50 protein-coding genes and 1 tRNA gene (2 of these 51 running past the window's edge) are annotated in these 56858 nt (G+C 65.9%); 34 read left to right on the top strand and 17 right to left on the bottom strand.

Annotated features, from left to right (window positions below; all coding sequences use genetic code 11):
• Window positions 1–464: the 3' portion of a phosphate signaling complex protein PhoU gene (gene phoU, locus BLT73_RS01100; RefSeq protein WP_090520093.1), read on the top strand. It extends 262 nt beyond the left edge of the window; only the last 464 of its 726 coding nucleotides appear in the window; its start codon lies off the left edge, out of view; it ends in the stop codon at window positions 462–464.
• A gap of 4 nt (window positions 465–468) precedes the next feature.
• Complete coding sequence (phoB, locus tag BLT73_RS01095) at window positions 469–1161, top strand: phosphate regulon transcriptional regulator PhoB (protein ID WP_090520092.1); 693 nt, start codon at window positions 469–471, stop codon at window positions 1159–1161.
• A gap of 112 nt (window positions 1162–1273) precedes the next feature.
• Here phoB and fzlA read toward each other — a convergent pair whose 3' ends face one another.
• Entirely contained in the window at window positions 1274–1996 is a 723-nt protein-coding gene (gene fzlA, locus BLT73_RS01090) for an FtsZ-binding protein FzlA (protein WP_090520090.1), read from the bottom strand.
• 128 nt (window positions 1997–2124) lie between these two features.
• Between fzlA and argC the strand changes: the two genes are divergently transcribed.
• The 5 genes from argC to BLT73_RS01065 are packed head-to-tail and all read left to right on the top strand — an operon-like array spanning window position 2125 to window position 7745.
• Window positions 2125–3042: an N-acetyl-gamma-glutamyl-phosphate reductase gene (gene argC, locus BLT73_RS01085; protein WP_090520089.1), complete on the top strand. Its 918-nt coding sequence runs from the start codon at window positions 2125–2127 to the stop codon at window positions 3040–3042.
• Window positions 3039–4565: a 2,3-bisphosphoglycerate-independent phosphoglycerate mutase gene (gpmI, locus tag BLT73_RS01080; RefSeq protein WP_090520088.1), complete on the top strand. Its 1527-nt coding sequence runs from the start codon at window positions 3039–3041 to the stop codon at window positions 4563–4565. The genes argC and gpmI overlap by 4 nt, the downstream gene beginning before the upstream one ends.
• Window positions 4562–5755 (top strand): murein hydrolase activator EnvC family protein, encoded by a 1194-nt coding sequence (locus tag BLT73_RS01075; RefSeq protein ID WP_090520086.1) that lies wholly within the window; start codon window positions 4562–4564, stop codon window positions 5753–5755. The genes gpmI and BLT73_RS01075 overlap by 4 nt, the downstream gene beginning before the upstream one ends.
• Window positions 5752–7239, top strand: a complete 1488-nt coding sequence (locus tag BLT73_RS01070; RefSeq protein ID WP_090520084.1) for a S41 family peptidase — start codon at window positions 5752–5754, stop codon at window positions 7237–7239. The genes BLT73_RS01075 and BLT73_RS01070 overlap by 4 nt, the downstream gene beginning before the upstream one ends.
• Window positions 7236–7745 carry an RNA pyrophosphohydrolase gene (locus BLT73_RS01065; RefSeq protein ID WP_090520083.1) on the top strand — a complete coding sequence of 170 codons (510 nt, stop codon included), beginning with the start codon at window positions 7236–7238 and terminating at the stop codon, window positions 7743–7745. Before BLT73_RS01070 ends, BLT73_RS01065 begins: the two co-directional genes overlap by 4 nt.
• A 45-nt stretch (window positions 7746–7790) precedes the next feature.
• Here BLT73_RS01065 and BLT73_RS01060 read toward each other — a convergent pair whose 3' ends face one another.
• Entirely contained in the window at window positions 7791–8621 is an 831-nt protein-coding gene (locus BLT73_RS01060) for an LOG family protein (protein ID WP_090520895.1), read from the bottom strand.
• 93 nt (window positions 8622–8714) lie between these two features.
• On the opposite strand from BLT73_RS01060, the gene dapD reads away from it, so the two are divergent.
• Window positions 8715–9551: a 2,3,4,5-tetrahydropyridine-2,6-dicarboxylate N-succinyltransferase gene (gene dapD / locus BLT73_RS01055; RefSeq protein ID WP_090520082.1), complete on the top strand. Its 837-nt coding sequence runs from the start codon at window positions 8715–8717 to the stop codon at window positions 9549–9551.
• A gap of 23 nt (window positions 9552–9574) precedes the next feature.
• On the opposite strand, the gene rsmD is transcribed toward dapD, so the two are convergent.
• Both rsmD and BLT73_RS01045 read right to left on the bottom strand, forming a co-directional pair.
• Entirely contained in the window at window positions 9575–10132 is a 558-nt protein-coding gene (rsmD, locus tag BLT73_RS01050) for a 16S rRNA (guanine(966)-N(2))-methyltransferase RsmD (RefSeq protein ID WP_090520080.1), read from the bottom strand.
• A complete protein-coding gene (locus BLT73_RS01045; protein ID WP_090520078.1) occupies window positions 10129–11331 on the bottom strand; it encodes an NAD(P)/FAD-dependent oxidoreductase in 1203 nt (400 codons plus the stop codon). The genes rsmD and BLT73_RS01045 overlap by 4 nt, the downstream gene beginning before the upstream one ends.
• A 109-nt stretch (window positions 11332–11440) precedes the next feature.
• On the opposite strand from BLT73_RS01045, the gene BLT73_RS01040 reads away from it, so the two are divergent.
• The 3 genes from BLT73_RS01040 (at window position 11441) to BLT73_RS01030 (ending at window position 20880) form a co-directional block, all read left to right on the top strand.
• Window positions 11441–11516 (top strand) — tRNA-Ala (locus tag BLT73_RS01040).
• A 320-nt stretch (window positions 11517–11836) separates the two neighbouring features.
• Entirely contained in the window at window positions 11837–19348 is a 7512-nt protein-coding gene (locus BLT73_RS01035; protein WP_090520077.1) for an Ig-like domain-containing protein, read from the top strand.
• 293 nt (window positions 19349–19641) lie between these two features.
• On the top strand, window positions 19642–20880 hold the full coding sequence (locus BLT73_RS01030) for a hypothetical protein (protein ID WP_090520076.1): 1239 nt from the start codon (window positions 19642–19644) through the stop codon (window positions 20878–20880).
• 208 nt (window positions 20881–21088) lie between these two features.
• Here BLT73_RS01030 and BLT73_RS01025 read toward each other — a convergent pair whose 3' ends face one another.
• The 5 genes from BLT73_RS01025 to BLT73_RS01005 all read right to left on the bottom strand — a co-directional run bounded on the left by BLT73_RS01025 (window position 21089) and on the right by BLT73_RS01005 (window position 26457).
• The gene (locus BLT73_RS01025) at window positions 21089–21547 is read right to left on the bottom strand and encodes a tellurite resistance TerB family protein (RefSeq protein ID WP_090520074.1); all 459 of its coding nucleotides are present in this window, start codon (window positions 21545–21547) and stop codon (window positions 21089–21091) included.
• Between the two features lie 98 nt (window positions 21548–21645).
• Complete coding sequence (gene ppk2, locus BLT73_RS01020; protein ID WP_090520073.1) at window positions 21646–22551, bottom strand: polyphosphate kinase 2; 906 nt, start codon at window positions 22549–22551, stop codon at window positions 21646–21648.
• Window positions 22552–23003: 452 nt separating this feature from the next.
• Window positions 23004–24650, bottom strand: a complete 1647-nt coding sequence (locus BLT73_RS01015) for a CTP synthase (protein WP_090520070.1) — start codon at window positions 24648–24650, stop codon at window positions 23004–23006.
• Between the two features lie 151 nt (window positions 24651–24801).
• Complete coding sequence (gene secG / locus BLT73_RS01010) at window positions 24802–25308, bottom strand: preprotein translocase subunit SecG (protein WP_090520068.1); 507 nt, start codon at window positions 25306–25308, stop codon at window positions 24802–24804.
• Between the two features lie 192 nt (window positions 25309–25500).
• Window positions 25501–26457 carry an acetyl-CoA carboxylase carboxyltransferase subunit alpha gene (locus BLT73_RS01005; protein WP_090520065.1) on the bottom strand — a complete coding sequence of 319 codons (957 nt, stop codon included), beginning with the start codon at window positions 26455–26457 and terminating at the stop codon, window positions 25501–25503.
• A gap of 101 nt (window positions 26458–26558) precedes the next feature.
• On the opposite strand from BLT73_RS01005, the gene BLT73_RS01000 reads away from it, so the two are divergent.
• From BLT73_RS01000 to BLT73_RS00975, 6 genes are all read left to right on the top strand, one after another.
• Window positions 26559–27368, top strand: a complete 810-nt coding sequence (locus BLT73_RS01000; protein WP_090520893.1) for a S49 family peptidase — start codon at window positions 26559–26561, stop codon at window positions 27366–27368.
• Between the two features lie 131 nt (window positions 27369–27499).
• Window positions 27500–28441, top strand: coding sequence for a calcium/sodium antiporter (locus tag BLT73_RS00995; protein WP_090520063.1), 942 nt, complete (start codon window positions 27500–27502; stop codon window positions 28439–28441).
• Window positions 28441–29199, top strand: coding sequence for an SDR family oxidoreductase (locus BLT73_RS00990; RefSeq protein WP_090520062.1), 759 nt, complete (start codon window positions 28441–28443; stop codon window positions 29197–29199). Before BLT73_RS00995 ends, BLT73_RS00990 begins: the two co-directional genes overlap by 1 nt.
• Window positions 29200–29497: 298 nt before the next feature.
• Window positions 29498–31354, top strand: a complete 1857-nt coding sequence (uvrC, locus tag BLT73_RS00985) for an excinuclease ABC subunit UvrC (protein WP_090520060.1) — start codon at window positions 29498–29500, stop codon at window positions 31352–31354.
• A 78-nt stretch (window positions 31355–31432) separates the two neighbouring features.
• On the top strand, window positions 31433–32077 hold the full coding sequence (locus BLT73_RS00980; protein ID WP_218132490.1) for a class I SAM-dependent methyltransferase: 645 nt from the start codon (window positions 31433–31435) through the stop codon (window positions 32075–32077).
• Between the two features lie 101 nt (window positions 32078–32178).
• Entirely contained in the window at window positions 32179–32625 is a 447-nt protein-coding gene (locus tag BLT73_RS00975) for a YtoQ family protein (protein WP_090520058.1), read from the top strand.
• Window positions 32626–32631: 6 nt separating this feature from the next.
• Here the strand turns inward: BLT73_RS00975 and ruvX are convergent, their stop codons facing one another.
• Together ruvX and ccmI are read right to left on the bottom strand one after the other, a co-directional pair.
• Window positions 32632–33099: a Holliday junction resolvase RuvX gene (gene ruvX, locus BLT73_RS00970; RefSeq protein ID WP_090520056.1), complete on the bottom strand. Its 468-nt coding sequence runs from the start codon at window positions 33097–33099 to the stop codon at window positions 32632–32634.
• Window positions 33096–34376, bottom strand: coding sequence for a c-type cytochrome biogenesis protein CcmI (gene ccmI, locus BLT73_RS00965; protein WP_090520055.1), 1281 nt, complete (start codon window positions 34374–34376; stop codon window positions 33096–33098). Before ccmI ends, ruvX begins: the two co-directional genes overlap by 4 nt.
• A gap of 175 nt (window positions 34377–34551) precedes the next feature.
• Here ccmI and BLT73_RS00960 point away from each other — a divergent pair, with 175 nt between their 5' ends.
• Window positions 34552–34782 (top strand): hypothetical protein, encoded by a 231-nt coding sequence (locus tag BLT73_RS00960; protein ID WP_090520053.1) that lies wholly within the window; start codon window positions 34552–34554, stop codon window positions 34780–34782.
• A 225-nt stretch (window positions 34783–35007) separates the two neighbouring features.
• Window positions 35008–35607 carry a superoxide dismutase gene (locus tag BLT73_RS00955; RefSeq protein WP_090520052.1) on the top strand — a complete coding sequence of 200 codons (600 nt, stop codon included), beginning with the start codon at window positions 35008–35010 and terminating at the stop codon, window positions 35605–35607.
• A gap of 52 nt (window positions 35608–35659) precedes the next feature.
• Here the strand turns inward: BLT73_RS00955 and BLT73_RS00950 are convergent, their stop codons facing one another.
• Window positions 35660–35917 (bottom strand): DUF6522 family protein, encoded by a 258-nt coding sequence (locus BLT73_RS00950; RefSeq protein WP_090520050.1) that lies wholly within the window; start codon window positions 35915–35917, stop codon window positions 35660–35662.
• Between the two features lie 68 nt (window positions 35918–35985).
• Here BLT73_RS00950 and BLT73_RS00945 point away from each other — a divergent pair, with 68 nt between their 5' ends.
• The 3 genes from BLT73_RS00945 (at window position 35986) to BLT73_RS00935 (ending at window position 38241) form a co-directional block, all read left to right on the top strand.
• A complete protein-coding gene (locus BLT73_RS00945) occupies window positions 35986–36672 on the top strand; it encodes a 5-formyltetrahydrofolate cyclo-ligase (RefSeq protein ID WP_090520049.1) in 687 nt (228 codons plus the stop codon).
• A gap of 181 nt (window positions 36673–36853) precedes the next feature.
• Window positions 36854–37402, top strand: coding sequence for a VOC family protein (locus BLT73_RS00940; RefSeq protein ID WP_090520047.1), 549 nt, complete (start codon window positions 36854–36856; stop codon window positions 37400–37402).
• 56 nt (window positions 37403–37458) lie between these two features.
• The gene (locus BLT73_RS00935) at window positions 37459–38241 is read left to right on the top strand and encodes an aminoglycoside adenylyltransferase family protein (RefSeq protein WP_176804832.1); all 783 of its coding nucleotides are present in this window, start codon (window positions 37459–37461) and stop codon (window positions 38239–38241) included.
• 515 nt (window positions 38242–38756) lie between these two features.
• Here the strand turns inward: BLT73_RS00935 and BLT73_RS00930 are convergent.
• Together BLT73_RS00930 and BLT73_RS00925 are read right to left on the bottom strand one after the other, a co-directional pair.
• A complete protein-coding gene (locus BLT73_RS00930; protein ID WP_090520045.1) occupies window positions 38757–39395 on the bottom strand; it encodes a CoA transferase subunit B in 639 nt (212 codons plus the stop codon).
• A gap of 3 nt (window positions 39396–39398) precedes the next feature.
• Entirely contained in the window at window positions 39399–40103 is a 705-nt protein-coding gene (locus BLT73_RS00925) for a CoA transferase subunit A (protein ID WP_090520043.1), read from the bottom strand.
• Window positions 40104–40334: 231 nt separating this feature from the next.
• Between BLT73_RS00925 and BLT73_RS00920 the strand changes: the two genes are divergently transcribed.
• On the top strand, window positions 40335–41309 hold the full coding sequence (locus tag BLT73_RS00920; protein WP_090520042.1) for a thermonuclease family protein: 975 nt from the start codon (window positions 40335–40337) through the stop codon (window positions 41307–41309).
• Between the two features lie 11 nt (window positions 41310–41320).
• Here BLT73_RS00920 and topA read toward each other — a convergent pair whose 3' ends face one another.
• The 3 genes from topA to tldD form a co-directional block, all read right to left on the bottom strand.
• Complete coding sequence (topA, locus tag BLT73_RS00915) at window positions 41321–43978, bottom strand: type I DNA topoisomerase (RefSeq protein WP_090520041.1); 2658 nt, start codon at window positions 43976–43978, stop codon at window positions 41321–41323.
• Between the two features lie 134 nt (window positions 43979–44112).
• The gene (gene dprA, locus BLT73_RS00910) at window positions 44113–45336 is read right to left on the bottom strand and encodes a DNA-processing protein DprA (protein WP_090520039.1); all 1224 of its coding nucleotides are present in this window, start codon (window positions 45334–45336) and stop codon (window positions 44113–44115) included.
• 144 nt (window positions 45337–45480) lie between these two features.
• Entirely contained in the window at window positions 45481–46905 is a 1425-nt protein-coding gene (gene tldD / locus BLT73_RS00905) for a metalloprotease TldD (RefSeq protein ID WP_090520037.1), read from the bottom strand.
• A 173-nt stretch (window positions 46906–47078) separates the two neighbouring features.
• On the opposite strand from tldD, the gene coxB reads away from it, so the two are divergent.
• The 11 genes from coxB to BLT73_RS00850 all read left to right on the top strand — a co-directional run.
• Window positions 47079–47975, top strand: coding sequence for a cytochrome c oxidase subunit II (gene coxB, locus BLT73_RS00900; RefSeq protein WP_090520035.1), 897 nt, complete (start codon window positions 47079–47081; stop codon window positions 47973–47975).
• Between the two features lie 6 nt (window positions 47976–47981).
• Window positions 47982–48896: a heme o synthase gene (gene cyoE, locus BLT73_RS00895; RefSeq protein ID WP_090520033.1), complete on the top strand. Its 915-nt coding sequence runs from the start codon at window positions 47982–47984 to the stop codon at window positions 48894–48896.
• On the top strand, window positions 48896–49168 hold the full coding sequence (locus BLT73_RS00890; RefSeq protein ID WP_090520032.1) for a hypothetical protein: 273 nt from the start codon (window positions 48896–48898) through the stop codon (window positions 49166–49168). Before cyoE ends, BLT73_RS00890 begins: the two co-directional genes overlap by 1 nt.
• Complete coding sequence (locus BLT73_RS00885; RefSeq protein ID WP_090520030.1) at window positions 49165–49767, top strand: cytochrome c oxidase assembly protein; 603 nt, start codon at window positions 49165–49167, stop codon at window positions 49765–49767. Before BLT73_RS00890 ends, BLT73_RS00885 begins: the two co-directional genes overlap by 4 nt.
• Window positions 49768–49787: 20 nt before the next feature.
• Window positions 49788–50588: a cytochrome c oxidase subunit 3 gene (locus BLT73_RS00880; RefSeq protein ID WP_090520028.1), complete on the top strand. Its 801-nt coding sequence runs from the start codon at window positions 49788–49790 to the stop codon at window positions 50586–50588.
• A 117-nt stretch (window positions 50589–50705) separates the two neighbouring features.
• On the top strand, window positions 50706–51380 hold the full coding sequence (locus tag BLT73_RS00875) for an SURF1 family protein (RefSeq protein WP_090520026.1): 675 nt from the start codon (window positions 50706–50708) through the stop codon (window positions 51378–51380).
• Window positions 51381–51389: 9 nt separating this feature from the next.
• On the top strand, window positions 51390–52772 hold the full coding sequence (gene thrC, locus BLT73_RS00870) for a threonine synthase (RefSeq protein WP_090520023.1): 1383 nt from the start codon (window positions 51390–51392) through the stop codon (window positions 52770–52772).
• Window positions 52769–54031 carry a M16 family metallopeptidase gene (locus BLT73_RS00865; RefSeq protein WP_090520021.1) on the top strand — a complete coding sequence of 421 codons (1263 nt, stop codon included), beginning with the start codon at window positions 52769–52771 and terminating at the stop codon, window positions 54029–54031. The genes thrC and BLT73_RS00865 overlap by 4 nt, the downstream gene beginning before the upstream one ends.
• A complete protein-coding gene (locus BLT73_RS00860; RefSeq protein WP_090520019.1) occupies window positions 54031–54618 on the top strand; it encodes a GNAT family N-acetyltransferase in 588 nt (195 codons plus the stop codon). The genes BLT73_RS00865 and BLT73_RS00860 overlap by 1 nt, the downstream gene beginning before the upstream one ends.
• A gap of 25 nt (window positions 54619–54643) precedes the next feature.
• The gene (locus BLT73_RS00855) at window positions 54644–56041 is read left to right on the top strand and encodes an FAD-binding oxidoreductase (RefSeq protein ID WP_090520018.1); all 1398 of its coding nucleotides are present in this window, start codon (window positions 54644–54646) and stop codon (window positions 56039–56041) included.
• Window positions 56042–56082: 41 nt separating this feature from the next.
• Window positions 56083–56858: the 5' portion of an ABC transporter permease gene (locus tag BLT73_RS00850; RefSeq protein WP_090520015.1), read on the top strand. The gene runs 166 nt beyond the window's last position; 776 of the gene's 942 nt are visible here — the first part of the coding sequence; it begins with the start codon at window positions 56083–56085; its stop codon lies beyond the right edge, outside the window.

Raw genomic sequence — 56858 nt, 5'->3', positions numbered from 1 at the left:
TGACCGTCATCAAGATCTCGACCGCACTGGAACGGGTCGGGGATTACGCCAAGAACATGGCCAAGCGCAGCCATGTGCTGGCCAACCTGCCGGTGATCGACGGGGCCGGCATGGCGCTGCGCCGCATGTCCACCACGGTGGAGCGCCTGCTGAAGGACGCGCTTGACAGCTACATCCAGCGCGACGCCGATCTGGCCGCCGATGTGCGCGAACGCGATCTGGAAGTGGACCAGATGTATAATGCGCTGTTCCGCGAATTCCTGACCTACATGATGGAAGATCCGCGCCACATCACCGCCTGCATGCATCTGCATTTCATCGCCAAGAATATCGAGCGGATGGGCGATCACGCGACCGCCATCGCGGAGCAGGTGATCTATCTCGTCACCGGCGAATTGCCGGACGAGGCGCGCCCCAAGAAGGACGGGGTGGTGCGCTCGGTGGATACCGGGGTCGGAGAATAAGCCCATGTCGGTCCGGCAGACCCCCTGCGTTCTCGTCGTCGAAGACGAAAGCGCCCAACGCGAGGTGCTGAAATACAATCTCGAGGCCGAAGGCTTCGAGGTTGTGTTCGCAGAGAACGGCGACGAGGCGCTTCTTCTCGTCGCCGAAGAACAGCCCGATCTGATCGTGCTGGACTGGATGCTGCCCAACGTGTCCGGCATCGAGATCTGCCGCCGCGTCAAGGCCGATCCCGACACCCGGTCGATCCCGATCGTCATGCTGTCCGCCCGCGGCGACGAGGTGGACCGGGTGCGGGGTCTGGAAACCGGCGCCGATGACTATGTGGTCAAACCCTATTCGGTGGTCGAGTTGATGGCCCGGCTGCGCACCCAACTGCGCCGGACCCGGCCCGCGACGATGGGCGAGCGGCTGAGCTTCGGCGACATCATGCTGGATGCGGGCGAACATCGCGTGTTCCGCGCCGGTCAGGCGCTGCATCTCGGCCCGACCGAGTTCCGGCTGCTCTCGACCCTGATGGAAAAGCCCGGCCGGGTCTGGACGCGCGAACAGCTTCTAGACCGGGTCTGGGGGCGCGACATCTATGTCGACACACGCACCATCGATGTCCATGTCGGACGGCTGCGCAAGGCGCTGATGCAGAATGGCGGCGACAACCCGGTGCGCACCGTGCGCGGCACCGGTTACGCGCTCGGCTGAGGGAAGCGAGCGACCATCCCCGGCCGCCCGCCCGCCCGCCACGGCAGCGGCCAGGCCCCACGCCCGGTTTCTTCTTCATCCAAATACCCGGCCCGGCGGTGGCCGGAATCGCTCAGAAATCCAGTAGCGCGTAATGCGGCGCGGGGTGGATGCCCGGCATCTGATCGGCCAGCACGTTGCGGAAGGCCGGGCGCGACTTGATCGTCGCATACCACTGCCGGACAAGGTCGGACCGGTCCCAGTCCACATCCGAGATGTAATCGAGGCAGGAGAAATGCGCCGCCGCCGCGAAATCGGCGATGCTGATCGTCGGTCCGGCCAGCCAGCGGCGCTCTTCCAGCAAGCCGTGCATGTAATCCACATGCGCCTTGATCGCTGACAGTCCCGCCTTGACCACGCGGCTGTCGGGATAGCCGGTCTTCTGGACCTTCTTCCAGACCCGCTCGTTCAGCACCGGCCGCGTGACCTCGGCGTTGAACTTGTCGTCGAACCAGGCGCAGAGCCTTCGCACCTCGTAGCGACCGGCGGGGCTGTCGGGCATCAGCGGCGGGCTCGGCACGGTCTCGTCCAGATATTCGCAGATCGCCTGGCTCTCGGCGAGCAACATTCCGTCGAGCCGCAGCACCGGGATCTTGCCGGCCGGGTTGCGCCGGAACAGCTCCGGCCCCTGCTCCCAGTAACGCTCCTCGGCCAGTTCGACCTCGATCCGCTTTTCGGCCAGAACGAGCCGCACCTTGCGTGAAAACGGCGACAGCGGCGTGTGATAGAGCCGCGCCGGCTGGCCGGCAGGGGCGCGGGCGGGGCTGTGCGTCGAGGGGGCGTAACGATCCGTCATGCAGCGGTGATACGCGAAGCCTGCATGCCGTTTCAACACCGCGCGACCGGGCCTCGGCAGGGCTTTGCCTGCATTGCCCCCGGAAGGCCGCGGCGTTATGTCTGGCAGCCAAGACAGAAAGGGCAGCGATGACGCATAAGGTCTATATCGACGGCGAGGCCGGCACGACCGGGCTGCAGATCCGCGACCGCCTTGCCGGACGGTCGGATATCGAGCTGATTTCGATCGCGCATGAGCACCGCAAGGATCCGCAGGCGCGGCGCGACTGCTTCGCGGCGGCAGATCTGGCCATTCTGTGCCTGCCCGATGCGGCGGCGCGGGAATCGGTGGCGCTGTCGGCCGACCTGCCGGTGCGGCTGATCGACGCCTCGACGGCGCACCGGACCGACCCGGACTGGGTGTTCGGCTTCCCGGAACTGGTCCCGGATGCGCGCGCGCGCATTGCCGCCGCGCGGCGTGTGACCAATCCGGGATGCTATTCGACCGGCACCATCGCGATGATCCGCCCGCTCGTCGATGCCGGGCTGATCGATCCGGGCACGGCGCTGTCGGTGAACGCGGTTTCGGGGTACACGGGCGGCGGCAACGCGCTGATCGGGGAATACGAGGCCGGCACCGCGCCGCCCGGCTTTCTCTATGCGCTCGCTCAGGGCCACAAGCATATCCCCGAGATCATGACCATGACCGGGCTGATGGTGCAGCCGGTCTTTGCGCCCTCCGTCGGGAATTTCGCGCAAGGCATGGCGGTGTCGCTGCCCTTGCATCTGGATGAGCGGCTGAGCCTGTCGATCCTGCATGCGGCCCTGGCCGAACATTACGCCGGCGCCGAGTTCGTGCGCGTCCGCGAGGCCGAGGAGGTTGGCGCGCGGGTCGATCCGACGGCGCTGAACGGCACCAACATGCTGGAAATCTCGGTCCATGGCGACGACGCGGCGGGCTGCGCGGTGGTCGTCGCGGTGCTGGATAATCTGGGCAAGGGCGCGTCGGGCGCCGCGGTCCAGAATCTCAACCTCATGCTGGGCATCGACGAGGGGGCGGGGCTATGAGTGCCAGGAAACCCGTGGTGCTGTGCATTCTGGATGGCTGGGGCATCTCGGACCGGCCGGAACACAGCGCACCCGATCAGGCGAGGACTCCGACCTTTGACCGCCTAATGGCCGAATGCCCGCACCAGACGCTGATTACCTATGGGCCAGATGTCGGTCTGCCGCGCGGGCAGATGGGCAACTCCGAAGTCGGGCACACGAATATCGGCGCGGGTCGGGTTGTGGCGATGGATCTTGGCCAGATCGATCTCGCCATCGAGGATGGCAGTTTCTACGAGAATACCGGGCTCGGCGATTTCATCGAGACGCTCAAGGCAAGCGGCGGCACGGCGCATCTGATGGGTGTGGTGTCGGATGGCGGTGTGCATGGTCATATCCAGCATGTCATTGCCGCCGCCCGCGCCGTCGCGGAACGGGGCGTGCCGGTCGTCATCCATGCGGTGACGGATGGCCGCGACGTTCCGCCGAAATCGGCCCTGGGCTTCGTGACCGAGTTGCAGGGCAATTTGCCGCAGAATGCCCGGATCGGCACGGTGATCGGGCGTTATTTCGCCATGGATCGCGACAATCGCTGGGACCGGGTCGGCCGCGCCTATGCGGCGATGATCGGCGGCGACGGGCTGGCGCAGCCGGATGCCGCCCATGCGGTCGAGGCCGCCTATGCGCGGGACGAAACTGACGAGTTCATCCAGCCGAGCGTCATCGCAGGCTATGCCGGCGCGCAGGACGGGGACGGGTTCTTCTGCCTGAATTTCCGCGCCGACCGTGCGCGAGAGATCCTCTCGGCCATTGGTCAGCCAGAGTTTGACGGGTTCGCACGCGGGGAACGTCGCAATTGGGCCGCGCTCCTCGGCATGGTGGATTATTCCGAAAAGCACAATGATTTCATGGCTTCGGCCTATCCCAAGCGGCAGGTGGTCAATACGCTGGGCGCCTGGGTCGCGGCCAAGGGTCTGCGGCAGTTCCGGCTGGCCGAGACCGAGAAATACCCCCATGTCACCTTTTTCCTGAACGGCGGCAAGGAAGCGGCGGAAGAGGGCGAGGAACGGCAGATGCCCTCCAGCCCCGATGTCGCGACCTATGATCTGGCGCCCGAGATGGCGGCCGACGAGGTGGGCGATCATTTCGTTCGTGCCATCGAGGCGGGGTTCGATCTGATCGTGGTGAATTTCGCCAATCCCGACATGGTCGGCCATACCGGCAGCCTGGAGGCCGCGACGAAAGCTTGCGAGGCGGTGGACCGCAATCTCGGCCGGGCGCTTGCGGCTCTGGAACAGGCGGGCGGCGCGGCGGTCATCATTGCCGATCACGGCAATTGCGAGGTGATGGTCGATCCCGAAACCGGCGGGCCGCATACCGCGCATACAACCAACCCGGTGCCGGTGATCGTGTTCGGCGGCGATGGCGTGACCGCGCTGCGCGCGGGTGGCCGGCTGGCGGATGTCGCACCCACCGTGCTGGAGCTGATGGGGCTGGACACGCCCGAGGAAATGACCGGCCAAAGCCTGATCGCGCGGGCATGAGACATCGCGCCGCCCTATCCGCCGTGCTGCTTTGCGCCGCCCTCGCCACGCCCGTCGCGGCGCAGGAAAACGCCGGCGAGGATGCCGCCCGCGCGGCCTTCGCGCTGCGCGAGGCGACGGGACGGCTGGAAGAGGCGCTGACCAAGGACGATCAGGTCACCGCGCTGACCGAGATGATCGACGCCTATGAAACCGGGCTTGCCTCACTCAGGGCGGGGCTGCGCCAGGCCGGGATCCGGGAACAGGAGATCCGCGCGAAGTGGGAGGCGCGCCGCGACCAGCTTTCCTCGATTATCGGGGTGATGATGTCGATGGAGACCTCGCCAGAGACGCTGATGCTGCTGCACCCCGCGGGGCCGGAGGCCACCGCGCGGTCCGGGATGATCCTGTCCAGCGTCGTTCCGGGCCTGCGCGAACAGGCCGACGCGCTGAAGGCCAATCTGGACGACATCGCCGAGGTGCGCGTGTTGCAGGAGGACGCGGCCAACACGCTGGCCGAGGGGCTGGGCCGCGTGCAGGAGGCCCGGCGGCTGCTGGCAAGCGCGGTGACGGACCGTTCCACCATGCCGAAACGCTTCGCCGAGAACCCGGAGGAGCTGCAGGCGCTCGAGAAATCGGCGGCGACGCTGGATGCCTTTGCGGAAGGCATTGCCGACATGGAATCCGATGTCGGCCCGCCGCTTGCGGATTTCGACGGTGCGCAAGGGTCGCTGCCATTGCCGGTGCAGGGCAAGGTGCTGCGCCGCTATGGCGAGGCGGATGCAGCCGGGATCGAACGGCCCGGCCTGGTTATCGCCACGGCGCCCGCCTCGCTCGTCACCGCGCCCTGGCCGGCGACGATCCGCTATCGCGGCCCGCTGCTCGATTACGGAAACGTGACCATCCTGGAGCCCGCAAAGGACTATCTTCTGATACTTGCCGGGATGGCGCAGGTGTTCGGCGAGGTCGGGGACGTGCTGGCGGCGGGCGAGCCGGTCGGGCTGATGGGCGGCACCGAGCCGCCGGCGCAGGAATTCGGCATCGAGTTCGTGGTGAACGCGGCGACGGGCGGGGATGCGGATCGCACCGAAACCCTGTATCTGGAGCTGAGACGCGACAAGGAAACGCTGGACCCGGCAGAGTGGTTCGTGCTGAACCACATCGTGGAGGACGGGCCGGGCGAGGCAGAAGCACAGGCGGAAACGGAATGAAGCATTATCTCATCGCAGGCATTGGCGGCACGCTGGCCGGACTTCTGCTGACAACCCAGCTCGCCGGGCCGATCGCGGCGCAGGGCGTCGGCGGCAACGGGTCGGTCTATGAGCAGCTCGACATGTTCGGCAACGTGTTCGAGCAGGTCCGGGGCCAATATGTCGAGGAGACCGATCCGAAGGAGCTGATCGAGGCCGCGATCAACGGCATGCTGCAATCGCTGGACCCGCATTCCTCCTTCCTGCCGGCCGATGATTACGCCGATATGCAGACCCAGACCCGCGGCAGTTTCGGCGGGCTGGGGATCGAGGTGGGCCAGGAAGACGGGCTGGTCAAGGTCATCGCGCCGATGGACGACACCCCGGCCGACGAGGCGGGCGTCGAGGCGGGCGATTTCATCACCCATGTCGATGGCGAGCCGCTGATGGGGCTGACGCTGGATCAGTCGGTGGATCTGATGCGAGGCCCGGTTGGCTCGGAAGTGACCATTACCGTGCTGCGAGAGGGCGAGCAGGAGCCGTTCGACATCAAGATCGTGCGCGACACGATCAAGCTCACCGCCGTCAAGGGCCGGGTCGAGGGCCATGCCGTGGTGCTGCGCGTGGCGACCTTCAACGACGAGACGATCTCATCGCTCGAGGAGGATCTGGCCGCCGCGGTGGAGGAACTGGGCGGGATCGAGAACGTGACCGGCTTCGTGCTGGATCTGCGCAACAATCCCGGCGGGCTGCTGGATCAGGCGATCTTCGTGTCGGATGCGTTCCTGGACCGGGGCGAGATCGTGTCCACGCGTGGCAGGACGCCCGATGAAAGCGAACGCTGGAACGCGCGGCCCGGCGATCTGGCCGAGGGCAAGCCGATCGTGGTGCTCATCAATCGCGGCTCGGCCTCGGCCTCGGAAATCGTGACCGGCGCGTTGCAGGATCACCGCCGCGCCATCGTGGTGGGCGAAAAATCCTTCGGCAAGGGGTCGGTGCAGACCGTGTTGCCGGTGACGTCCGACAGCGCGATGCGGCTGACCACGGCGCGGTATTACACGCCCTCTGGCCGGTCCATCCAGGCGCTCGGGATCAATCCCGACATCATCGTCGCGCAGCCCTCTTCGCCGCCGCCGGAAGATGAGGATGAGGACGGCCCGCGCACCGAATCGAGCTTCATCAGCTCCGAGGCGGATCTGCGCGGGGCGCTGAACAATGACAGCTATTCCGACGAGGAACGCCGCCAGCTTGAGGAAGAGGCCGCAGAGGTCGAGGCGACGGCGAAGCTGCGCGAGGAAGATTACCAGCTCGCCTATGCCATCGACATCCTGAAGGGTCTGGCCGCGGTCGATTTCCGCGCCGAGGATGTGATGCCCGCCGAAACCCCCGCCGTCACCGGCGAGGACTCCGGCACCGAGGACGCGCCGAGCAGCGATGCGGGCGAGGATGCCGAAGATGCGGGCAGCGAGACCACCGATGCCCCCGCCGGGACCGATGCGCAATGAGCGAGCAGGAAGCGGCATCGGACAGCCGGCTCGGGCCGTCCGGGCTGCCCTATCGCCCCTGCGCCGGTGTGGTGCTGCTGAACCGGGACGGGCTGGTCTTCGCCGGTCAGCGCATCGACAATCCCGGTCATGCCTGGCAGATGCCGCAGGGCGGGATCGACAAGGGCGAGACCCCGCTGCAGGCCGCCATCCGCGAGTTGGGCGAGGAAACCGGCCTGCCCGCCGACAGTGTCGAGATCGTGGCCGAGGCCGATGACTGGGTCTATTACGATCTGCCCGATGAATTGCTGGGCAAGGTCTGGAAGGGCAAGTACGGCGGTCAGTGCCAGAAATGGGTGCTGATGCGGTTCACCGGCGAGGATGGACAGGTCAACATCGCCACCGACCATGCCGAGTTCGACAAATGGGCCTGGATGCGGGCCGATGATCTCGCCCGGAAGATCGTGCCCTTCAAGCGCCAGGTCTATGCGCAGGTCTTCGCCGCGTTCCGCGATCATCTGGCCTGACCGCGCCAGCTCTTACGGACCCCGGCCCTTCAGTGCCCTGTGGTCTCAGTCACAATCCCTGGGATCGAACGCGTCGATGATCGCCACCGCCTCGTCGGCGGTTTCAACATAGCTGAACAGCTCCAGATCGCTGGCGCTGATCGTGCCGGCATCGGCGAGCGCCTGCCAGTCGATGATCCGGTCCCAGAACTCGCGCCCGAACAGCAGCAGCGGCACCGGCTTCATCCGGCGGGTCTGGATCAGGGTCAGCGTCTCGAACAGCTCGTCCAGCGTGCCGAACCCGCCGGGGAACACCGTCACCGCCCGCGCGCGCATCAGGAAATGCATCTTGCGGATGGCGAAATAGTGGAAGTTGAAGCACAGATCCGGGGTGATGTATTCGTTCGGCGCCTGCTCATGCGGCAGCACGATGCCCAGGCCCACCGACTGCCCGCCGACATCATGCGCGCCCTTGTTCCCGGCCTCCATCACGCCCGGCCCGCCGCCGGTGCAGATGACGAATTCGCGGCCATAGGTCTCCAGGCTCCGCTCGGTCATGATCCGGGCGAAGCGATAGGCCTGTTCATAATATTTCGACAGCTCGGCCAGGGTCTCGGTGCGCGCCTCGTCCTTGTGTTCCGGGGCGGGGATACGCGCGCCGCCGAACATCACCACGGTCGATTCCACGCCGCGCTCGTCCAGGATCATTTGCGGTTTCAGCAGTTCAAGCTGCAGCCGGACCGGCCGCAATTCCTCGCGCAGCAGGAAATCCGTATCTGCAAAAGCCAGCTTGTAGGCGGGCGCGCGGGTCTGCGGCGTGTCCGGGATCTCCTGCGCTTTCTGCGCATCCTCGCGGCTATGGGGGAATGGATGGGCGCGGGCGTCTTCGTCGTTCATCTCGGCCTCTGCATGGGTCGGGCGCATTGCGCCGGGTCACTCCCCCGCTTATAGCCCTTGGGCAAGAGTTTCTACCCTGACCGAGGAGAGCCCATGACCGACGCATCGCCCAACGCCGCCCTGGAAGCCGCCATCGAGGCCGCATGGGAGGTGCGCGACACGATCACCCCGGCCACTGGCGGTGAAACCCGCGAGGCGATCGAGGACACGCTGAACGCGCTCGACAGCGGGCAGCTGCGCGTGGCCGAGAAGCGCGGCGATGACTGGCATGTCAACCAATGGGCCAAGAAGGCGGTTCTGCTGGGCTTCCGCATCAAGGATATGGAGATGCAGCCGGGCGGCCCGCAGGGCGGTGGCTGGTGGGACAAGGTGGACAGCAAGTTCGCCGGCTGGGGCGATAACCAGTGGCGCGCGGCCGGGTTCCGGGCGGTGCCGAACTGCGTGGTGCGCAAATCCGCGTTCATCGCCAAGGGTGTGGTGCTGATGCCGTCTTTCGTCAATCTCGGCGCCTATGTCGATGAGGGCACGATGGTCGATACCTGGGCAACGGTCGGCTCCTGCGCGCAGATCGGCAAGAACGTGCATCTCTCGGGCGGTGTCGGCATTGGCGGCGTGCTGGAGCCGATGCAGGCCGGCCCGACGATCATCGAGGATAACTGCTTCGTCGGCGCCCGCTCCGAGGTTGTCGAGGGCGTGATCGTCCGCGAGGGGTCGGTGATCGGCATGGGCGTGTTCCTGGGCCAGTCCACCAAGATCGTGGACCGCGAGACCGGCAAGGTCAGCTACGGCGAGGTGCCGTCGGGCTCGGTCGTCGTGTCGGGGTCGATTCCGTCGAAGAACGGCGTGAACCTGTATTGCGCGGTGATCGTCAAGCGCGTGGACGAGCGGACCCGCGCCAAGACTTCGGTCAACGAACTGCTGCGCGACTGATCCACTTGCCGGCGCGGCGGTCGTCAGCCGCGGCGGAGGATCGTCACCATCGTCTCGCCGTAGCGGCGCTGATCCAGCAGCGCGAAGCCGCCGGGCAGGGCGGGCGGCAGGCTCTCCTCCCACAGCACCAGGGCGTCGTCGGTCAGCCAGTTGCCGTCAATGGCGGAGCGCAGCGCCTGCTCTCCCAGACCCTGGCCATAGGGTGGGTCCATGAACACCATCCCGTATCCCGGCCCGCGATTGGGTCCGAGTTGCAGCGCATCGCGCCGCCAGACATCGCTCACACCCATCGCCCGCGCCTTCTCGATATTGGCCCGCAGAAGCGCCCGCGCCGCCGTCCCGTCGTCGACGAAGGCCACCCGGGCCGCACCGCGCGACAGCGCCTCCAGCCCGAGCGCGCCGGTGCCTGCGAACAAATCCAGCACCCGCATGTCGCTGAAATCGACACCGAGACTGTTGATGAGCAGGTTGAACATCGCCTCGCGCACCCGATCGGTGGTCGGGCGCAGATGCGCGGCCTGATCGCCCGCGCCGATCTCGGCCAGCTTCAGCCCGCGCAGCCTGCCGCCGATGATCCTCACAGCAGGTCCTTCAGCGGGGTGGTGGGGTCCGCGACGCGGACCGGCTCGGGGGATTTGCCGGCCTCGATCAGCCGCTTGCCGACCATATAGGCGCGCGGATCGTTCAGCGCATCGACCGCGATCAGCCGGTCGCCGCGATAATACCAGACCGAACCGGCATGCGTGCCATCCGCCGCGCGCGTGACCACCCGGTCATGGCCCGCATTCAGCCCGGCGATCTGCAGCTTGGCGTCATACTGGTCGGACCAGAACCAAGGTTTCGGATGATAATCCTTCTCCGCGCCCAGCATGTTGTCCGCCACCAGCTCCGCCATGTCGATCGCATTGCCGACGCTTTCCAGCCTGATCCGCACGCCGTCATGGGGAAACGAGGCGCAATCTCCGGCGGCCCAGATATGCGGGTCCGATGTCCGCCCCTGCGCATCGCAGGCAATGCCGTTCTCGATCCGCAGCCCGGCGGCCTGGGCGAGCGCTGTCTCGGGCGTGATCCCGATCCCCACGATCACCACCTCTGCCGTCAGCGTCTCGCCCCCCGCCAGCCGCACCCTGGTGACGCGCGATGTGCCCTCCAGCCCGTCAATTCCGACGCCTTCCAGGATGCGCACCCCATGCGCGCGATGCAGGTCGCGGATCATCCCGGCCGTCTCGGCGGAGGCGACACGGCCGAGGATGCGCGGCGCGGATTCGACCAGCGTGACCGCGAGACCCAGCTTGCGCGCCACCGCCGCCGCCTCCAGCCCGATATAACCGCCGCCGATCACCACCGCCGCGCGGCCGGGCACCAGATCCGGCCGCATCCGTTCGATGTCGGCCAGGGCGCGGATGCTGTGGAGGCCGGGCAGTGCCCCGCCCGTATCGGCCGGAAGCCTGCGCGGCGCGGCGCCGAGCGTCAGGGCAAGCCGGTCATATTTCACGGCTGCGCGATCAGTCTCGACCTTCTTCGCGTCGCGGTCGATCCGTGTCGCACGGGTTGCGGTCATCAGCGTGATGCCTTGCTCCTGCCACCAGTCCGCACCGCGCAGCTCCAGCCGGTCGCGCGACATCTCGCCCAGCAGATAGGCTTTCGAAAGCGGCGGACGCTGATAGGGGGGCAGGGGCTCCTCCCCGACGACGGTGATCCCGCCCTGATGCCCCAGGCCCCGCAGCCGCGCGGCCAGCGAGACGGCGGCCTGTCCCGCGCCAAGTATCAGAATATCCATCGCGACCCGTCCTTTCCTCCCCTGATGGACCGCGCGCCCGGCCGGTGCAAGAGCCAGCCACTTCGCCGCTTGACAAAGCACCGGCCCCGGTCCAGATACCGCGGCTGATGGGGCCATAGCTCAGTTGGTAGAGCGCATCGTTCGCAATGATGAGGTCAGGGGTTCGACTCCCCTTGGCTCCACCAGTCCTCCCTCGACGAAGCTTCGGCGTATCATATATGGCCGCTGCCCTGCTGAACGGCGCCTCGCGCTCGGGGCGGCGGCGCGGGTCGGTGATGAGCAGGCTTCGGGCTAGGTCGGATGACGACACCCCCGGCGGATTTGACGTGTCAGACAACTGCGCGGCGCACTCTCCCGCTACAAACACGTTGGAAAATTTCAGAAAATCAACCATTCGTCGGCACAGCAACTTGACAAGTGATTGATTGTTCATAACTAGCAGGCGCGCAACCTCAGGTAGAGTTGCATTCTCTTTTCTGATCTCAGCGACGCAGGTGGTGAAAAAATGGCGGCTTCTACCGGAACGGTTGTCACCTATTCCAGCAATAAATGGGCTTATGCGGATCTGGAAACCGGGCCCGATGGCTCGTTCTACGCCCTGCTAAAGGGCTCTGACGGCGGCCAACTCGTCCGCAAATACAACGATGCGACCAAGACCTGGGACGATTACGCCTCATTCTCCGCTACGGATGCGGGCGTCACCAACTTCTCGGACGATCTCGATCTGGCAATCGATTCGAATGGCAACCTGCATGTCGTCTTCAGGCACGCCATCGGTTCGGGCGCGGGATCCAAGCGGGGTGTCATGTATGGCGAACATGACGGCCAGGGCTGGAGCTTTACGGCGCTGCAGGAGGATAGCCACCCGAGGGGCGGGATCAACAGCGACAATCCCAGGCTGATCGTCGATTCCAACGATGTCGTGCATGCGACATGGGAGCTTCGGAAATCTGACGATGGCAGTGCGTCGCAATCGATCCGATATGCGACAAACGAATCGGGCTCGTTCGCTGCCGACACCGTGTTTGAGTGGAGCGGCAGCTCGCAAAGCTCGGGGATCAACGAAGTGGATAAACCCGTGCTGTCCGAAGGGGCGGATGGCAGCGTCAATGTAACTTTCAAGTATGAAGACAACTTCAACGGCTCTGGCAATCTCTATACCGCCCATCGCCCCGCGAATGGCGACTGGGGTAAGGCGACCCTGGTGGACGGAACGCCGGGTCAGGCAAATCCGAATATCTACCTTCTTGTCGATGATACTGCCGTCGGTGACGTGAGTGGTCTTTACCTCAAGGATTACTCCTATCCGGATAAGACCGATCTCTATAAATTCACTGTATCGGACGGGACCTTACAGTCGTCGGAGATGGGCCTGTCGGGCGTCAGTGCCGTGACGGATTATGCTGTCCACGGTGGGATCGAATATGTCGCGGGCAGGTTTGCGGCCCCCACCGACGACAACCTGTATGCGGAGGTAAATGCCGTCTACGCCAGACCGGTCTCGGGCGGAAAATGGACGCAACTGCAAACCTTTCCGGACCTGACCGATATCGACATCGCCTTCAATTCGGACGGGGAGTATATGTATCTCCTGTCGACGCCGCTCGGCTCAGGTCCGAACAACAGCGGCAATGAGGTGGGCTTCGCCACTGGCAAGCTTCCCCCGCCCCCGCTCGCCCCGCCGGATCTTGTGGCTGCAAGCGATAGCGGGGTGTCGGACAGCGACAACATCACCAACGCCGGTGATCTGGTATTCTCGGGAACCGGCCCTGCCAACTCGGATTTTCTAATTGAAAAGAAAACCAGTTTCGGGTCCCAAGGTTACGACGCGAAGTCGGATGCGGACGGGAACTGGACTCGGAGCATCCCAGCGTCTTCCCTCGGTGAGGGGACATCCAGTTTAACCGTCAGTGTGCTGGAATTCTTTTATTCGAGAAGAACATCGACCCCGTTGAAAGTCACGATCGACACGGTTGCGCCTGAGGTGACCGGCGTCAGCATCCCGGACAAGGCCGTGAAGATCGGTGATGAGGTGCCGGTATCCATCACCGCCAGCGAGGCCGGGCTGCACCTTGCCTCGGGCACGGTGAACGGTGGCACGCTCAGCGATTTCACCGATATGAAGAATGGAAACTACACCGCCACCTATACCGTGGCCGAGGGGCAGGAAGACCGCCCCGCGCCCGCAAAGATCCCGGTCGATATTGTGCTGATGGACGCGGCGGGCAACAAATCGACCGCATTCAAAACTCCGATCGACCAGTACAACGATCCGATTTACGCGAACAAGCCGGTTATCAAAAGCGTCAGCATTCCCAACAAGACGGTGAAGATCGGCGACGCGGTGAAGGTGACGATCAATGCCGACAAAGCGGGGCTGAGCCTTGTCTCCGGCACCGTGAATGGGGTCGCCCTCGACGGTTTCGCCGATAAGGGCGGCGGAAACTACATCGCGACCTACACCGTGGCCGAGGGGCAGGACGACCGCGCGGCAGGCGATAACATCCCGGTCAGCCTTGTGCTGAAGGATGCGGCGGGGAACGAATCCGCAGCCTACGAGACCGAGATCAGCCAGAACGCCGATGCCATCGACGCCAACACGCCGACCGTCGTCGTCCGGTTGACGAACGATCCGGTGAAGGTCGGCGACAATATGACCGTGACCATCATCGCGAACGAGACCGGGCTGAGCCTGGACACGGGCACGGTGAACGGCGTTGCGGTGACCGGGTTCACCGAAAAAACCGGCGGGGTTTATACCGCGACCTACACCGTGGCCGAGGGCGATGAGGACCGCGCGGCAGGCGACGATATCCCGGTGAATTTCGTTCTGAAGGATGCGGCGGGGAACAAATCCGCAGCCTACACCACCGCGATCAGCCAGGAGAAAGACGCCATCGACGCAAATTCGCCGGCGGTTTACACAGTTGATACGTCGCCGCCCAAAGCGCTGAAAGTCGGAGACACTTCGACGGTGGTCATCAAGGCCAGTGAACCGGGTCTGAGCCTTGTTACCGGCACGGTGAACGACGTTGCGGTCACAGATTTCAAAGATCAAGGCGACAGAAGCTATCACGCGACCTACACCGTGACCGAAGGCCAGACCGACGTCGCAGGAAAAGATGACATTCCGGTGGAGTTCGTGCTCGCGGATGCTGCTGGTAACCAATCCGCAGCCTACACCAAATCGCTTGGTAGCAGGTTCGCTCCCCAGGACTATAATAAATATAAGCTCGATCAGATCGACGCGAACTCGCCGGTGGTGAAAAGTTTCAGCATTCCGGACAAATCGGTCAAGATCGGCGACGCGGTGCCGGTGACGATCAATGCCGGCGAAGCGGGGCTGAGCCTTGTATCCGGCACGGTGAACGGCGTTGCGGTCACCGGGTTCACGGAACAGGGCAGCGGAGTCTACACCGCGACCTACACCGTGGCCGAGGGCGATACGGACCGCGCGGCGGGCGATGACATTCCCGTCAATATCGTGGTCGTGGACAGAGCGGGCAACAAATCCGCCGCCTACACCACGGCGATCAGCCAGAGCGGCGATCCCATCGACGCAAACTCGCCGGTCATCAGCGACGTCAGCATTCCGAACAAGGCCGTCAAGATCGGCGATGACGTCAAGGTGACGATCGACGCGGGCGAAACCGGGCTGAGCCTTATCAGCGCCACGCTGAATGGTGTGGACCTGGACAAAAGCACGTTCAAGGACAACGGCGACAAAACCTACAGCCTGACCTATCAGGTAGCCGAAGGCCACACCGACCGCACTGGGTTCGACACCATTCCGGTCGAGATCAAGTTGGCGGATTCGGCGGGCAACGAGTCCACCTACACCACCCCGATCAGCCAAGATGCCGACGCCATCGACGCCAATTCACCGACGATCTCCAAATTCACCGTCTCGAATAGCCCGCTGAAGGTCGGCGATACCGCGTTGGCTATTATCAAGACCAATGAGGGTGTGAGCCTCGACTCCGGCACGATCAACGGTCGCGAGATCACCAGTTTCGTAGAGGTGAGTCCCACATCCTATAAGGCGTTTTATTCCGTCGCAGAGGGCGACACCGACCGCGCCGCGGGCGATGACATTCCCGTCAATATCGTGCTCGTGGACAGGGCGGGCAACAAATCCGCCGCCTACACCACCGCGATCAGCCTCGACGCCGATCCCATCGACGCAAACTCGCCGACGATAACCAGTGTCAGCATTCCGAACAGGGCTGCGAAGGTCGGCGATGAGGTGACGGTTACGATCTCTGCCGGCGAAACCGGGCTGAGCTTCGTGTCGGGCGAGGTGAACGACGTCGAGTTAGAGGCGAGCGTATTCAAAGACAACGGCGACAAGACCTACAGCCTGACCTATCAGGTGACCGAGGGCGACCCCGACCGCGCGGCGGGTGAAGATATTCCGGTTAACATCGTGCTGGCGGATTCGGCGGGGAACGAATCAACCTACGACACAGCGATCAGCCAGGACGCCGATGCCATCGACGCGAACTCGCCGAAGATCTTCGTCCGGCTGCCGAACGAGACGGCAAAGGTCGGCGACGACGTCGAAGTGACGATCATCGCGAATGACACCGGGCTGGCCCTCGATACCGGGACCGTCAACGGCGTGGCGGTGACGGGGTTCACCGAAAAGCCCGGTGGCATCTATACCGCCGTCTACACCGTGGCCGAGGGCGATACCGACCGCAGGGCCACCGATGACATTCCGGTGCATTTCGTGCTGAAGGACGCGGCGGGCAATAAATCCAACGCCGTCACCTATATCCAGCAGGACAACGATCTCATCGACGCGCACACGCCGACCGTGACCGGCGTCAGCATTCCCGACGCGCCGGCAAAAATCGGCGATGAATTCACGGTGACGATCTATGCCGACGAAGGCTCTCTGGAACCTGTCTCCGTCACAGTAAACGGCGTTACGTTCACCGAAATCGAATATGAGTTCGATATATTCGCGGAGAATCCGTATTACTACACGTTCGCCTACAAAGTGACCGAAGGAAGTACGAGCCGCGCGGCGGGCGATGATATTCCGGTCGAGATCGTGCTGAAGGATTATGCGGGGAGCGTCTCCGCCGCTTACACGACCGCGATCAGCCAGAGCAACGATGCCATCTACGCGAACAAGCCTTCCATCACCGATGTCAGCATCCCGAACGAGGCGGCGAAGATCGGCGACGTGGTGCGGGTGACAATCGATGCCGGCGACGCGGGGCTGAGCCTGACCTCCGGCACGGTGAACGGCGTGAACGTCACCGATTTCTCTGACGTGTATTCCGGGATGGACGACGGCGGTCTCTATATCAGAGGCAGCTATGACGATGGCATCTATTACGCCAACTACACCGTGGGACAGGGTGATACGAACCGCGCCGCGGGCGATGACATTCCGGTGAGCTTCGTGCTGCAGGATGCGGTGGGGCAGAAGTCGGCCACCTATACCGGCGCAATCAGCCAGGACGCCGATGTGATCGACGCGGTCGTGCCCGAGGTGACCAGCGTCAGTATCCCGGACCGGACGGCCAAGGCCGGCGACGCGGTGACGGTGACGATCGCTGCCGGCGAAGCGGGGCTGAGCCTCGTCTCCGGCCAGGTGAACGGCGTCGATGTCACCGGTTTCACCGATCAGGGCGGTGGCATCTATACGGCGACCTACACCGTGGCCGAGGGTCAGACGGACCGCGCGGCGGGCGATGACATTCCGGTGAGTTTCGTGCTGTCGGATGCGGTGGGGAACCTGTCTGCCGTCTACGACACCGCGATCCGCCAGAGCGCCGATCTGATCGACGGCAATCTGCCGGAGTTGAGCAGTGTCAGCATCCCGAACGCGGCCATGAAGGTCGGCGACCAGGTGGAGGTGACGATCAGAGCCAGCGAGGCGGGGCTGAGCCTTGCCTCCGGCACGGTGAACGGCGCTGCCCTGACCGGTTTCACGGATCTGGGCGGAGGGGTGTATTCGGCGACCTACAGGGTGACCGAAGATCAGACGGACCGCGCGCCGGGCGACGATGTTCCGGTGAATATCGTGCTGTCGGATGCGGCAGGCAACGAATCCGCCGCCTACACCACCGCAATCAGTCAGAGCGCCGACGCCATCGACGCGAACACGCCAGCTGTAACCGATGTCACCATCCCCGATCAGAACGCCAAGGTCGGAGATGCGGTCACGGTGACCATCAGCGCCGGCGAAGCGGGGCTGCGCCTCGTCTCCGGCTCGGTCAATGGTGTCGCGCTGACCGACTTCACCGATCAGGGCGGCGGGGTCTATTCCGCGATCTACACGGTGGCCGAAGGTCAGACCGACCGCGCGTCGGGTGAAGACATTCCGGTGAATATCGTCCTCGCGGATGCGGCAGGCAACGAGTCCACCGCCTACACCACCCCGATCAGTCAGAGCGCGGACATGATCGATGCGAACGCGCCGGCGCTGTCACAACCGGCGCTGCTGGAGGATGAACTCGGCGAACTGCCGATGACGACGACAAGCGCGACGCCGGGCGTCGTTGTCAGAGCCGAAGCAGGCACGATGCTGGAGTTCGATTTCGGCGGCGGTCAGGGCTTCGAGTCCGGCGGCGCGGCCACGGGGGACGATCAGATCATCCGGCCTGCGATGGCCCTGCCGGAAGATGGCAGCTACGTGCTGCAGCTCCGGGCCACGGATCAGGCCGGAAACAGCACCCAGCAGAGCCTCGCCTTCGAGCTGAACTCACCGCCGGCCGATCTGAGCCTGACGAACGCCACCATCTCCGAGACCGCGCCCGGCGGCACGCTGATCGGCAAGCTCGGGGTCAGCGATCCCACGCCGGGCGAGCGTCATACATTCAGCCTGCTGAACTCGGCGAACGGGCTGTTTGCGCTGAACGGCACGGATCTGGAACTGGCCGATGGCGCCGCGCTCGATTTCGATACGGCCGCGTCGCACCTCGTCAAGATCGGCGTGCGCGACAGCGCCGGTTCCGAATATGCCGAGGTGCTGACGATTCAGGTTCAGGATGTGCAGGAGCCCATGCCCGGAACCGGCGCAGAGGAACCTGCTCCGGTTACCCCCGGTCCCGTCACGCCCGAGAAAGCACAGCCGGAGCCGAACGGGACGGGTGATGGCGACGGTTCCGCCACGGACGGCGGCGATGCCGCGAAGATCGTCACGCTCGGGGATGGCAGCCAGAGCTTGCGGGACACCGCCGCCAATCTGAACAATCTGACCGTCACCGACTTCACCGAGTTCGACGAGATCGTCTTCACCGACCGGGAGTTCGGCTCCAGCGGGGCGACCTTCGCAGACGGCACGCCGCCGCGCCTGATTTTCGACACGGATGGTGACGGGGTGAACGATGTGACCATCGCGGTGCCGAATGCGCCGAAGGATCTCGGGCTGCTCGTCTTCGAGAAGAACGGCGAAACCTTCGTGTCGCTCGAACGCCAGCTTCCGACCCTGTCCGAAGGCAGGGCGCAGGACACGGGCGACGTGAACGGGATCATCAACCAGAGCTTCCTGACCGGCGACGGAACCGGCGGCTTCCGGGTCACGGTGGACGAAATGTCCAAGGCGGGTCTGCAGAACCTTCTGGGGGTCTACGAAGTCACGCCGGACGGCGAGATCGTGAATGCGCGGGCATTGTTCAACGACGTGACCGACGCCCACAGCCAGACTGTCGAGATCACCGGCGTGGCGGACGGGAACCAGCTTGGCTTCTTCGTCGCAACGCAAGGCGCATTCTTCGTCGGTGACGAGCTGGGCAGCGACACGTTCGAGTTCGTTGACCGCAACGGATCGACGCCCAGCATTGATGACGGCACCAATCTGCAACTGCAGATCAACGGGACAGACGCGGCCTTCCCGGTCTGGCATTCGATCGACCAGACGCTCAATTCCGATGGCGTGCAGCATGCCTTGTCGGGGCTCGATCCCGACGGCTCCGGCATCATCATCGGCTTTGAAGACCTGGTCGGTGGCGGAGACCGCGACTATCAGGATGCCGTCATCCACGTCGATCTTTTCTGAGCGGACAGCGCGCAGATACCTCGTTCCCCGCGGGGCCGGATGTTCCGGCCCCGCGGCTTTTTATTGCGACGCGGCGATGGCGCGATTTTCTTAGTATACCGAAGCGGTGCCGTGGCGGTGCCATTGTGGCAGCGCCCTGTCGGGACGCGCCCGATAGCTGCACTGCCGTCTCGGCGTTAACCGAAACGGATGATTGCAGCTCCGGGAGCGGGTTTTCCTGAAAATGTCTGCCTGATTCGTGATATGGTCCGGCAAAGTGAACAAGTTACACGTTTGTGGGGTGAGGGACGGACATGTTTGCCCGCTTGCAATTCGCGACATTGCTGTTCTCCGCGCTGGCAGACCTGATGCTCGCCTCGGCCGCGTTCGCTCAGGACGACCCCGTCACCCAGGCGCGCGCGGCCGGACTCTACGGGCTGGAGCCGAAGTCACCGACGCCGCTGGAACAGCTCGTCTGGGACCGCTACGGGATCTACTTTCAGGAGCGCGACAATCGCGCCTTCGTCGCAGGGCTGAAGCCGGGCGGCGCGGCAGCATTGCAGGGCGCGAAGGTGGGCGACCTGGTGCGGGGGTCCGACGTGATGGGCGCGGCGAAATACCTGTCCGGCGTGCTGCAGGCCTTCGAGATTTCGATGGAGCGGGAGACTGGTGATGCGTCCTTCGTGCTCCGTGTCGATGACGCGGATAGCGGATGGCAGCGCGACTACCGTCTGACCCCGGCGGCGGCCGACGGCAAGGTGACAGCACTTCCGCAGGCCCTGCGCGGGGCCGCCACATCCTATTCCGGTCTGATGGCCATCATCAGCGGGGATCCGGGCCGGGCGGAGCCGATCGACGTGGCGCATGACGCCATGCTGGCGCTCCAGGCGATTTCAAAGCACGTCAAGAAATGCAGCGGACCCAACGCCGTGACCATTCCGGTGGGGATCACGATGACCGAAACGACGACGGACGGGCTTGGCGTGTACAGGGGCAGCGAAAGCAGCTCCTACGGGGAAACGCTACGCGTCAGACCCGAATTCGCGGGGTGGGCGCGCGCCAATATCGGAATGTACCCGACGCAAGCCGTGTCCACGGTGCGCGAGTCGGTGCTGAACCTGATTTCGCAGGAAGGCTGCAACGGCGCGGGTTTCCGTCAACTCGAAACCGGGCTCGCCGCCGTGATGGGTGTCTCGCTTCCTGAGCCGTCCGTTGTTCCCGAGGAGGAAGGCGATGGCGGGATCCCGCCCGACGCCAATGCCTTTATCAGCCAGTGCTACCCGCTGTTCCTGCAATCCGAACTTAACCGAGGCCAGAGCAATCCCAGCCAACGGGGCGCCGCGCAGTTCTGCATGTGCTACGAGCATGCGTCCCGCGAGTCCGGGGATGCCGAACTCTATGCGAGCGTGAGCCAGATGGATTTCAGATATTACGAGGCCAAACCGGAGTTGCACGAAGCATTCAAGTCGGCATTCGGCCAGTGTTACAGATCTCCCGACGGATCAGAGCTTCGGAGGCGCCTCGAAGCGCTGTGGTATGAGATGCGGCTGTAGCTTTGCTTGTCCAGTGGGCGGCGCGTCACCACGACCGGGCGGGTTCACTCGGCAGACATCGCGGTCTCCAGCCAGACTTCAGAGTAGCTTATTTCTGACCAGACGGCGTTCGGACGCGCGGTGATCCAGCCGAGCCTTGGCCTGAGCAACGCGTCGCTGACAACAAGTCAGACACCGTGGTTGGCGGCCGCGACAAGCCTAGGCGAGGTCAGTCCTTGATCCCCATATCCTCAAGCACCCGCTTGCGGATCAGACCCGAGTCCCGATCGTTGATGCCCAGCAGACCGGCAACCAGCCGCACCAGCGATTCCTCCTCCGGGGCGCGCTTGCCGTCGGCATAGGTGACCTCCCACAGCGCGGCCAGCACCCCGGTGCGGTCTTCCAGCGCGATTCGCTCCTTGATGAGCCGGGTGAAGCGCACCGTATCGGGCGCCTCTGCCTCGATCATCTCGGCGGCGGCGCGGCGTTCGGCGGCTTCGGACATGTCCAGGCCGCGCCGCCTGGCCAGGATCTGGTCGATCCGCGCAGCCTCGCGCTTGGTATAACGATCATCTGCACGGGCCACGCGCACCAGCATGGCTGCCAGGGCCACTTCGGCGTCCTGACTCTGCAGGGGGGCGGATGGCTCCTCCTGCCCGAAAAGGCGCGACATCAGATTTCGGAACATAGGTTCATGATAGGCGAGTTGGATGAAACAACAAGCTTTTACGCAAGTCCCGGCGTCCGAAACACCCGCGCGGGCGGCATTTCGCCCGTAACGCTGCGTCAGTATTTTTGCGGCACATACAGGTCGCGGGGCAGGACATCGCGTTCGTAATCTGGGTTGAAGACCCGGTCGGGGAGGGAGATGTCCTCGTGCGGGACTTCGGTGTAGGGCATAAGCGACAGCAGGTGGTCGATGCAGTTGAGGCGGGCGCGCTTCTTGTCATTGCCGGGCACGATATACCAGGGCGCCTCGGGGATATTGGTGCGCTCGAACATCTCCTCCTTGGCCTTGGTATAGGCCTCCCAGCGGATCCGGGACTGCAGATCCATCGGGGACAGCTTCCACTGCTTCATCGGATCATGGATCCGCATGAGGAATCGCATCTGCTGTTCCTCATCGGTAATGGAGAACCAGTACTTCACCAATCTTATACCCGACCGGACCAGCATCCGCTCGAATTCGGGCACGTCGTCGAAGAATTGCTGGACCTGGTCCTCGGAGGCGAAACCCATCACCCGCTCGACCCCGGCGCGGTTGTACCAGCTTCGGTCGAACAGCACGATTTCCCCGCCCGCGGGCAGGTGCGGCACGTAGCGCTGGAAGTACCACTGGGTCTTTTCGCGGTCCGAGGGCGCGGGCAGCGCAACCACCCGCGCCACCCGCGGGTTGAGCCGCTGGGTGATCCGCTTGATCGCCCCGCCCTTGCCGGCGGAGTCCCGGCCTTCAAAGATCACCACCACCTTCTGCTTATAGTGGCTGACCCAGTCCTGAAGCTTGATGAGCTCCGATTGCAGGCGAAGCAGTTCCTGGAAATACAGCTTGCGGTTCATCTGGTCGGGATGAACGTCGCGGTAGATCTGCTTGATCTCGCGCGACAGCGCCGCGTCCTCCAGCTCCAGCTCATAATCTTCGTCGAGAGTGTCCTGAAGCTCGGCCTCGAGCCAGTCCTGCGGTGCGTCGTTCATAAGAAAACCTCCAAGTCAGAGCCGGGGTATAACCGTGATATGTGACGGTTTCGTAGGGCAAAACAAGCGGCACCGCTCATGCACCACGCGTACACCGAACGTACACCGATTGTACACCGCAGCGGTGTCGCAGGCCCCGGATCGCATGCGATGGCATAGATCAGCATGCTGCCTATTTTTCAGGCAGATGGGTGGGGTGGCCGCATCCAGGCGAGATTCGATTCGCTTCTGCATGGGCTGCCGTGGCAACGATCCGCGGAGCGTGCAGCGGATCCGAACCGAGCGGTCTGGACGGGCACCGGGTCTGGCGCGCCTCACCAGCCAGCAGGGTCTCTCAACGCGTGCAGAGGCCGGCGGTGCGGCCGGAGCGGGTCAAAAACCGCCGGGCCGGTGCAGAACCTGAATCACGGCGCCGCCCATACCGGCACCCCACATCGCCGGAACCCGCCCGGTCAGACCAGCCTTGCGCCTTCCTTGGCCGCTTCGATGAAGCCCGCGAAAAGCGGGGCGGGGTCGAAGGGCTTGGATTTCAGCTCCGGGTGGGCCTGCACGCCGACGAACCAGCGGTGGTCGGGATATTCCACCGCTTCGGGCAGCTTGCCGTCGGGCGACATGCCGGAAAAACACAGACCGGCCTGTTCGAGCTGCGGGATATAGGAGCCGTCCACCTCGTAGCGGTGGCGGTGGCGGTCCTCGATTTCGAGCGCGCCGTCATAGATTTCGGAGATCTTGGAATCGGGCTTGAGGATCGCGGTATAGGCGCCGAGCCGCATCGTGCCGCCCTTGTCGTCATGGACCGAGCGCTGCACCTTGTAATTGCCCTGCACCCATTCCTTGAGGTGATAGACGATGGGGGTGAAGCGGGTCTCGCCCGCCTCATGGTCGAATTCCTCGGACCCCGCATCCTCGATGCCGGCCAGATTGCGCGCCGCCTCGATCACCGCCATCTGCATGCCCAGGCAGATGCCCAGATAGGGCACGTTCTTTTCGCGGGCATAGCGGGCGGCGGTCAGCATGCCCTCGGTGCCGCGCTCACCGAACCCGCCGGGCACGATGATGCCGTGATAGCCGTCGAGCAGGTGGATCCCGCCCTCGGCCTCGATATCCTCGGCGGCGATCCAGTCGGATTTCACCTTGACTCGGTTGGCCATGCCGCCATGGGTCAGCGCCTCGGCGATGGATTTATAGGCGTCCTCGAGTTGGGTGTATTTGCCGACAATGGCGATCTTGACCGTGCCGTCGGTATTGGTCAGCCGGTCGATCACGTCTTCCCAGCGGGTCAGGTCCGGGCGCGGCGCAGGGCTGATGGCAAACGCGTTCAGCACCGCCTGATCGAGACCGGCGCGGTGATAGGCCAGCGGGGCTTCATAGATCGAGGACAGATCATAGGCGGGGATCACCGCATCGGGGCGGACATTGCAGAACAGCGCGATCTTGGCGCGCTCTTTTTCCGGGATCGGATGTTCGGAGCGGCAGACGAGCACATCGGGTGCAAGCCCGATGGATTGCAACTCCTTGACGCTGTGCTGGGTGGGCTTGGTCTTCAGCTCTCCCGACGCGGCCAGATAGGGCAGCAGGGTCAGATGCATCAGGATGCATTCGCCGCGCGGGCGTTCATGGGTGAACTGGCGAATCGCCTCGAAGAAGGGCAGGCCTTCGATGTCGCCCACCGTGCCGCCGATTTCACACAGCATGAAATCGACCTCGTCATCGCCGATGGCGATGAATTCCTTGATCTCGTTGGTGACGTGGGGAATGACCTGGATGGTCTTGCCCAGATATTCGCCGCGCCGCTCCTTCTCCAGCACGTTGGAATAGATCCGGCCCGAGGAGATCGAATCGGTCTTGCGGGCATGAACGCCGGTGAAGCGTTCGTAATGGCCGAGATCCAGATCGGTTTCCGCGCCGTCATCGGTGACGAAGACCTCGCCATGCTCGAAAGGCGACATGGTGCCGGGATCGACGTTCAGATAGGGGTCGAGCTTGCGCAGCCGGACGGTATAGCCGCGCGCCTGCAACAGCGCCCCCAACGCCGCCGAGGCCAGCCCCTTGCCGAGGGAGGACACAACGCCGCCGGTGATGAAAATATATCGCGCCATGCGGCCCCCGTGAGTTCTCGAATCGTCGGTGAGAGCGGCCGCAAAACAGCGCCGGTCACGGGACTCATTTTATAAACGAATTATCCCGTCGCCGCAACGCGGACCGCAAGTTGTCGTGGGGGCAAAATCGTCTGCCCCAATCTGTTGGGTGTCAGTTGGCCGCAGGCGGGGCGACCGGGCCATCCGTCGCGGGCGCAGGCGCAGGCGCGGCCGGAGCGGTGGCGTCCGCATCCGCCGGAGCGTCACCCGCAGCGGCGGGCACTTCGACGGCAGGTGCCGCGGGCGCGGCCGCCTCGCCATCCGGCGCGGGCGGTGCCACCGGCTGGCCGACTCCCGGCGGCGGGGTGTAATCCAGCGGCGCGGGCGTGCCGTCTTCGGACGCGGGCGCAGAGGTGCCGATATCGAGCTGATCCAGCACCGAGGCCCCCGAGGCGTTGCGCGCCGCGATGATGGTCAGCGTGATCGAGGTGATGAGAAAGCCCGTGGCGAGGATCCAGGTCAGCTTGGAGAGCGCATTCGCGGCCTGGCGGCCGGTCATCACGCCGCCGCCGCCACCGCCGCCCATGCCAAGCCCGCCACCTTCGGAGCGTTGCAGCAGCACGACGCCGATCAGCAGCAGCGCAAGGATCAGGTGAACGGTCAGGACGACGTTTTCCAAGACTCGGGCCTTTCGATTACGGACGCGCCTATCTAGTCAGCGAAACTTGGGATGGCAAGCGGGGCGCGGCGGATCGCGGAGCCGGGGCAGAGGCGGCATCGGCAACCCCGCCGCCGGTGCGGATGCCGCGCGCGGCGCAGGGCACCCGGCTGTCCAGCTAGTGCGCGAAGCCGGCGGCGGGCGGGCGCGGGTTCAGCCCAGCCCCTTCTGGCCCATATCGAGGAATTTCTGACGGCGATCCTTGATGAGATCGGCGGGCTTCCTGCCCTGAAGCTCGGTCAGCATGGCGGCGATCTCCTTGCCGACCGCGGCGATCGCGGCCGCAGGGTCGCGCTGTGCGCCGCCCAGCGGTTCGGGCGCGATCCGGTCGATCACGCCGAGCTGCTTGAGATCCTGCGCGGTCAGCCGCAGCGCCTTGGCCGCGTCGCGCATCTTCTCGGTGTCGCGCCACAGGATCGAGGCGCAGCCTTCGGGAGAGATCACCGAATAGATCGAATGTTCCAGCATGGCGATGCGATTCGCGGTGGCGAAGGCCACCGCCCCGCCCGATCCGCCCTCGCCGATGATGACCGAGACCAGCGGCACGCCGATTTCCAGCGATTTCTGGGTGCAGCGGGCAATCGCCTCGCTCTGGCCGCGCTCCTCGGCGCCCTTGCCGGGATAGGCGCCCTGCGTGTCGACCAGGGTGATGACCGGCAGGCCGAAACGATGCGCCAGATCCATCAGCCGGATCGCCTTGCGATAGCCTTCGGGCCGGGCCATGCCGAAATTATGCAGCAGGCGGGACTTGGTGTCGTTGCCCTTCTCATGGCCGATCACCACGCAGGGCGTGTCGTTGAACCGGGCCAGCCCGCCCATCACCGCATGGTCGTCGCCGAAGGCGCGGTCGCCGGCCAGCGGGGTGTATTCGGTGAACAGTGCCGCGATGTAATCGGCGCAATGCGGGCGTTCCGGGTGGCGGGCCACCTGGGTTTTGCGCCAGGCGTCGAGATTTCCATACAGTTCCTTGAGGAGCGCGCCGGCTTTCTTGTCGAGCGCCGCGGCCTCTTTCTCGACATCCACCCCTTCGGCGTCGCGGCCCATGGCGCGGAGTTCCTCGGCCTTGCCTTCAATATCCGCCAGCGGTTTTTCGAAATCGAGATAGGTCATCCGGCACTCCCGTCATGTCGCGCCTCTATATGCGGCGGAAGCGACATGATTGCAACGCGCAGCGCTTGTCCGGCGGGGGTGCGTCGCCTATCTGTCTGGGCATGAGAGTTCCATTTCTTGACAAGACCCCGCGCGTCAATGTCGTGCGGCTTCAGGGCGCCATCGGGGTGCCGGCGCGCCACGGTGCGGCGGGGCTGAACGATGCGGCGATCGCGCCGGTGCTGAAGAAGGCCTTCACCAAGGGCAAGCCGGTCGCGGTGGCGCTTGCGATCAATTCGCCGGGCGGCTCGCCGGTGCAGTCCTCGCTGATCGCGGCGCGGATCCGGCGGCTGGCCGAGCGCCACGAGGTGCCGGTGCACGGTTTTGTCGAGGATGTCGCGGCCTCGGGCGGGTATTGGCTGGCGACGGCGGCGGACCGGATCTGGGCCGATGACTGCTCGATTGTCGGCTCGATCGGGGTGATCTCGGGCGGGTTCGGCTTGCAGGATTTCATCGCCCGCCACGGGATCGAACGGCGGGTGCATACGGCCGGCATGTCGAAATCCCAGCTCGACATGTTCCGCCCCGAAAAGCCCGAGGATGTGGCGCGGCTGCAGCGCCTGCTGGACGAGATGCACCGGGTGTTCATCGCCCAGGTCAAGGCGCGGCGCGGGCAGCGCCTGGCGCAGAGCGACGAGATCTTCAGCGGCGAGTTCTGGCTGGCGCGGCGCGGCAAGGATCTGGGGCTGGTGGACGGGATTGGGCATCTGGAACCGAAGATGCGCGAATTGTTCGGCGACAAGCTGCGCTTCGCGCGTTTCGGGGCGCGCACGCCGTTCCTGCGCCGCTTCGGGATTTCGGGCGAGGCAATCGCTGCAGAGGCCGCCGCCGCGATCGAGGATCGCGCGGCCTTCGCGCGGTTCGGCCTGTGACAGCGCAGGCGGGGTCGGGACAATGATGGTCAAGGGCGTGCTGATCATCCTGCTGTTGTTTATCGTGCTCGGGCTGGTTTCCGGTCCGGGGTTTCGCCGTGTCATGGCCAAGTTGCTGGGGTTGCCGCCGCGTGATCGTTGATGTGTTTTTCGTGCTGGCCGGGCTTGGGCTTCTGGTTCTCGGCGGTGATTTCCTGGTGCGTGGTGCGGTGGCGCTCGCGCTGCGGCTGGGGATTGCGCCGGTGATCGTGGGGCTGACCGTGCTGGCTTTCGGCACCTCGGCGCCGGAGCTGATCGTGTCGGTGGCCGCGGCCCTTGGCGGGCAGCCGGGCATCGCGCTTGGCAATGTCGTCGGCTCGAACATCGCCAATGTGCTGCTGATCCTGGGCGCGACCGCGATCATCGCGCCGGTGCTGAGCCATGATGACGAACTCAAGACCGGCTGGGGCTACGCCGTGGCGGCCTCGGTGCTGATGATCGCGCTGTGCTTTGCCGGGCCGCTCGTCTGGTGGCACGGGGCGGTGCTGCTGGCGGGGCTGGCGCTGACGCTGCTGTTGCAGATCCGGCGGGCGCGGCGGGGGCGCGAATCCGGCGAGGAGCTGGTCGGGATGGATGTGGGCCACGCCGCGCCGGGCCGGATCGCGCTGTGGCTGGCGGTCGGTCTGGTGGCGCTGCCGGTGGGGGCGCAGCTTCTGGTGAGCGGGGCGTCCGACATTGCCCGCAGCTTCGGCATCAGCGAGGCGGTGATCGGGCTGACGCTGGTGGCGGTCGGCACCTCGCTGCCCGAACTGGCGGCCTCGGTCGCCTCGGCGCTGCGCGGGCGGGCCGACATGGCGCTTGGCAACGTGATCGGCTCGAACCTGTTCAATATCGGCTCGATCCTCGGCATCACGGCGTTTTTCGGGCCGCTGCATGTGCCCGACCAGATGCTGCGGGTTGACCTGTGGGTGATGCTGGGCTGCGTCCTGCTGCTCGGGCCGTTCCTGCTGCGCCATATCGCGGTCGGTCGGCGCGCGGGCGCGGCGTTGCTGGCGGTCTACGCGGGCTATACCGCCTGGTTGCTGGCGGCATGATGGCGGGGGTGGCGCTTGTGACCGGGGGCGCGCGGCGCCTGGGGCGCGAGATGGCGCTGACCCTGGCGCGCGAGGGCTTCGATCTGGCGATCCATTACAACGGATCTGCCGAGGAGGCCGAGGCGACGGCGGCCGAGGCGCGCGGCATCGGCGTTGCCGCGGGCTGTTTCGCCGCCGATCTGCTGGATCTCGATGCGGCCGAGGGGCTGATCGCGCAGGTCCGCGCGGAGATGGGTCCGCTGAGCGTGCTGGTCAACAACGCCTCGATCTTCGAGCATGACGATCTGCACAGCGCCACGCGCGAAAGCTGGGACCGGCATATCGGCTCCAACCTGCGGGCGCCGTTCATCCTGGCGCAGCGCTTTGCCGCGCAGGCGCCGGACGCGGATCGCAGCGGGGCCGAGCCGGTGCCGGCGGGGCTGATCGTCAACATGGTCGATCAGCGCGTTCTGAACCCGTCGCCGGAATTCCTGACCTATGCCATCGCCAAGTCGGCGCTGTGGGAGATGACTCGGATGCTGGCGCAGGCGCTTGCGCCGAATATCCGGGTCAACGCGATCGGCCCCGGCCCGACGCTTCAGGGCGCGCGGCAGAGTGCGGCGGAATTCGATGCCGAACGCCGCGCGACGATCCTTCAGCGCGGCGCGGATCCGGCCGATATCGGGCAGGCGCTCCGCTATCTTTTGCAGGCGCGCAGCGTCACCGGGCAGCTCATCTGTGTCGATGGCGGGCAGCATCTGGACTGGGGGTCGGGGTAAGCGACACCGGAGGCCGCGCGGCGTTTGTCCACCCCACAACCGCAGGTTACCTATCGGCCGAAAGAAGCCTATTTATTTCAGTCACTTGGCGCGATGAAGTAAAAAACCGTTGGAAAACAAGCATGTTACGCACTGCCTAAAAATCGGGCAGGTTCACGAAAACGTATCATTTATGTGAAAATCCGCACCTGCCAAAGTTCTGCCCACAGAGTTATCCACAAAAATCGTGGACAGGATTCATCTTGAAATCCGCCCGCAGAACTTGCAGCCCCGGCCCAGAATCGCACTACTGAACAGCATGACCCAGCAGAACGACAGACCCACCGGGCAGGCCGTGATCGCCGATTATGTCCGCAGGCTCGACGCCTCGCCCGGCGTCTACCGGATGCTGGGTGAAAAGGGCGAGGTTCTTTACGTCGGCAAGGCCCGCAGCCTGAAGGCGCGGGTGTCGAATTACGCACGCGGCCACGGCCACACCGCCCGCATCGCGCGGATGATCCGCGAGACGCATTCGATGATGTTCCTGACCACGCGCACCGAGACCGAGGCGCTGCTGCTGGAACAGAACCTCATCAAGCAGCTCAAGCCGCGCTACAACGTGCTGCTGCGCGACGACAAGAGTTTTCCGAATATCCTTGTCGCCAAGTCCCACGCCTTTCCACAGATCAAGAAACATCGCGGCGCGAAGTCCGAGCCAGGGAATTATTACGGCCCCTTTGCGGGGGCGGGGGCGGTGAACCGGACGCTGAACCAGTTGCAGCGGGTGTTTTTGCTGCGCAACTGCACGGATGCGGTGTTTGAAAGCCGCACGCGGCCCTGTCTGCTCTACCAGATCAAGCGCTGCAGCGCGCCCTGCGTCGGCCGCATCTCCGAGGCGGATTACGGCGCGCTCGTCGATGATGCCGAACAATTTCTGCGCGGGCGCAGCACCAGGATCCAGGCGGATCTGGCGGCCGAGATGGCCGCGGCGGCCGAGGCGATGGAATATGAACGCGCCGCCGCGCTGCGCGACCGGATCAAGGCGCTGACCGCCGTGCAGTCGGTGCAGGCGATCAACCCGCGCGGCATTGCCGAGGCCGATCTGGTGGCGCTGCATCTGGAGGGCGGGCAGGCCTGCGTGCAGGTATTCTTCATCCGCGGCAATCAGAGCTGGGGGAATCGCGACTTTTATCCCCGGCTGGGCGGCGCGGAATCGCCCGATGAGGTGATGCAGGCCTTCCTGATGCAGTTCTACGACAACAAGGTGCCGCCGCGCATGGTGCTGCTGAGCCATGGCGTCGAGGATATGGACCTGATGCGCGACGCGCTGTCGGACAAGGCCGGGCGCAAGGTGGTGCTGGGCGTGCCGCAGCGGGGCGAGAAGGCCGAGATGGTCGAGAATGCGCTGCGCAATGCCCGCGAATCGCTGGCACGGCGCATGTCGGAAAGTGCGGCCCAGATGAAGCTGCTGGAGGGGCTGGCCGAGGCGTTCGACCTGCCCGCCGCGCCGCGCCGGATCGAGGTCTACGACAACTCCCACATCATGGGCAGCAATGCGGTGGGCGGCATGGTCGTGGCTGGGCCGGAGGGCTGGATTAAGGGCCAATACCGCAAGTTCAACATCAAGGGGACCGAGATCACGCCGGGCGATGATTTCGGGATGATGAAGGAGGTGCTGACCCGCCGCTTCTCGCGCCTGCTGAAGGAAGACCCCGACCGCGAGAGCGAAGCCTGGCCCGATCTGCTGCTGATCGATGGCGGCGCGGGGCAGGTCAGCGCGGTCCATGAGATCATGGCCGATCTGGGGGTGGAGGATATTCCGATGATCGGTGTGGCCAAGGGACAGGACCGCGATCACGGCAAGGAGGAATTCCACCGTTTCGGTCAGCGCCCCTTCGCGCTGCGCATGAATGACCCGGTGCTGTATTTCGTCCAGCGGATGCGCGACGAGGCGCATCGCTGGGCCATCGGCACGCATCGCGCCAAGCGGGCCAAGGCGGTCTCGGCCACCCCGCTTGACGAGGTGCCGGGGGTGGGTGCCTCGCGCAAGCGCGCGCTGCTGGCGCATTTCGGCTCGGCCAAGGCGGTCAGCCGGGCGGCGGTGGCCGATCTGACGGCGGTGGAGGGGATCAGCGCGGGGCTGGCGCAGAAGATTTACGATCATTTCCGGGGATAGCGATCCGGGCGGGACTCGCGGCCGGAAATATTGTACAGGCTCAATCTGTTAGCTGGATCACAGGCGCAGGCAGGAGCGATGAGCAGGACGGATGATTCCCGGTTCTGGGACCGGACTTCGGAGAAATACGCCAAATCCAAGATCTCGGACCCGGAGGGGTATGAGCGGACGCTCACGGCGACGCGCGCCCTGCTCTCGCCAGAGTGCCGGGTGCTGGAGCTGGGCTGCGGCACCGGCAGCACGGCGTTGCGGCTGGCGGACGCGGCGGCGGCGTATCTGGCCACGGACATCTCCCCCGAGATGATCGCGATCGCCCAGGAGAAGCTGGCCGTGGATCCGGTCGCCGGGCTGGTCTTTCGCGTCGCCACGGCGGAGGATCTGGTGCCCGAACCGCCGGGATATGACGCGGTGCTGGGCTTCAACTATCTGCATCTGGTCCGCGACCTTCCCGGCACGCTGCGCCGGATCCATGCGCTGCTGGCGCCGGGCGGAGTGTTCGTCTCCAAGACCCCCTGTGTCGGGGACATGGCGCTGCCGATCCGGCTGGTGGTGCCGGTGATGCGCGCCATCGGCAAGGCGCCCTTCGTGACCATGTTCGGCATGGCCGAGCTGCGCGAGCGCATCGAGGCGGCGGGGTTCGTGATCGAGCGCGCGGAAAACCATGCCAGCAAGGGCGGGCGCAGCCCGGCCCTTCGTCGTGGCGCACAAGCGGTGACGGATTGACCCGCCGCGTTTGAAGCTGTTCCGCCCGGACGCTGCCGTGACATCGGGCGGGCGAGCGCCTATAGCCGGGCCGACCACATCTTCATCATTTGGGGGGCGCGATGCTCAAGGTCTATCTGTCCGGCGAGATCCATACCGACTGGCGCGAGCGCATCATTGACGGCGCAAAGGGGCTGGATGTCGCCTTCAGCAGCCCGGTGACCGACCATGCGGCCAGCGACGATTGCGGCGTGGCGATCATGGGCGCGGAGGAGAAGAAGTTCTGGCACGACCGCAAGGGCGCACAGCTCAACGCGATCCGCACCCGCAAGGGGATCGAGGATGCCGATATCGTCGTGGTCCGCTTCGGCGAGCAGTACAAGCAGTGGAATGCGGCCTTCGATGCGGGCTATGCCGCAGCCCTTGGCAAGTCGATCATCGTGCTTCACGGGCCCGACCATGCCCATGCGCTGAAAGAGATCGATGCGGCGGCGCTCGCCGTGGCCGAACGGCCCGAGCAGGTCGTGGCGATGCTGCGCTATGTGCTGCACGGCGAATTGCCGGGCTGACGCCGCCTAGCTAAGATACCGCAACCGGTCCAGCACACCTTGCAGGATATAGCCCGCCGCGACCTGGTCGATCACCTCGGCCCGTCGGCGGCGCGAGGTGTCGGCCTCCAGCAGGGCGCGCTCGGCGGCGACGGTGGAGAGGCGTTCGTCCCAGAAGCCGATCGGCAGATCGGTCAGCCGGCTGAGATTGCGGGCGAAGGCGCGGGTGGACTGGCAGCGCGGCCCCTCGGAGCCGTCCATGTTGCGCGGCAGACCCAGCACCAGCCCGGTCAGCCCCCGTTCGGTCAAGATGGCCAGCAGCGCCTGCGCGTCGAGCGTGAATTTCTTGCGCCGGATCACGGTGAGCGGCGAGGCCACCTGGCGCAGCCCGTCGCTGACCGCGACGCCGATGGTCTTGGTGCCCAGATCCAGCCCCGCAATCGCGCCCATGCGCGGCAGGGCGGCGGCGAAATCGGCAATGTCTTCGTGGATCATTCGGGCAGCCCCGCATCGGCGGCGGCGGCGTCGATCAGGGACAGCGCCGCCGGGGTGTCGGCAAAGCGGCTGCGTGCCTCGGCCAGGATCGTCGCGGCGCGGTCGGTCTGGCCCAGCACGGCGAGCGACGAGATCAGCCGCGCCCATTCCTCGGCCGGGCCGCCTTGCGTCGCCAGCCGTGATTCGAGCTGGGCGACCATGTTGCCGATGAACGCGGCGCGCTCCTCGGGCGTCATCGCCCCGGCTGCTTCGATCTGCTCCGCATCGGGGCCGGGCAGGGCGGGCATGTCCGGTTGTGCCTGCGGCTCGGGCAGGGGCGGGGGTTGGTAATCGGGCGCGCCCGCCAGCCAGGCGATATCCCCGATCACCGGGCGGATGGCCATGTTCCACGGCGAATCCGGCGCGCCGTCGCGCAAGAGCTCCGACCAGATCGGAAAGGCGCGGTCGGGCCGCCCGGTCTGGGCCTGCAGCAGCCCGGACATGTAGCGGGCCTGTTCGTTGGCGGGATCGCGTTCGAGGGCGCGGTTGAGTTCGCGCTCGGCCTCCGGGGTGATGAGACCGCCTGCGGCTTCCGTCATCACTCCGGCAAGAAAGGCGTGTTGCTGGGCGGTGCTGTCCTCGCCCGCAAGCGCGATCAGGCGGCGCTGCGCCTCTGCCGCCGCCTGCGCATTGCCGATGCGCGCCTCGTTGCGGGCCAGCAGGGCGAGACCTTGCGGATCGTCGGGGCGCTGCGCCACGGCGGCGCGCAATTCGTCGATCAGCGCCAGCATCTGCGGGTCGCTGTTCTGTTGCAGCCGCGCCGCCGCGGCCTCGCGCTCGGCGGCGGCGCGGGATTCTGCCTCTGCCTGTGACGGGCGCGTATCGTAGCGTTCGGCGGCGGCGCTCAGCCGTCCCCGCAGCCCCATATCGGGCTGTGCGGGCGTGCCCATGCGCCAGTAAAGTGCCGCGGCACCGCCGAAACACAGCGCCAGCGCCAGCAGGCCGGCCAAGCCGTGACGGGCGGGAAGGCTGCGCCGCGCCGCGCCTTCGCGCCCGATCGCGCGGTCCGCATCGAGGATCTTGCGCCCGATCTCGGCCTTCAGCCGCTCCGCCTCTGCCGGGTCGATGATGCCGCGCTGCAGGTCGCGATCGACATCGCCCAATTGGTCGCGATAGACGCGCAGGTCATAGGCGGCGGCGGGTTCCGCCTCCGCGCCCTCGCGCCCGGCGCGCAGGAACGGGCGGGCAAGCGCCAGGGCGACGATCGCGGTCAGTGCGGCGGCCAGCAGCCAGAACATCGCATCTCCTTCGGGTTGCGCCCTAGATAGGCGGTTTCCGGCGGCGGCAAAACCCCGCCGAGACGCAAGCCGTCGTGACTTTCCTGCATCATGCCGCGACAGATTGTTGCAGTGTCGGATCCAGGCGCCGCCTTGCGCATTGGGCGGCGGATTGGATCATAACGGAGCAGAGTCCATGGCGAACAACCCGCGCAGCAACAACAACCTGTATTTCATCGTCGGCGCATTGGTCGTCGCGGTGCTGGTCATCTTCTGGCTGATGAGCGGCGATGACGATGCGGTGGTGGAAAACGAGGGCGACACCTCGGTGGTGGTCGAGGGCGACGCCCCGGCCGAGGATGCCGAGGCGGACATCGTCGTCGAGGAGCCCGCCGAGGCCGAGGCCGAAACTGCGCCCGCGCAGTAAGCCTGACAAGCGCCTGATCCGGCGGCAGATCCCGCCCCGGACAGGCGCGCCACGCCCGGTCCGGCCCGCGCCGTTCCGGCACCGCCCCGAAGCCCCGCTTCGGGGTTTTTCCTTTTGCGGGCCTTGTGTTAAGCCGACGCAGGAACCCGCGCTGACAGGCTCGCGTTACGTGGGTGACCGCAACGGGACCGCATCTGAGGCGGTCCATGACAAGAGGATGAACTCATGGCCTTTACGCTTCCCGATCTTCCCTATGCCCATGACGCGCTTGCCGATGCCGGCATGTCCAAGGAGACGCTGGAATATCACCACGACAAGCACCACAAGGCCTATGTCGACAAGCTGAACGAGCTGGTCTCGGGCACCGAGTGGGACGGCAAGTCGCTGGAAGACATCGTCACCGGCACTTACGACAAGGGCGCGGTGGCCCAGAACGGCATCTTCAACAATGCCAGCCAGCACTGGAACCACAGCCAGTTCTGGGAAATGATGGGACCCAATTCCGGGGCCATGCCGTCCGAGCTGGAAAAGGCGATCAATGACAGCTTCGGGTCGGCCGACGAGTTCAAGAAGAAATTCGCCGAGGCCGGGGCCGGCCAGTTCGGGTCGGGCTGGGCCTGGCTGGTCAAGAACAGCGATGGCTCTCTGGAAGTGACCAAGACAGAGAACGGCGTGAACCCGCTCTGCTTCGGTCAGACCGCCCTGCTGGGTTGCGATGTGTGGGAGCATTCCTACTATATCGACTTCCGCAATGCGCGGCCGAAATACCTGGATAACTTCCTGAACAACCTGGTGAACTGGGAGAATGTCGCTTCGCGCATGTGATCGCGACACCCAGGTTCCAAGACTTGCGGCCCGCCCCTCCGGCGGGCCGTTTTCATGTGCCGGGGCGGTCGAAGCGGGCGCGGCTGAGGATCTGGCCCTCGGCGTTTACGGTCAGGCGAAAGCTGCGGCCCCGGTAGAAGAAGCTGAGCCGGAACCGGCCCGCATCCGCGCCCTCGCCCCGTTCGGTGCGGGTGGTGATCGCGCCGGTGGACATGGCGCGGGCGATGGCGTGCTCGGGCAGGCCGAGCCCGTCTGCGATGAGGCGCGCGGGGACGGTGAAATCCTCTCCGGCGCGGGTGATGTCTGACATCGCGTGACCTTTCGGCGGGGCGGGGGCGGCATGGCGCCAGATTGCAGCGACGCGCAAAAGACCGCAAGATGGGCGGCATGAACGGGGATGACGAAACGCGCGACTATGCCTCGCCGGCCTGCATGGCGGGGCAGGTGTCGCCGGGGCATTTCGATCCGGCGGCGGGCGCATCCGGCCTGTCGGCGAAGGCATCGGCGGCGTGGCGCAAGCAGGAGCGAGCGCGGCTTCTGGCTGCGCGGGCGGCGATGGGAGAAGCCGCGCGGCAGGCGGCGGAAGAGGCGCTGGCGGCGCGGCTGAACGAGGTGCTGTCGGCGCGGTTCGCGGGCGGCGCGGGGCTGGTCCTGGGCGGGTTCTGGCCGATCCGCGGAGAGCCGGATCTGCGCGGCTGGATGGCGCGGCGGGCCGGGCTGGGGCAGGCGCTGGCGCTGCCGGTGGTGGTGGCGCCGGATGCGCCGCTGATCTTCCGGCCCTGGCAGCCGGGGGCTGCGATGCGGCCGGGCCGGTTCGACATCCCGGAGCCTGACACGGCGGCCGAAGTCATGCCGCAGATCCTGTTGGTCCCGCTGGTCGGCTGGGACGCGGCGCGGTTCCGCATGGGCTATGGTGGCGGGTTCTATGACCGGACGCTGGCGGGGATGCGGCCGCGCCCCTACGCCATCGGGGTGGGGCATGCGGCGGGGCGGCTGGACACGATCCGGCCCCAGCCCCATGACGAGGCGCTGGATCTGATCGTGACCGAGGACGGGGTTGTCTGACCGAAACGGTGATGCAACGTGCGCGGCCTGTTGCGTGGCTGCCCGGCCCCATGCGCGCAAACCCAGCAATTGCTGAGAATGTCGCCGCACAGCCCGTGCACCGCGCGGACACAGCCTGTACACCGGGCGTACACAGAGATTGCGTATATCCAGGTGAATTCCGGTTGCGACAGGAGGGACGATGCGCTGGCGGGGTGTGAACCATGTCGAGTTTTCGGTGATCGAGTATGAGCGCTCGGTCGCATTTTACGACGAGATGTTCGGCTGGCTCGGCTATCGCAGCTTCTGGACGCTGGATATCGGCTATCGCTCGACCTATTACATGGCGCGGTTCCCGTTGCCGCACAGCTATATCGGCATCCAGCCCGCGAAGACCGGCGGCAGGCTGGATCACGCGGCGCGGGCGGTGGGGATCCATCACATCGCGCTCTGGGCCAAAAACCGGCGCGAGATCGACGCGTTTCACCGCGATTTCCTGCTGGCGCGGGATATTCCCGTGACCGAGGCGCCGCGGGAATACCCGCAGTATTCACCGGGCTATTACGGCGTGTTCTTCGACGACCCGATCAACGGGATTCACTGGGAGCTGGCCTATCTTCCGAGGATGCCCGGTATCGGGGCCTGGCGACGCTGGCTGCGGGAAATGAAGGCGCAGGAGGCGGCGCATCCGGCGTGGAAAGGGTCGATTGCGAAGGAGGGGATACGGAAGCTACCGGGGCGTGAGGGGTGAGGGGATGTGTATGGAGCCTCCTTCCGATAATCAGCTATGCCCGTTAGAAAACCATAATGCAGATGGCACCCCATCAGACTGAACAGGTACAGTCAGCGTTGCTGATCTTGCGCCGTCGTCTCGGCGATGCGCTGCTTGGCGTATATCTGCATGGATCGGCCGTGTCCGGCGGTCTCCAGCCGCAGAGCGACATTGATCTGCTGGCAGTGGTTCAGTCCGAACTGACCGAGAGCCAGCGCAGTGGCCTCTTGCTGGACTTGCTGCAGCTTTCCGGACGCCATCCTGCCGTGCCGGGAGGCGTCCGCTGCCTTGAGGTAATGGTGTTTTGCCAAGCCGAACTCAACAGCAGCGAATACCCGGCGCGAGCGGAATTCGTTTACGGAGAGTGGCTGAGGGAGGCGTTCGAGGCGGGCGTGGCGCCAACGCCTGAACGCGATCCTGAATATTCTCTGATTATCGCACAGGCCTATCAGGAGGCCATTCCGTTGTTCGGACCTCCGAGGAGTGAATTGCTGGCGGAGGTTTCGACCGAGCATGTCAACCAAGCTATGCGCGATTCACTTCCGGGCTTGATGGACGGATTGCACGGGGATGAGCGGAATGTCCTGTTGACGCTCGCGCGCATGTGGCACACGGCCAGCACGGGCAATTTCTTGACGAAAGACGCTGCCGCCGAATGGGCGATTACGCGATTGGCTGGCGCAGATACCACGGCACTTGATTATGCGCGACGGGCTTATCTCGGCGAGGTCACGGACGACTGGAGCCGTGAGGGCGATGCGGCCCGAGCGCTGGCGGAGCGCTTGAGTGAGCGTGTCATCGACTCAATTTCGCGATGATGATGTCCCTTCCCGGTTATGTGCTGTGGGTCGCCACAAATGCCGAGAAAGTGCGCCAAACCTGCCATCGCCGCTCAAGTCCATGCCCGGAACAGCCGCGCAGCGGCCCGGGCCAGCGGCCTGCCGTCCCGGCGGCTGGCCGCTTTGGTGCCGGTCCGCGCCGGACGGCGGTTCGATGTGGATTGCGACATAAAGCGCGCCGGAGCGGTGCCGGTGCGGCCATCCACAGCCGGCCGCTGGCCCTCTGGTGCACGGTTGGGATCGTTTGCATCGTGCTCCCTCCTGGCCCGGAATCACGCCGCGCAGCGGCCCGGGCCAGCGCCTGCCCGTCCCGGCGGGCTGGCGCTTGGGTGCCGTCAGCCTTGCAGCTCAGCGAAGAAATGTGGGCGGCGCGATAAAGCGCATCGCACGGGCCGTGGGCTGCGCCATCCCACGGGCAGGCGCTGGCCCTGTGTCAGCGCCGGGACATGAAAAAGGCTCCGCTGCGGGGGCCTCTCTCTCGCGTCTTGCGGCGGTCAGACGATGGTGGCCTCGGTGGCTTCGCGCAGCTCGTCCTCGGTCACGCCATCGGCCAGCTCGACGATCTTCAGCCCGCCCTCGGCCACGTCCAGAACGCCCAGATTGGTGATGATGCGGTCCACCACGCCGGTGCCGGTCAGCGGCAGGGTGCAGGATTTCAGCACCTTTGATTCACCCGCCTTGTTCTGGTGATCCATGACCACGATGACGCGGCCGACGCCCGCGACCAGATCCATCGCGCCGCCCATGCCCTTCACGAGCTTGCCGGGGATCATCCAGTTCGCCAGATCGCCATTCTCGGCCACCTCCATCGCGCCCAGGATGGCCGCCGCGATCTTGCCGCCGCGGATCATGCCGAAGCTGGTGGCGCTGTCGAAATAGGAGGTCCGGTCCAGCTCGGTGATGGTCTGCTTGCCGGCGTTGATGAGATCGGGATCCTCCTCGCCCTCATAGGGGAAGGGGCCCATGCCGAGCATGCCGTTTTCCGATTGGAGCGTGATGTCCTTGTCGCCCACGTAATTCGCGACCAGCGTCGGGATGCCGATGCCGAGATTGACATACCAGCCATCCTCCAGCTCCTGCGCGGCGCGTTCGGCCATCTGGTTGCGGTCCCAGCCCTTGGTTTCGTCCGCCATGGCTCAAGCCTCCTCACGGTTGCGGGTGGTCACTTTCTCGATGCGCTTTTCATGCTCGCCCTGGATCAGCCGGTGCACATAGATGCCCGGCAGGTGGATATGGTCCGGGTCGATCGAGCCGCGCGGCACGATTTCCTCGACCTCGGCCACGCAGACCTTGCCGCACATCGCGGCGGGCGGGTTGAAGTTGCGGGCGGTCTTGCGGAACACCAGATTGCCGGTGTCGTCGGCCTTCCACGCCTTGACGATGGAGAGATCGGCGAAGATGCCCTCTTCGAGGATGTAATCCTCGCCACGGAACTGCTTGACCTCCTTGCCCTCGGCGATCTGGGTGCCGACGCCGGTCTTGGTGTAGAAGCCGGGGATGCCCGCGCCGCCGGCGCGCATGCGTTCGGCCAGCGTGCCCTGCGGGTTGAATTCCAGCTCCAGCTCGCCGGAGAGATACTGGCGCATGAATTCCGCGTTCTCGCCCACATAAGAGGACTGCATCTTGGCGATCTGCTTGGTGTCCAGAAGCTTGCCGAGGCCGAACCCGTCCACGCCGCAATTGTTGCTGGCGATGGTCAGGTCCCTGGTGCCGGCCTTGACGATGGCGTCGATCAGCAATTCGGGGATGCCGCACAGGCCGAACCCGCCCGCGGCGATGTGCATGCCGTCAAACAGCAGCCCGTCGAGCGCCGCGTCGGCATCGGGATAGACTTTCTTCATCTCTTCCTCCGGGATTTGTCGCTGGATATGTCGCAAGGGGGTGGGGCGCTGTCAACAAAGGTAGCGTTAACCATTCCCGCCGCCGCCACCGCGCCCGACCGCGCGCCACCGCTGCCTTGCGGGAGCGGATCAGGTGACGGGTCCGGGCGTGCGAAGAGCGGCAGGTGGCTTCACAGGATCTTCGCCTTGCGGCGCTATGCTTCAGCTATTTGAAAACGCAGGAGGATAGCGATGTCGGGTGTCAGGGTTGACGGCATTGTCGAGAAGATCACCGATGGCGACACGGTCCGGGTGGCGGCGCTGGACCGGTTGTTCAAGATCCGGCTTCTGGGTCTGGATACGGAGGAGAGCAATCCCAACCCCAGCAAGCCGGTGACGCGCTGGGGCAAGGAGGCGTCTGCCTTTGCCGCGCAGATCCTGCCGGTCGGCAGTCCGGTGACGATCGAGTTTCCGGGAGATGAGGACGTGCTCGTCGATGGCGAGATCAATGTGCGCTACCTGGATAACTATCAGCGACCGCTGGCCTTCCTGCACCTGCCGCGCCCGGTGGACGGCTATACCGATTTTTCCGAGCTGATGATCCGCAAGGGCTATTCGCCCTATTTCGTGAAATATGGCCGGGCCGCGTTCGCGGACCATGATGCGCGCTATGCGCGGGCAGAGTTCAACGCCCAGATCGACAATATCGGGGTGTGGAACCAGTTCGAGGCCAATGGTGCCATGATCCCCGAGGCCGCGCCGCGCAACTATGCCCGGCTGATGGTCTGGTGGGAGTTGCGGGCGCGGGTGATCGACGGGTTTCGCGCGGCGCGGGCCGCGAACCCGGATCTGATGCTGTTCAACACGCGGATCGACTATGACAGGCTGGTCGAGAAAGCCGCGCGGGGTGACACCGTCACGGTGTTCATGGAGCTGACCAAAGGCGCAACCGTCAGCGGGCTGCATCATGTCATCCGCTCCGGCTCGCTGGCCCAGCCGTTCCAGCTTTTCCTGCCGATGGAAGACCGCCCGGAGATCGCGGCGATCAAGCGGTTGCTGAACAACCGCTATATCGCGGAGGGCGAGGATTTTCCCCGCCGCAACTATGCCTATGTGACCGGCGCGCTGAAGCTTTACAACAACCGGCCGGAGATGGTGGTCCGGGACGTGTCGCAGATCAGCGACAACCCGCCGCTGATGCCGCAGGTCGGTGCGCAAGGGGGCTGAGCCGCGACGGATCAGCTATCCGGCGCGTCCTTGGCCTTCGCCGCCGCGGGCTTTTTCGCGGCGGCTTTTCCGGCGGTTGTTTTCGCGGCGGGTTTTTTCGCCCCCGCCTTTTTTGCGGCAGGTTTTTTCGCGGCGGGTTTCTTGGCCGCCGCCTTCTTCTTCGGCGATTTCGCGGCCTTGGCGGCGATGAGTTCGAGCGCCTTTTCCATCGTCACATCGCCGGGGTCGAGATCGCGCGGCAAGGTGGCGTTGATCTTTTCCCATTTCACATAGGGGCCGTAGCGGCCGTTCATCACCGCGATCTTGCCGCCATCGGGGTGGTCGCCCAATTCCTTCAGCGGCGCGGCCGCGGCGGCGCGGCCACGGGTGGGTTTCGAGGCCAGCACCTCGACCGCGCGGTTCATGCCGACGGTGAACACCTCTTCGACATCGGGCAGGTTGGCATATTTCTTGCCGTGTTTCACATAGGGGCCGTAGCGGCCGATGCCCGCCTCGACCAGCTCGCCATCCTCGGGGTGGGGACCGATGGGGCGGGGCAGGGCCAGCAGTTTCAGCGCCTGTTCCAGATCGACCGCATTGGCGTCCCAGCCCTTGGGGATCGAGGCGCGGGGCGGTTTCGGCTGATCCTCGGTCGGCTCGCCGCGCTGAACATAGGGGCCGAAGCGGCCGTTTTTCAGGCTGATCTCATCGCCCGCATCATGGCCCAGCACGCGGTCTCCGATCGCCTCTTCGCCATCGGGGGCTGAGAGGTTGCGGGTAAAGCGGCAGTCGGGATAGCGCGAGCAGCCGATGAAGGCGCCGCCCGACCGCGCGGTTTTCAGGTTCAGCCGGCCCTGTCCGCAAAGCGGGCATTCGCGCGGATCGCCGCCATCGGCGCGGGGCGGGTAGAGATGCGGGGCGAGTGCGTCGTCGATGGATTCGAGCACTTCGCCGATGCGCAGATCGGAGGTGCCGTCAAGTGCGGCGGTGAAATCCCGCCAGAAGCGGCGCAGCACCTCGCGATAGGCGCGGTTGCCGGAGGAAATGTCGTCCAGCTCCGTCTCCAGATTCGCGGTGAAGTCATAGGAGACATAGCGCGGGAAATATTTCACCAGAAACGCGGTGACTAGCCGGCCCTTATCCTCGGGGATCAGGCGGTTCTTGTCCTTGCGGACATATTCGCGGTCCTGGATCGTGGTGACGATGCTGGCATAGGTCGAGGGGCGGCCGATGCCGAGCTCCTCCATGCGCTTGACCAGCGTGGCCTCGGTATAGCGGGGCGGGGGCTGGGTGAAATGCTGGCGTGCGGCGGCGGTGCGGCTGTCATCGGTCAGCACGCCCTCTTCGGCGGCGAAGGCGGCGATTTTTTTCGCGGCCTCGCCCTCGCTGATCTGGGGCAGGCGGTTGCTGTCCTCGCCATCGTCGTCGTCGCGGCCCTGATCGTAGACGGCCAGGAAACCGTCAAACATCATCACCTGACCGGTGGCGCGCAGCCCGACCTGACCGTCGGCGCTGGCAATTTCGACCGTTGTCCGCTCCATCCGGGCGGCTTCCATCTGGCTAGCCAGCGTCCGCTTCCAGATCAGACCGTAAAGCGCGCGCTGATCCTTCTCGGAAATCCGCAGCCTGTCGGGCGAGAGCGACATGTCCGTCGGGCGGATACATTCATGGGCTTCCTGCGCGTTCTTCGCCTTGTTCTTGTACATGCGCGGCGATTTCGGCAGGTAGTTTTCCCCGAAACGCGACTTGATGACATCGCGGGCGGACATCACCGCCTCGGGCGCCATGTCGATTCCGTCGGTCCGCATATAGGTGATCAGCCCCGCCTCATAGAGCCGCTGCGCGGTGGACATGCAGGCGCGCGCGCCCAAGCCCAGCTTGCGCGATGCCTCCTGCTGCAAGGTCGAGGTCATGAAGGGCGGCCACGGGTTGCGGGTGGCGGGTTTGGCGGTGACGCTGCTGACGGAGAGGTCGCGGGCGTCGATGGCCGACAGCGCGAGGCGCGCCTTTTCGGCGGTCGGGATGTCGAAGCGTTCGAGCTTGTCGCCGGCGAGGCTGACCAGGGTGGCGTCATATTCCTCGCCCGAGGGGGTGGCCAGCCTGGCATGGACGGACCAGTATTCGCGGGGCTTGAACGCCTCGATCTCCATCTCGCGCTCGACGATCAGGCGCAGGGTGACGGATTGCACCCGGCCCGCCGATTTCGCGCCGGGCAGCTTGCGCCACAGCACCGGGGAGAGGTTGAAGCCGACCAGATAATCCAGCGCGCGGCGGGCCAGATAGGCATCGACCAGATCGCGGTCGATTTCGCGCGGCTTCGCCATCGCCTCGCTGACCGCGTTCTTGGTGATGGCGTTGAAGGTCACGCGGCTGACCGATTTGCCTTTTTTCAGCGCGGGCGCGAGGGCTTCGAGCAGGTGCCAGGAAATCGCCTCGCCTTCGCGGTCGGGGTCGGTGGCGAGGATCAGCGCGTCATCGCCGGACAGCGCGTCGCGGATCGCCTTGAGGTGTTTTTTCGAATCTGACGCCACCTCCCAGCGCATGTCGAAATCGGCGTCGGGATCGACCGAGCCGTCTTTCGGGGGCAGGTCGCGGACATGGCCGAAGGATGCGAGAACGGTGTAGTCGTCGCCCAGATATTTGTTGATCGTCTTGGCTTTGGCCGGCGATTCGACGACGACGACTGGCATGGCGGACCTCATGGCGGATACGGCGCGACAACATGGGGTCAGTTGCGGGGCGTGTCAACGGGCGTTGCTCCGGCGCGGCGATCGGGCGCATGGCGGGGGGCGGGCCTGGGCTGCGCCTGCGGCCGGGGTGGCGGTCAGCTCAGCGCGATCTGCCCGCCGGCGAGCCGGGTCAGCCGGCCCTTCAGCTCCAGCTCGATCAGAAGCGAGGACAGTTCGGCCGCGCGCAGCCCGGTGTCGCGTGCCAGCGCGTCCTGATCGGTCGGGCTGGCCGAGAGATGCTGGAGCACCAGCCTTGTGGCATCGGCGGCGCGGGTCGCGCCGCGATGCGGGAAGGGCAGAGCGGGGCGGGCCGGCGCGGGGGGCGGCGGGTCGGCACTCGGCGGTGGTGCCGGCTGCGCGCCCGGTCCGGCCCCATCCGGGTCTGGCGCCAGATCGGTGGCGGGCGGGTCTGCTCCGGGCAGGCGCGGGGCGAGTTCGGGCAGCGCGGCCAGCACGTCATCGGCATTGCGCACCAGGATCGCACCGTCGCGGATGAGCTGGTTGCAGCCGCCGGCGCGGCCATCGACCGGGTGGCCCGGCACCGCCAGCACCTCGCGCCCCTGGTCGAGCGCGTTGCGCGCGGTGATCAGGCTGCCGGAGCGTGGTGCGGCCTCCACCACCACGACGCCATGGGCGAGACCGGAGATGATGCGGTTGCGCAGCGGGAAATGCCGCGCGACCGGAGCGAGGCCGGGGGGCTGTTCGGAGATCAGGCAGCCCCGGTCGCAGATGGTTGCGGCCAGCACCCGGTTCTCCCGCGGGTAGATCACGTCGATCCCGCCGGCCATGACGGCGATGGTGCCGGTTTTCACGCTGGCCTCATGCGCGGCGCTGTCGATGCCGCGGGCCAGGCCGGAGACGATGCGCAGCCCGCGTTCGGCCAGCCCGCGGGCGAGGCCGCGGGCCATGCGCAGCCCCAGCGAGGAGGCGTCGCGCGCCCCGATCACGGCAATCGACGGATCGCGCAGGATGGCGGCATTGCCCTTGATCCAGAGCACCGGCGGCGCATCCGCGATCTGACGCAGCAGCGGCGGGTAATCCGCATCGTCGAAGCGCAGCAGCCGCGCGCCGGCGCGGTGCCCGGCCCGCAATTCGGCTGCCGCCGCGGCCTCGGAGCAGGGCGCGTAGGCCTCGATCCCGGCGCGTCCGGCAATCTCGGGCAGGGCGGCGAGCGCCGCGCCGGCACTGCCATGTTCGGCGATCAGGCGGTGAAAGCTGGCCGGACCGACCCGGCGGGAGCGAATGAGACGGAGGATGGTCGGATCATCCTCTCTCGCGGTGGGTGGGGTGTGGGGTGTGTTGAAAGAAAACAACCTCATCGACCTCTCCGCCTCATCCGCGACCCGTTTTGGGGGAGATTGGTTAAGATCCCGTTACCGCGAAGCGGGGCGGCGGGATGGCGGGGCGAAGGCCGAAATCGGTCGCGGCCGCGTCGAGGGGCAGGCCCCAGGGCGACTGCCCTGTCACGCCGCGGCCGAGCCGCCCACCGTCAGCCCGCCGATCATCAGCGTCGGCAGGCCGACCCCGACCGGCACCCATTGGCCGCGCTTGCCGCAGGTGCCGATGCCGGGGTCGAGCGACAGATCATTGCCGATGGCCCGGATCTGCTGGAGCGCGGTGGCGCCGTCGCCGATCAACGTGGCGCCCCGGATCGGGGCGCCGACCTGGCCGTTCCTGACCCGGTAGGCCTCGGTGCAGGAGAACACGAACTTGCCATTGGTGATGTCCACCTGCCCGCCGCCGAAGCCGACCGCGTAGATCCCGTCGCGCAGATCGGACAGGATCGCGTCGGGGCTGGCATGGCCGCCCAGCATGAAGGTGTTGGTCATGCGCGGCATCGGCGAATGGGCATAGCTTTCGCGCCGCCCGTTCCCGGTCGGCGCGACCCCCATCAGCCGGGCGTTCTGGCGGTCCTGGAGATAGCCGGTGAGCACCCCGTCCTCGATCAGCACGTTGCGACCCGGTGCGCTGCCCTCGTCATCGACGCTGATCGAGCCGCGCCGGTCGGGGATGGTGCCGTCGTCGATCACGGTCACGCCGGGGGCGGCCACGCGCTGTCCCATCAGCCCGGCAAAGGCGGAATGACCCTTGCGGTTGAAATCCCCCTCCAGCCCGTGGCCGACCGCCTCGTGGAGCAGGATGCCGGGCCAGCCGGGGCCGAGCACCACATCCATCACCCCCGCCGGTGCCGGTTCGGCGCCAAGATTCACGCGCGCGATGCGCAGCGCCTCGGCCACCTGGGCCTGCCAATGGTCCGGTTCGATCAGCCGGTCGAGCGCGATGCGCCCGCCGCCGCCGGTGCCGCCGCTTTCGCGGCGGGCATTATCCTCGACGATGACTGCGACATACAGTCGCGCCATCGGGCGGATATCGGTCACCAGCCCGCCTTCGGGGCGCAGGATCGCCACCTCCTGCAGGGCCGTGGCGATGGAGGCGGTGACCTGCACCACGCGCGGATCGAGGGCGCGGGCATGGGCGTCGATCTCGCGCAGCAGATCGATCCTTGTGGCGATGTCGATCCCCGCCGCCGGATCCCGCGGGCGGTAGAGGGGCGTGATCGCGCCTTGCGGCGGCAGCGCCAGCGACGCGCCGCCATTGCCGACCGCGAGACGCACGGTTTCGGCCGCGCGTTCAAGGGCAGGCTGGGTCAGTTCGGTGGAATGGGCGTAGCCCGTCACCTCGCCGGTCACCGCGCGCAGGCCGAAGCCGCGCCCGGCCGTATAGCTGGAGCCGCGCAGCCGCCGGTCGTCGAAGGTCAGGGTTTCGGAATGCGCGCGTTCGACGAACAGCTCGCCGTCATCGGCCCCGTTGGTGGCGTCGCGCAGCACGCGGAGCGCCGCGTCGCGGTCGAAATGATCCTCGAAAGGGGCGAAAGTCGCGTCTGTCATGCAGCCATCCCGAAAATCATTTACAATGCACATGGGCCCGGCGAGTCGGCATCAGCCGACTTGTCGCAGGCAGGGTTTTGTGGTTGTAAACGGAAAAAGTCTGACTCGGAAGGGCGGAGCATCCGTTTCGCGCCTTGCGACGCATGCGACCGGAAATGGCAAGGGATACTCGGATGGTGGCTCCAGCGATGATGCGCCGCGCGATGGCGGCAGGGATGGGTGCGGCGGTGATGCTGGCGTCGGGCGTGGCGTTCGCGCAGGACCGTGCCAGCGATGCGCTGGGCGAGTTGCCAGTGATCGGCAAGCCGGTGCCGCGCGGCCTGGGCTTCCAGCCGGCCTCGAGCCCGCAGGCGGCGGACCAGCAATGGCTGGATCACTATGTCCTCATCATCATCACCGTGGTCACGGTCTTTGTCTGCGGCCTGCTGCTGTGGTGCATCGTCCGCTATAACCGCCGGGCCAATCCCGATCCGGCGCGGTTCAGCCACAACACCCCGGTCGAGATCACCTGGACGCTGGTGCCGATCCTTATCCTGATCGCGATCGGCGTGTTCTCGCTGCCGATCCTGTTCCGCCAGCTTTCGGTGCCGGAAAATCCCTCGGTGGTCATCAAGGCGATCGGGCATCAGTGGTACTGGTCCTATGAATACCCGGAAGAGGAGATCGCCTTCGACGCCATCATGCTGCCCGAGGAGGAGCTGGAGGCCTATGGCTACAGCCAGGACGAGTATCTGCTGGCCACCGATAACGCGGTCGTGGTGCCGGTGGGCGAGGAAGTGCTGATGCAGTTCACCGCCACCGACGTGATCCATTCCTGGACCATTCCGGCCTTCGCCGTGAAGCAGGACGCGGTGCCGGGCCGGATCGCGCAGCTTGCCTTCACCGCCGAGCAGGAAGGCGTCTATTTCGGGCAGTGCTCGGAGCTGTGCGGGATCAACCACGCCTATATGCCGATCGTGGTGAAAGCGGTGCAGCCCGACGTCTATGCCGCCTGGCTGGAGGGTGCGAAGGTCGAGTTCGCCGCCGCCGATCTTAAGAACGCCAGGCCGATCCAGCTTGCCGCGAAGTGATCCGAATTGACCGACGTGACCACATATCAGGCACAAGGTGAGGCCGAATTCGGCGATTATGTCGCGCTGCTGAAGCCGCGCGTCATGTCGCTGGTGGTGTTCACCGCCTTTGTCGGGCTGGTCGTCGCGCCGGGCGGGATGCATCCACTGGTCGCCTTCTGCGCGGTGCTGTTCATCGCCATTGGCGGCGGCGCGTCCGGTGCGCTGAACATGTGGTATGACGCCGATATCGACGCTGTGATGCGGCGCACGCGCGCCCGTCCGATCCCCGCCGGGCGGGTGTCGGGGGCGGAGGCGCTGGGTCTCGGGCTGGCGCTGTCGGGTCTGTCGGTGATGATGCTGGGGCTGGCGGCGAACTGGTTCGCGGCCGGGTTCCTGGCCTTCACCATCTTCTTCTATGCGGTCGTCTATACGATGTGGCTGAAGCGCTCGACCCCGCAGAACATCGTCATCGGCGGGGCGGCGGGGGCGTTTCCTCCGATGATCGGATGGGCCTGCGCGACGGGCGGGATCAGCCTCGAGTCGCTGCTGATGTTTGCGCTGATCTTCTTCTGGACGCCGCCGCATTTCTGGGCGCTGGCACTGTTCATGAAGGAGGATTACCACGAAGCCGGGGTGCCGATGCTGACCGTCACCCATGGCCGCGATGTCACGCGCCGCCATATCTTCGCCTATACGCTGGTGCTGGCGCCCTTCGCGATCTGGCTGGGGCTGACCCCGGTTGGCGGGCCGGTCTATCTGGGGGTTGCGGTGGCGCTGAACGCGCTGTTCATCTGGCGCGGCTGGCAGGTGATGCGGCGCAGCGACGCGCAGTCCAATGCCGATGGGCACAGGGCGGAGAAATCCTTCTTCAAGCTGTCGCTCTATTACCTGTTCGCGCATTTCGCGGCGCTGCTGGTTCAGCACTGGGTGGCGGCGTGATGGCGCTGCGCACCGAACATGAGCTGCATGCCCGCCGCCGGTCGCGCAATCTCGGCCTGCTGGTGGTGCTGATCGGTTTTGCGGCGCTGGTGTTCGCGCTGTCGGTGGTCAAGGTCAGCACCGGCGGGGGCGCGGCGCTGGAAGGATACGACCACCAGGTCCGGCCCAGCCTGCTGCCCCGCGACGAGGGCGTCGAGATCGCGCCGAGCGATGATCCGGTGGCCGCGCCCGGCACCCCGGCGGCCGATGCAGGCGCGAGGGCCGAGCCATGAAGATTTTGCCGCAGGACCGCAATCAACGCGTCGTCGTCTCGCTTCTGGGCGTGGTGGTGGTGATGGGTGCGCTCGCCTGGGCGGCAGTGCCGTTCTATAACTGGTTCTGCCGGGTCACCGGCTATGGCGGGACCACCCAGGTCGCGGAGAGCGCGGGCGGTCAGGTGATCCTGGACGAGACCATCACCATCCGCTTCGACGCCAATACCGAACCCAGCCTGCCCTGGTCCTTCAAGCCGATGCAGCGCGAGATGACGATGCGGATCGGTGAAAGCGGCATGGCCTTCTACGAGGCGGTGAACAATTCCGACCGGACCATCACCGGGCGCGCCTCCTATAACGTGGCCCCTGATATTGCCGGGTCGTTCTTCTACAAGATCGATTGTTTCTGCTTTACCGAGCAGACGCTGAAACCCGGCGAGCGGATCGAGATGCCGGTGAATTTCGAGGTCGATCCCGAGATCGTCAACGACCGCGACGCCTACAAGGTCCGCGACATCACCCTGAGTTACACTTTCCATCCCTTCGAGACCGACGCGCCCGAGGCCGACACCCAGGCCGCGTTGACGACCGAAGCGGACGGGACCAGAATGAACTGACGCAATAGCGGGGACAGCCAATGGCGCATGCGAAGAACCACGACTACCACATCCTGCCGCCCTCGCTCTGGCCGCTGCTGACCTCGGTCGCGGTGTTCGTGATGCTGACCGGCGCCGTCGTCTGGATGAAGGGCGGCGGTCCCTGGGTGAACCTGATGGGTCTGGTCGGCGTGCTGTACTGCATGTTCGGCTGGTGGGCCGATGTCGTCCACGAGGGCGAGACCGGCGATCACACCCCGGTGGTGCAGATCGGCCTGCGCTATGGCGTGATCCTGTTCATCACCTCGGAGGTGATGTTCTTCGTCGCCTGGTTCTGGGCCTTCTTCAAGAACGCGCTCTACCCGATGGGGCCGGAAAGCCCGATCCGCGACGGGGTCTGGCCGCCAGAAGGGATCGTGACCTTCGATCCGTGGCATCTGCCGCTGATCAACACGCTGATCCTGCTGCTGTCGGGCTGCGCGGTGACCTGGGCGCACCATGCGCTCGTCCATGAGAACAACCGCAAGGACGCGATCACCGGCACCGCCATCGCCGTGGTCCTGGGGATCTGCTTCACCATCCTGCAGGCCTATGAATACAGCCATGCCGCGTTCGGCCTGTCCGACACGGTCTATGGCGGGGTGTTCTACATGGCGACGGGGTTCCACGGCTTCCACGTCATCATCGGGACGATCTTCCTGTTCGTCTGCCTGATCCGGCTGATGCGCGGACAGATGAGCGACAAGCAGCATATCGGATTCGAGGCTGCGGCCTGGTACTGGCACTTCGTCGATGTGGTCTGGCTGTTCCTGTTCTTCGCCATCTATATCTGGGGCCGCTGACCAACAGGGGTCGCCGCGCCGCGACCCTGACTGTCACGATCCGGACGGCGCAGCGACGCTGCGCCGTTTTTACATGCCGGCCCCGCCCTGCCGGTGGTTTGTCCGCGTTGGAGCCCCATGCGCCGCTCGATCATCCCCCCGCTGATTTTCGGTCTCGTCGGCACGGCGATCCTGCTGAGCCTGGGATTCTGGCAATTGCGCCGGATGGAGTGGAAAGAGGCGATGCTGGCCGAGATCCAGTCGGGCATCGACGCCGCCCCGCAGGCGCTGCCCGCCGATCCCGACCCGTCGATGAAATATATGCCGGTGCTGGTGAGCGGCGAGACGACAGGCCAAGAAATCCTCGTCCTGTCGGGCTCCAAGGAGCGGGGCGGGGGGTATAACGTCATCTCGGCCTTCGAGACCGATGATGGGCGGCGCATCCTGCTGGATCGCGGTTTCATCGATCAGGATCAGCGCCGCGAGGATCGACCGCCAGCCGCGCTGCGGGTGCGGGGCAATCTGCACTGGCCACAGGAAAAGGGCAGCGCCACGCCCGAGCCGGATCTGGCCGCGGGAATCTGGTTTGCCCGCGACGTGCCGGCCATGGCCGGGATGCTGGGGACCGAGCCGGTGCTGGTCGTTGCCGCCGCCGCCGAGGGCGAGACGCAAGGGGTCGTGCCGATCCCGGTCTCGATCGAGGGGGTGCCGAACAGCCATCTGTCCTATGCGGTGCAGTGGTTCCTGTTCGCGGCGACCTGCGCGGGGATGACACTCTGGTTCATCTGGCGTATCAGGCGCCGGACATATTAGGAACGGACCATGCGTTACATCTCGACTCGGGGTCAGGCTCCGACACTGGATTTTGAACAGGCGATGCTGACCGGGCTGGCGCGCGATGGCGGGCTGTATCTGCCCGAGGCGATCCAGCAGATGGACGACATCGCGTCGCTTGAGGGGCTGGCCTATGAGGAGGCCGCGCTGCGGGTCATCAAGCCGTTCCTGGGCGAAAGTTTCTCGGATGACGAACTGACCCGCGCCATAGATGCGGCCTATGCCGGGTTCGGCCATGTCGCCCGCGCGCCGCTGCGCCAGCTTGCGCCCGGCCATCACCTGCTGGAGCTGTTCCACGGCCCGACGCTGGCCTTCAAGGATTTCGCGATGCAGCTGATCGGGCAGCTGTTCCAGATCGCGCTGAAACGTTCGGGGCAGAGGATCACCATTGTCGGCGCGACCTCGGGCGATACCGGCTCGGCGGCAATCGAGGCGTTTCGCGGGCTGGACAATGTCGATGTGTTCATCCTCTACCCGCATGGCCGCGTGTCCGAGGTGCAGCGCCGGCAGATGACGACGCCGGAGAACGAGAATGTCCACGCGCTGGCGTTGGACGGGCATTTCGACGATTGCCAGGCGCGGCTGAAGGATCTGTTCAACGATCACGCCTTCCGCGACGAGGTCGGGCTGGCCGGGGTGAATAGCATCAACTGGGCGCGGGTGCTGGCGCAGGTGGTGTATTACTTCACCGCCGCGGTCAGCCTGGGCGCGCCGCATCGCGCGGTCGATTTCACCGTACCGACCGGGAATTTCGGGGATATTCTGGCCGGTCTCGTGGCCAAGCGGATGGGGCTGCCCATCGGGCGGCTGGTGATCGCGACCAACCAGAACGACATCCTGCACCGGGCGCTGACGACCGGCGAATACCGGACGGGAAAGGTCGCGCCGTCGATCTCGCCGTCGATGGATATTCAGGTCAGCAGCAATTTCGAGCGCGCGCTGTTCTGGGCCTATGATGGCGATGCGGCGGCGGTGCGTCAGCTCATGGAGGAGCTGCGCCAGGGCGGGTTCACCATCAGCCAGGGCGCGTTGCAGGCGCTGCGCGAGGATTTCGTGTCGGGCCGGGCGTCCGAGGCCGAGACCACCGCGATGATACGCACCATCCGCGAGGAAACCGGAGAGATCCTGTGCCCGCATAGTGCTGTCGGCGCGAAGGTGGCGCGCGACCATCTGCGCGAAGGTGTGCCGATGGTGACGCTGGCCACCGCGCATCCGGCAAAGTTTCCCGATGCCGTCGAACAGGCGACCGGCATCCGCCCGGATCTGCCGCCGCATATGGCAGGTCTGTTCGACAAGCCCGAGCGCAGCAGCCGGGTTGAAAACGACGCCGCGGCGCTTAAATCGCTCATCCGTGAACGGAGGACGGTTTGAGCGATACGAACATCACCATTCTGGATAACGGTCTGCGGATCGTCACCCGCAACATGCCCGGCCTGCATTCCGCGACGCTCGGCCTCTGGGTGGGGGCCGGGGGCCGCGATGAGCGGGTCGAGCAGAACGGCATCGCGCATTTCCTTGAACATATGGCGTTCAAGGGCACGGCGCGGCGCAGCGCCCTGCAGATCGCCGAGGAAATCGAGGATGTGGGCGGTTATATCAACGCCTATACCTCGCGCGACACCACCGCCTATTACGCCCGCGTGCTGGAGGCCGACACCGCGCTGGCACTGGATGTGATCTCCGATATCGTGCTGAACCCGGCCTTCGATCAGCGCGAGATCGAGGTCGAGCGCGGGGTGATCCTGCAGGAGATCGGGCAGTCGCTCGATACGCCGGACGACGTGATCTTCGACTGGCTGCAGGAGGCCGCCTATCCCGATCAGGCCATCGGGCGCACCATTCTGGGCCCGGCGGAGCGTGTGTCGGGATTTGGCCGTCCCGATCTGTCGCGCTTCGTGGCCGAGCATTACGGGCCCGAACAGCTTGTGCTGGCCGCGGCGGGCGCGGTCGATCACGACGCCATCGTGCGCCAGGCCGAGACGGTGTTCGGCGGTCTGACGAAGCGCCCGGCGGCGCGGCGCGATGCCGCCCGCTGGACCGGCTCGGAGACCCGCCGGATCAAGGATCTCGAACAGGCGCATTTCACCCTGGCCTTCGAGGGGCCGGGTTATCTGTCGCCGCATTACCACGCCTCGCAGATCTGGACTGTGGCGATGGGGGGCGGCATGTCCTCGCGCCTGTTCCAGAAGATCCGCGAGGAGCGCGGGCTGTGCTATACCATCTTCGCGCAGTCGGGCTTCCACGACGATACCGGCATGATGACGGTCTATGCGGGCACCGCGGCCGAGGATGTGGCCGAGCTGGCGCATCTGACGGTGGAGGAGCTGAAACGCTCGGTCGACGATCTGAGCGATGCCGAGATCGCGCGGGCCAAGGCGCAGCTCAAGGCCGGCACACTGATGGGGCTGGAAAGCAGTTCCGGCCAGGCCGAGCGGATCGCGCGCAGCCTGGCGATCTGGGGGCGCGTACCCGACCCGGCCGAGACCGCGGCCCGGCTGGACGCGGTGACGCGGCAGGATCTGGCGGATTATGCCGCAGGGCTGATCGCGGGGCGGCCCGCCATGGCGCTCTATGGCCCGGTGGAGCGTGCGCCGTCGCTGGACGCGCTGAGCGAACGGCTCGCCGCCTGATGTTCGGACGGCGCCGTCCGATCCGCATCGAGACCGAGCGGATGGCGCTGCGCCTTCCCCAGCATTCGGATTTCACCGACTGGACCGGGCTGCGCATGGCCAGCCGCGATTTCCTGATCCCGTGGGAGCCGGTCTGGTCGGCTGACCATCTGTCGCGCAAATCCTTCACCAACCGGGTGTACTGGGCGCAGCGGGCCAGCCGCAACGGCAGCGCCATCCCGTTCTTTCTGGAACGCAAGCTGGATGGCGCGCTGCTGGGGGCGATCACGCTGGACAATATCCGGCGCGGCCCGGCGCAGATGGCCACGATCGGTTACTGGATCGGCGCGCCGCATGCGCGGCAGGGCTATATGACCGAGGCGATCGAGGCGGTGGCGCGGCATGCCTTCAGCGTGCTGGACCTGTCGCGGATCGAGGCTGCCTGCCTGCCGGAGAACGGTGCCTCTCGCGGGGTGCTGGAACGTGCCGGCTTCAAGTATGAGGGCGTGGCGCAGAGCTATCTTCAGATCAATGGCCGGTGGCGGACTCATGTGCTCTATGCCAATCTGCGCCACGACCGCAGGGGGCGGACCGGCGCGGGGTCGTGATCCGCACGCGCGAAGGGGTGAGACGATGCTGAACGATGCGGGCGCGGATCTGGCGGCAATGCTGCCCGACGGCGTGCTGCGGCCCATCGAGCCGCGCCATCTGGAGGAGCCGCGCGGGCGCTATGTCGGGCAGGCCGGTCTGCTGGCCGCACCACGCGACACCGAAGAGGCGGCCGCGGTGATCCGGGCATGTGCCGCGGCGCGGGTCGGCGTGGTTCCGTTGGGTGGCGGCACCGGGCTGGTGGCGGGTCAGGTCATGCAATCCGGTCCTGCACCGCTGCTGCTGTCGCTCGAACGGATGACGGCGATCCGCGATCTCTGGGCGCAGGAGAACGTGATGGTCGCGGAATCGGGCGCCACGCTGCAGGCCGTGCGCGATGCGGCCGAGACGGCGGGGCGGCTGTTTCCGCTGTCCATCGCGTCGCAGGGCACGGCGCAGATCGGCGGCGTGCTGGCGGCCAATGCGGGCGGGGTGAACGCGCTGCGCTATGGCACCGCGCGGGCGCTGTGCCTGGGGATCGAGGCGGTGCTGCCGGATGGCACGGTCATGCATGATCTGAAGCGGCTCAGGAAGGACAATACCGGCTATGATCTGCGCGATCTGCTGATCGGGGCGGAGGGCACGCTGGGCCTCATCACCGCCGCCAGCCTGCGCATGGTTCCGCCGCCCGCCGCACGCGGCGTGGCGCTGATGGTGGTGGAGGATCCTGCCGCCGCGCTGCGGCTGCTGGGGCTGGCGGGCGAGGCGGTGGGCGACGCGGTGTCGGCGTTCGAGCTGATCTCCGGGCAGGGGCTGCTCTTCCAGCAGGAGATGCTGCCGCATCTGCGCCAGCCCTTCGCCACGCCGCCGGACTGGATGGTGCTGATCGAGATCGGGCTGCCGGGCGGGGTCGATCCCGATGCCACGCTGGAGGCGCTGTTCATTCGTGGCGCGGAAGCGGGGCTGGTGACGGACGGCGTGATCGCGCAGTCCGGCCTGCAGGCGGAGGCGTTCTGGCAGATGCGCGAGGAGATCCCCGAGGCGAACCGGCGCATCGGGGCGATCTCCAGCCATGACATCGCGCTGCCCTTGTCCGAGATCCCGCGCTTCATCGCGGATGCCGGGCAGATGATCGCCGCGATGGGCGACATGCGGATCAACTGTTTCGGCCATCTGGGCGACGGCAATCTGCATTACAACGTGTTCCCCGCGCCGGGGCGCGAGCGGGCGGATTACGACGATCTGCGCGAAAAAATTCAGCATGACGTGCATCAGATGGTGGTGGCGCGCGGGGGATCATTTTCGGCCGAACACGGCGTCGGGCGGCTGAAGACCGCCGATCTGGCCCGATGGGCCGATCCGGCGCGGCTGGCCGCGATGCGGGCGATCAAGGCGGCGCTCGATCCGGCCGGGATCATGAATCCGGGCGCCGTGCTGGCGTGAGGGGACTTGCCCGCCCCGGTCCCGCGCCCTAGCCTTCGTCCATGCTGCCCTATCTCGCCCGCCGGATGATCTCTCTTGCGCTCAGCCTGTTGGTGGCGTCGCTGGTGATTTTCCTGCTGGTCGAGATGGTGCCGGGCGATCCGGCGACCTTCATGCTGGGCACCGGCGCCCAGCCCGAGACGCTGGCCGCGCTGCGCGCGCAGCTTGGCCTCGATCAGCCGCTGCCGGTCCGTTATGCAAGCTGGCTTTTGCAGATTCTGTCGGGCGATCTGGGGCAGAGCTTTACCTACAAGACCCCGGTGACGGGGATGATCCTCGACCGGATGCAGGTCTCGCTGCCGCTGGCGCTGATGGCGCTGGCGCTGGCGGTGCTGATCGCCTTTCCGATCGGGCTGTTCGCCGCGGCGCGCCGGGGCGAGGCGGGCGACACGGCGATCATGTCGGTGACGCAGATCGGAATCGCGCTGCCGAATTTCTGGTTCGCGATGCTGCTGGTGCTGCTGTTCGCGGTCCGGCTGCGCTGGCTGCCTGCGGGCGGGTTCGGCGGCTGGGACGCGCCGGGGGCGGCGCTGCGGTCGCTCTTGCTGCCCGCCGTGGCGCTCGCGCTGCCGCAGGCGGCGATCCTGGCGCGGGTGCTGCGCTCGGCGCTGATCGAGACGATGGACCAGGATTACATCCGCACCGCGCGGGCCAAGGGGCTGAGCCGGGGCAAGACTCTGCGTCGCCACGCGCTGCGCAACGCGCTGATCCCGGTGCTGACGATCATGGGGATGCAGTTCTCGTTCCTGCTGGCCGGGGCGATCATCATCGAGAACGT

This window comes from Paracoccus isoporae (assembly GCF_900101865.1).
Lineage (GTDB): Bacteria > Pseudomonadota > Alphaproteobacteria > Rhodobacterales > Rhodobacteraceae > Paracoccus > Paracoccus isoporae.
Note: the sequence above shows the minus strand (reverse complement) of the source record. Positions and strands in the feature narration are given on the sequence as shown.

Excerpts from the sequence above, each read along its gene's own strand:
- phoB (WP_090520092.1), top strand. The coding sequence starts at position 469 with ATGTCGGTCCGGCAGACCCCCTGCGTTCTCGTCGTCGAAGACGAAAGC.
- fzlA (WP_090520090.1), bottom strand. The coding sequence starts at position 1,996 with ATGACGGATCGTTACGCCCCCTCGACGCACAGCCCCGCCCGCGCCCCT.
- argC (WP_090520089.1), top strand. The coding sequence starts at position 2,125 with ATGACGCATAAGGTCTATATCGACGGCGAGGCCGGCACGACCGGGCTG.
- gpmI (WP_090520088.1), top strand. The coding sequence starts at position 3,039 with ATGAGTGCCAGGAAACCCGTGGTGCTGTGCATTCTGGATGGCTGGGGC.
- BLT73_RS01075 (WP_090520086.1), top strand. The coding sequence starts at position 4,562 with ATGAGACATCGCGCCGCCCTATCCGCCGTGCTGCTTTGCGCCGCCCTC.
- BLT73_RS01070 (WP_090520084.1), top strand. The coding sequence starts at position 5,752 with ATGAAGCATTATCTCATCGCAGGCATTGGCGGCACGCTGGCCGGACTT.
- BLT73_RS01065 (WP_090520083.1), top strand. The coding sequence starts at position 7,236 with ATGAGCGAGCAGGAAGCGGCATCGGACAGCCGGCTCGGGCCGTCCGGG.
- BLT73_RS01060 (WP_090520895.1), bottom strand. The coding sequence starts at position 8,621 with ATGAACGACGAAGACGCCCGCGCCCATCCATTCCCCCATAGCCGCGAG.
- dapD (WP_090520082.1), top strand. The coding sequence starts at position 8,715 with ATGACCGACGCATCGCCCAACGCCGCCCTGGAAGCCGCCATCGAGGCC.
- BLT73_RS01045 (WP_090520078.1), bottom strand. The coding sequence starts at position 11,331 with ATGGATATTCTGATACTTGGCGCGGGACAGGCCGCCGTCTCGCTGGCC.
- BLT73_RS01035 (WP_090520077.1), top strand. The coding sequence starts at position 11,837 with ATGGCGGCTTCTACCGGAACGGTTGTCACCTATTCCAGCAATAAATGG.
- BLT73_RS01030 (WP_090520076.1), top strand. The coding sequence starts at position 19,642 with ATGTTTGCCCGCTTGCAATTCGCGACATTGCTGTTCTCCGCGCTGGCA.
- BLT73_RS01025 (WP_090520074.1), bottom strand. The coding sequence starts at position 21,547 with ATGTTCCGAAATCTGATGTCGCGCCTTTTCGGGCAGGAGGAGCCATCC.
- ppk2 (WP_090520073.1), bottom strand. The coding sequence starts at position 22,551 with ATGAACGACGCACCGCAGGACTGGCTCGAGGCCGAGCTTCAGGACACT.
- BLT73_RS01015 (WP_090520070.1), bottom strand. The coding sequence starts at position 24,650 with ATGGCGCGATATATTTTCATCACCGGCGGCGTTGTGTCCTCCCTCGGC.
- BLT73_RS01005 (WP_090520065.1), bottom strand. The coding sequence starts at position 26,457 with ATGACCTATCTCGATTTCGAAAAACCGCTGGCGGATATTGAAGGCAAG.
- BLT73_RS01000 (WP_090520893.1), top strand. The coding sequence starts at position 26,559 with ATGAGAGTTCCATTTCTTGACAAGACCCCGCGCGTCAATGTCGTGCGG.
- BLT73_RS00990 (WP_090520062.1), top strand. The coding sequence starts at position 28,441 with ATGGCGGGGGTGGCGCTTGTGACCGGGGGCGCGCGGCGCCTGGGGCGC.
- uvrC (WP_090520060.1), top strand. The coding sequence starts at position 29,498 with ATGACCCAGCAGAACGACAGACCCACCGGGCAGGCCGTGATCGCCGAT.
- BLT73_RS00980 (WP_218132490.1), top strand. The coding sequence starts at position 31,433 with ATGAGCAGGACGGATGATTCCCGGTTCTGGGACCGGACTTCGGAGAAA.
- BLT73_RS00975 (WP_090520058.1), top strand. The coding sequence starts at position 32,179 with ATGCTCAAGGTCTATCTGTCCGGCGAGATCCATACCGACTGGCGCGAG.
- ruvX (WP_090520056.1), bottom strand. The coding sequence starts at position 33,099 with ATGATCCACGAAGACATTGCCGATTTCGCCGCCGCCCTGCCGCGCATG.
- ccmI (WP_090520055.1), bottom strand. The coding sequence starts at position 34,376 with ATGTTCTGGCTGCTGGCCGCCGCACTGACCGCGATCGTCGCCCTGGCG.
- BLT73_RS00960 (WP_090520053.1), top strand. The coding sequence starts at position 34,552 with ATGGCGAACAACCCGCGCAGCAACAACAACCTGTATTTCATCGTCGGC.
- BLT73_RS00955 (WP_090520052.1), top strand. The coding sequence starts at position 35,008 with ATGGCCTTTACGCTTCCCGATCTTCCCTATGCCCATGACGCGCTTGCC.
- BLT73_RS00950 (WP_090520050.1), bottom strand. The coding sequence starts at position 35,917 with ATGTCAGACATCACCCGCGCCGGAGAGGATTTCACCGTCCCCGCGCGC.
- BLT73_RS00945 (WP_090520049.1), top strand. The coding sequence starts at position 35,986 with ATGGGCGGCATGAACGGGGATGACGAAACGCGCGACTATGCCTCGCCG.
- BLT73_RS00940 (WP_090520047.1), top strand. The coding sequence starts at position 36,854 with ATGCGCTGGCGGGGTGTGAACCATGTCGAGTTTTCGGTGATCGAGTAT.
- BLT73_RS00935 (WP_176804832.1), top strand. The coding sequence starts at position 37,459 with ATGCAGATGGCACCCCATCAGACTGAACAGGTACAGTCAGCGTTGCTG.
- BLT73_RS00930 (WP_090520045.1), bottom strand. The coding sequence starts at position 39,395 with ATGGCGGACGAAACCAAGGGCTGGGACCGCAACCAGATGGCCGAACGC.
- BLT73_RS00925 (WP_090520043.1), bottom strand. The coding sequence starts at position 40,103 with ATGAAGAAAGTCTATCCCGATGCCGACGCGGCGCTCGACGGGCTGCTG.
- BLT73_RS00920 (WP_090520042.1), top strand. The coding sequence starts at position 40,335 with ATGTCGGGTGTCAGGGTTGACGGCATTGTCGAGAAGATCACCGATGGC.
- topA (WP_090520041.1), bottom strand. The coding sequence starts at position 43,978 with ATGCCAGTCGTCGTCGTCGAATCGCCGGCCAAAGCCAAGACGATCAAC.
- dprA (WP_090520039.1), bottom strand. The coding sequence starts at position 45,336 with ATGAGGTTGTTTTCTTTCAACACACCCCACACCCCACCCACCGCGAGA.
- tldD (WP_090520037.1), bottom strand. The coding sequence starts at position 46,905 with ATGACAGACGCGACTTTCGCCCCTTTCGAGGATCATTTCGACCGCGAC.
- coxB (WP_090520035.1), top strand. The coding sequence starts at position 47,079 with ATGGTGGCTCCAGCGATGATGCGCCGCGCGATGGCGGCAGGGATGGGT.
- BLT73_RS00890 (WP_090520032.1), top strand. The coding sequence starts at position 48,896 with ATGGCGCTGCGCACCGAACATGAGCTGCATGCCCGCCGCCGGTCGCGC.
- BLT73_RS00885 (WP_090520030.1), top strand. The coding sequence starts at position 49,165 with ATGAAGATTTTGCCGCAGGACCGCAATCAACGCGTCGTCGTCTCGCTT.
- BLT73_RS00880 (WP_090520028.1), top strand. The coding sequence starts at position 49,788 with ATGGCGCATGCGAAGAACCACGACTACCACATCCTGCCGCCCTCGCTC.
- BLT73_RS00875 (WP_090520026.1), top strand. The coding sequence starts at position 50,706 with ATGCGCCGCTCGATCATCCCCCCGCTGATTTTCGGTCTCGTCGGCACG.
- thrC (WP_090520023.1), top strand. The coding sequence starts at position 51,390 with ATGCGTTACATCTCGACTCGGGGTCAGGCTCCGACACTGGATTTTGAA.
- BLT73_RS00860 (WP_090520019.1), top strand. The coding sequence starts at position 54,031 with ATGTTCGGACGGCGCCGTCCGATCCGCATCGAGACCGAGCGGATGGCG.
- BLT73_RS00855 (WP_090520018.1), top strand. The coding sequence starts at position 54,644 with ATGCTGAACGATGCGGGCGCGGATCTGGCGGCAATGCTGCCCGACGGC.